Raw genomic sequence first — 57,671 nt, forward strand, 5'->3', positions numbered from 1 at the left:
AGATCGCAGCCTGCGGCAGCTCCTACAGGGGATCGCATGCACCATAAAAACAATAAAAATGCTGATTCAGAGGCTGACTGTCATGGCCGTACCTGCCACCGCGCTATCCCACGACGCCATCATCCAGGACTCCTGGTCCCGTTGCCGTGCGTTCGGCCTCAGTCACCAGAGCACGCCGGCATTCGACCAATTGCCGGCCCAGGGCATCGCGCAACTGCTGGAGAGCCAGCACTCACTGGTGCAAACCACCCATCAGGAAGTGCTGCCCTACTACGAGAACATCCTGAGCAATTCCAATTGCCTGATCATGCTCGCCGACCATCAGGGCCAGGTGCTGACGTCCTGGGGCACCCAGCGCTTTATCGAACCGAAACTGGCCCGGGGCTTCAGCGCCGGCGCCAGCTGGATGGAGCGCTGCACCGGCACCAACGCCATCGGTACCGCCCTGGCCTGCGAACAAGCGGTGCACATCGAACATGACGAACATTTCCTCAAGGCCAACCGCTTCATGACCGGTTCCGCCGCGCCGATTTTCGATGCCGAGCGCAAGGTGATCGCGGTGCTGGACGTTTCCAGCGACAGCTACCTGCCGCCCTCCCACACCCTGGGCATGGTCAAGATGATGAGCCAGACCGTGGAAAACCGGCTGATCCTCAACCTGTTCCATGGCCAGCATTTCCAGCTGACGTTCAACACCGGGCTGAACAACCTCGACAGCCAATGGGCGGGCTTGCTGATATTCGATGAGACCGGACAGGTGCTGTCGGCCAACCGCCGGGCCGACAATCTGCTGGGCATCAGCCTGTCGCGGGTCAGTGTCGAAAGCCTGTTCAAGGTCTCGCTGCTGGAATTGCTGAACCAGCCCGACGGCCTGCCCTTCGCCCTGCAAACCTCGGGGCGCAACCGCTTCCAGTGCCTGTTGAAGCGGCCGAAACAGGCATCGATTCAACCCCGAGTATTCGCGGAGCCGGTTGTAGCCGCACCCGCTTCCATCAGCCTCAACACCCTGCATTTCGGCGACAGTCGCGTGGAAAAAGCCGTGCGTCAGGCCGAGCGCTTGCTGGAAAAAGACATTCCCTTGCTGATCCACGGTGAAACCGGGGTCGGCAAGGAAGTGTTCGTCAAAGCCCTGCATCAGGCCAGCTCGCGCAGCAAACAAGCGTTCATTGCCGTCAACTGTGCAGCGATTCCCGCCGAACTGGTGGAGTCCGAGTTGTTCGGTTATGAGAAAGGCGCATTCACCGGCGCCAACCAGAAAGGCAGCATCGGGCTGATTCGAAAGGCTGACAAAGGCACGCTGTTCCTTGATGAAATCGGTGACATGCCACTGCCAACGCAAGCGCGCCTGTTGCGGGTGTTGCAGGAGCGTTGCGTGCAGCCGGTGGGCAGCAGCGAGTTGTTCCCTGTGGACTTGCGCATCATTTCCGCGACCAATCGCTCGTTGCGCGAACAGGTACAACTGGGGCGGTTTCGTGAAGACCTGTATTACCGCATCGGTGGCCTGACCCTGGAACTGCCACCATTAAGAGAACGCAGCGACAAAGAAGCGCTTTTTAAACGCCTGTGGGAACAGCATCGCGAACCCAGCCAATGGGCTGGACTGAGCCGCGAGGTATTGGAGTTGTTCGACCGCCACCCGTGGCCGGGGAACTTGCGCCAGGTCAGCAGCGTGATGCAGGTGGCGCTGGCGATGGCCGAGGAACAGCCGATAAGGCCGGAGCATTTGCCGGATGATTTTTTTGTCGATCTGGAGATGGAGCCGGTCGATACGCCGGAACCGTTGGCCGTGGATCTGAATGATGCCGAGGATTTGAATCGGCAGTTGCAGGCGGCGGGGGGGAATATTTCGTATCTGGCTCGACGGTTGGGGGTTAGTCGCAATACCCTTTACAAGCGGTTGCGCCAGTTGGAAGGTTGAAAGCGAAGATCAAAAGATCGCAGCTTTCGGCAGCTCCTACATTGGTACGATGCACTCCCTGTAGGAGCTGCCGAAGGCTGCGATCTCTTGACTTTAAAAAAACAAAAACCCGCACAAGACGGGTTTTGTTTTACAGCGGATCAAGCAATCAGTCAGCCAGACGCCAGGTCGTGCCGCCCTTGCCGTCTTCCAGCACCACGCCCATGGCGGTGAGCTGGTCGCGGATGCGGTCGGATTCGGCCCAGTCTTTACCGGCACGTGCCGCCAGGCGCGCAGCAATCAGCGCCTCGACTTCGGCTGCATCCACGCGCCCTTCGGCACCGGCCTGCAGGAAGTCATCGGCTTCCAGCTGCAACACACCCAGCACACTGGCCAGTTCTTTCAAACGGGCTGCCAGACCGGCCGCTGCGTTGAGATCGCTCTCACGCAGGCGGTTGATCTCGCGGACCATCTCGAACAGCACCGCACAGGCTTCCGGCGTGCCGAAGTCGTCGTTCATCACCTGGGTGAAGCGCTCGACGAACGCTTCGCCGCCAGCCGGTGCCACGCTCGGCAGGCCCTTCAACGCATGGTAGAAACGCTCCAGGGCGCCCTTGGCGTCCTTGAGGTTGTCTTCCGAATAGTTGATCGCGCTGCGGTAGTGGCTCGACACCAGCAGGTAACGCACGACTTCCGGGTGGTACTTGTCGAGCACGTCGCGAATGGTGAAGAAGTTGTTCAAGGACTTGGACATCTTCTCGCCATTGATGCGAATCATGCCGCAATGCATCCACGCGTTGGCGTAGGTCTTGCCGGTGGCCGCTTCGCTCTGGGCGATTTCGTTTTCGTGGTGCGGGAACTCAAGGTCGCTGCCGCCGCCATGAATGTCGAAAGTCTCGCCCAGGCAGCAGGTGGACATCACCGAGCACTCGATGTGCCAGCCCGGACGACCGGCGCCCCATGGCGATTCCCAGCTCGGCTCGCCCGGCTTGGTGGCTTTCCACAGCACGAAGTCCAGCGGGTCCTGCTTGGACTCGTCGACTTCGATCCGTGCGCCAATGCGCAAGTCTTCGATCTTCTTGCGCGACAGCTTGCCGTAACCCATGAACTTGGCGACGCGGTAGTACACGTCGCCATTGCCCGGGGCGTAGGCATAACCCTTGTCGATCAGGGTCTGGATCATGCTCAGCATGCCCGGAATGTGATCCGTGGCACGTGGTTCCATGTCCGGCTTGAGGATGTTGAGGCGCGCCTCGTCCTCATGCATCGCGGTGATCATGCGTTCGGTCAGCGCGTCGAACGGCTCGCCGTTCTCCTTCGCACGATTGATGATCTTGTCTTCAATGTCGGTGATGTTGCGCACATAAGTCAGGTTGTAACCGCTGAACCGCAACCAGCGGGTCACCAGGTCGAACGCGACCATGCTGCGGCCATGACCAATGTGGCAGTAGTCGTACACGGTCATGCCGCACACGTACATGCGCACATTGTTGCCATCGAGCGGCTTGAAGACTTCTTTGCTCTTGGTGAGCGTGTTGTAGATCGTTAGCACGTTAGTTCCTTGACGCTAAATCACTGGCCCCACGAATCACGCAGGGTCACGGTACGGTTGAATACCGGCTGACCTGGTTTCGAGTCCTTCAAATCAGCAACGAAGTAACCTTCGCGCTCGAACTGGAAACGGTCTTCCGGCTGTGCATTGCCCAACGAGGGTTCAGCACGACAACCGGTGAGTACCTGCAGCGAATCAGGGTTGATGTTGTCCAGGAAACTGGCGCTGTCTTCGGCCTTCTCTGGGTTGGCCGAACGGAACAGACGATCGTACAGACGCACTTCGCACTCGACGCTGGCCGCGGCCGGTACCCAGTGAACCACGCCTTTGACCTTGCGACCTTCCGGGTTCTTGCCCAGGGTGTCCGGATCGTACGAGCAGCGTAGTTCGACGATGTTGCCATCGGCGCCCTTGATCGCTTCGTCGGCACGGATCACGTAGCTGCCGCGCAGGCGCACTTCACCGGCCGGTTCCAGGCGCTTGTAGCCCTTCGGCGGCTCTTCCATGAAGTCTTCACGGTCGATGTAGATTTCGCGAGCGAACGGCAGGACGCGCACGCCCATGTCTTCTTTCGGGTGGCACGGCAGTTCGAGGTTCTCGACCTGGCCTTCCGGGTAGTTGGTGATCACGACTTTCAACGGTCGCAGCACGCACATGGCGCGCGGGGCGCTGTGGTCGAGGTCGTCACGGATGCTGAATTCGAGCATGCCGAAGTCCACCACGCCGTCGGAACGGTTGGTGCCGATCATTTCGCAGAAGTTGCGGATCGATTTCGGCGTGTAGCCACGGCGGCGGAAACCCGACAGCGTGGACATGCGCGGGTCGTCCCAACCGTTGACGTGCTTTTCATCGACCAACTGCTTGAGCTTGCGCTTGCTGGTGATGGTGTAGTTCAGGTTCAGGCGGCTGAACTCGTACTGGCGCGGGTTGGCCGGCACCGGCAGATGCTCGAGGAACCACTCGTACAGCGGACGGTGGCTTTCGAACTCCAGGGTGCAGATCGAGTGAGTGATGCCTTCGATGGCGTCCGACTGACCGTGGGTGAAGTCGTAGTTCGGGTAGATGCACCACTTGTCACCGGTCTGGTGGTGGTGCGCGTGACGGATGCGATACATGATCGGGTCACGCAGGTTCATGTTCGGCGAGGCCATGTCGATCTTGGCCCGCAGCACCCGCGCACCGTCCTTGAACTCGCCGGCTTTCATGCGGGCGAACAGGTCCAGGTTCTCTTCGACGCTGCGCTCGCGGAACGGGCTGTTCTTGCCCGGCTCGGTCAGGCTGCCACGGTATTCCTTGGCTTGTTCCGGGGTCAGGTCGTCGACGTAGGCATTGCCGGATTTGATCAGCTCCACCGCCCAGTCATGCAACTGGTCGAAATACTGCGAGGCGTAGCGCACTTCGCCGGACCATTCGAAGCCCAGCCATTTGACGTCGCTTTCGATCGCGTCGATGTATTCCTGGTCTTCCTTGGCCGGGTTGGTGTCGTCGAAACGCAGGTGCGTGACGCCGCCGAACTCCTGGGCCAGGCCGAAGTTCACGCAGATCGACTTGGCGTGGCCGATGTGCAGGTAGCCGTTGGGTTCAGGCGGGAAACGGGTGACGATCTGCGTGTGCTTGCCCGAGTCCAGGTCTGCCTGGATGATCGGCCGCAGGAAGTTGACCGGCACGGCAGGGCCGGTCTTGGCATTCGAGGTAGGGTCGACAGTGGGCTTGCTCATAGGATCCTTGAACGTACAAGTGCGTGGCCGTAATGAAGGCCGGACAAAACAAAGCCGCTATCATAGCCGATGCCGTCAAGTACCTGACAGAGCGCACTCTGTAAACCGTCGCATTTAATAGGCCGTAAATGAAAAAACAGCCTCGAAATTCGCGCCTGTCACGCTAAACTGCGCACCTTGGCCGAGACAGGCTGAACCGGTTGCGGGATGGACCTCCCAAAACCACGAATTCATAAAGTATGCTTCTCCTTAAAAGAGTGCTGATCATGACCCAAGTCAAACTGACTACCAACCACGGCGACATCGTCCTCGAACTGAACGCCGAGAAGGCCCCGATCACCGTGGCCAACTTCGTCGAGTACGTTAAAGCCGGTCACTACGAAAACACCGTTTTCCACCGAGTCATCGGTAACTTCATGATCCAGGGCGGCGGTTTCGAGCCAGGCATGAAAGAAAAGAAAGACAAGCGCCCAAGCATCCAGAACGAAGCTGACAACGGTCTTTCCAACGACAAGTACACCGTCGCCATGGCCCGCACCATGGAGCCGCATTCGGCTTCCGCACAGTTCTTCATCAACGTGGCCGACAACAGCTTCCTGAACCACAGCGGCAAGAACGTTCAGGGCTGGGGCTACGCGGTATTCGGTAAAGTGACCGCAGGCACCGACGTTGTCGACAAGATCAAAGGCGTGGCCACCACTTCCAAGTCCGGCCACCAGGACGTACCAGCAGACGACGTGATCATCGAGAAAGCCGAGATCATTGAGTGATATTGCTGATTTCAGATTTACATCTGGAAGAGGAGCGCCCGGACATTACCCGGGCGTTTCTGGATTTGCTCGCCGGACGCGCCCGCTCGGCGAGTGCGTTGTACATTCTGGGCGACTTCTTCGAGGTGTGGATTGGCGACGACGCCATGACACCCTTCCAGCGCTCCATCTGCCAGGCCCTGCGCGAGTTAAGCGACAGCGGCACGGCCATTTTCCTGATGCACGGCAATCGCGACTTCATGCTCGGCAAGGCCTTCTGCAAAGCAGCCGGCTGCACCTTGCTGAAAGATCCGAGTGTCGTGCAGTTCAACGGCGAGCCGGTGCTGCTGATGCACGGCGACAGCCTCTGCACCCGCGACGAAGCCTATATGAAGCTGCGTCGCTACCTGCGCAACCCGATTACCCTGTTCATCCTGCGGCATCTGCCGCTGCGCACCCGGCACAAGCTGGCGCGCAAGCTGCGCAGTGAAAGCCGCGCGCAAACGCGGATGAAGGCCAACGACATTGTCGATGTCACGCCCGAAGAGATTCCGCGGATCATGCAGGAATACGGCGTGAAGACCTTGATCCACGGGCACACCCACCGTCCCGCGATTCACAAGTTGCAGCTTGGCGAGCAAGCGGCCAGGCGCATTGTGCTGGGGGATTGGGATCGTCAAGGGTGGGCGTTGCAGGTGGATGAGCAAGGGTTTGCGCTGGCGCCCTTTGATTTCGCAGCGCCTTAAAGATCAAAAGATCGCAGCCTTCGGCAGCTCCTACAGAGTGTACACATGCCTCTGTAGGAGCTGCCGAAGGCTGCGATCTTGGCTAGTCAGTGCCCTGCCGAAGCAGGCCCCGCCTTGGCAGTAAACGGCGGCTTGGCTAGCCACACAATCAGTATCAAACCCATGAACATCCAGCCCAACAGGGTGAAGTAGTCCACCGTGGACATGATGTACGCCTGACTGATCACAGTCTGCTCCAGCTGCGTGTAGGCCTTGGCCCCTGCCCCGCCCAGGTTGGTCAATGCTTCGCGAGTCGCCGGATCGAACGGGGTGATGCTTTCGGTCAGGTAGGCGTGATGCTGGTCAGCCCGTCGAATCCAGATCCAGGTCGTCAGCGACGCCGCAAAACTGCCGCCCAAGGTGCGCAAAAACGTCGCCAGGCCGGAGCCGTCGGCAATCTGGCTCGGCGGCAGGTCCGACAGCAGGATGGTCAGCGTCGGCATGAAGAACAGCGCCACGCCGATCCCCATGAACAGCTGCACCATGGCGATGTGCTGGAAGTCCACCTCATTGGTGAAGCCTGCTCGCATGAAACAGCTCAGGCCGATGGCCAGGAACGCCCCGCCCGCCAGCAGGCGCATGTCGAATTTCGGTGCGTATTTGCCGACAAACGGCGCCAGCAGCACCGGCAGGATCCCCAGCGGCGCCACCGCAAAACCGGCCCAGGTTGCGGTGTAGCCCAGCCGCGTTTGCAGCCACTGCGGCAGAATCAGGTTGATCCCGAAAAACCCGGCATAGCCCAGGATCAGTACGATGGTGCCGTAGCGGAAATTGCGATGGGCGAACAGGCGCAGGTTGACCACCGGATGTTCGTCGGTCATTTCCCAGATCACGAAAAACGCCAGGGCCACCACCGAAATCACCGAGCCGATCACGATGAAGCTGGATTCGAACCAATCGGCATCGTTGCCCTTGTCGAGCACGATCTGCAGCGCCCCGACGCCAATGATCAGTGCGATCAGACCGACGTAATCCATCGGCTGGCGGCTGGTGACCACCGGGCGCTTTTTCATCTGCTGGGTCACTACCCATGCCGCGAACAGGCCGATCGGCACGTTGATGAAGAAAATCCATGGCCAGCTGTAGCTGTCGGTGATCCAGCCGCCGAGGATCGGCCCGGCAATCGGCGCGACCACCGTGACCATCGCCAGCAGCGCCAGCGCCAGCCCCCGTTTCGCCGGGGGGTAAACCGCAATCAGCAGGGTCTGGGTCATCGGGTACAGCGGCCCGGCCACTACCCCTTGCAGTACCCGGAAGCCCACCAGTTCCGGCATCGAGGTGGAAATCCCGCACAGGAACGAAGCCAGCACGAACAGCAGTGTCGCCCAGACAAACAGCTTCACCTCGCCGAAACGCCGACTGAGCCAACCGGTCAGCGGCAAGGCGATGGCGTTGCTCACGGCGAACGAGGTGATGACCCAGGTGCCCTGCTCCGAGCTCACGCCCAGGTTGCCGGAAATCGTCGGTAGCGCCACGTTGGCAATGGTGGTGTCGAGCACTTGCATGAAGGTCGCCAGCGACAGGCCGATGGTGCTGAGCAACAGGCTGGGCGGTGTGAAAGACGCGTTATTGCTCATCGCGAATCCTTTGGAGCTGATCTGGCGCTGCGCCTGTTACAGACGCAGCTAACCCTATGGGAGCGGGCTTGCCCGCGAAGAGGTCGGCACACTCGACATGGATGTCGCCTGACGCTCCGCCTTCGCGAGCAAGCCCGCTCCCACAGGGTCGATGTAATGGCATATCAGCGTTGCGCGGTCTTGCTGACCGCTGCGCTGTTGTCGTGGATCAGCTGGGTGATCATCGCATCGGCCTCGGCCAACTGACGGTCGTAGACATTGGTGCTGAACGAAGCCTTTTGCGGCGGCTGTTGCGCCAGCACTGGCCCGCTCTGGTCGTGCAGGTCCACATCGACCATGGTCGACAGACCGACCCGCAACGGGTGTTTGGCCAGCTCCTCAGCGTTGACGTGGACCCGCACCGGCACGCGCTGCACGATCTTGATCCAGTTGCCGGTGGCGTTCTGCGCCGGCAGCAGGGCAAAGGCGCTGCCGGTCCCGGCGCCGAGGCTGTCGATGGTGCCGCTGTATTTCACGCTGCTGCCGTACAGGTCAGTCTCGATCTCCACTGGCTGGCCGATGCGCATGTCGCGCAGCTGGGTTTCCTTGAAGTTGGCGTCGATCCACAGCTGGTCCAGCGGAATCACCGCCATCAGCGCGGTACCCGGTTGTACACGCTGACCAAGCTGTACAGAACGCTTGGCCACGTAACCGGTGACCGGCGCAATCAGGACGCTGCGCGAGTTGTTCAGATAGGCCTGACGCAGTTGCGCGGCGGCGGCCATCACGTCCGGGTGCGATGAAACCACGGTGTCATCGACCAGCGCACTGGTGGTCTTGAGCTTCTGTTCGGCATTGGCCAGGGCGTTTTTCGCCGAGGTCAGGTCATCGCGGGCGTGGGACAGCTCTTCCTGGGAAATTGCCCCGCCGGCGGCGAGATTCTTGCGCCGGCTGAAGTTGTCCTGGGCCTTTTGCACTTCGGCTTTCTGGGCGTTGACCTGGGCTTTCATGCCATCCACATCACTGTACAAGCCACGCACCTGGCGCACGGTACGCGCCAGGTTGGCCTGGGCATTTTGCAGACCGATTTCGGCGTCGTTCGGGTCGAAGTTCACCAGCACCTGGCCTTCATGGACCAGATCGCCGTCATCGGCGCCGATGCTGACCACGGTGCCAGTGACCAGCGGGGTGATTTCCACCACGTTGCCGTTCACATAGGCGTCGTCGGTGCTTTCGCTCCAGCGCCCGTAGAACTCGTGGTAGGCCCAGACGCCCGCGCCACCGAGCACGACGGCGGCGGCCAGGACCAGCAGCATGAACTTGCGCTTTCCCGAATTGGGGTTGCCCTGGGTGTTTTCAGGAGGTTGGGTCGTATCGGCAGTGGCCATGACAAGTACCTTGAATTAGTGGGTCAACGTGGCTGGCGTGGCGCTGGCCGAGGCGATGGCCTCAGGCTGGAAACCGCCACCCAGCGCCTGCATCAGTTGGATCGACAGGTCAATCTGCTCGGCATTCAGGTTGGCCAGCTGGCGCTGGGCCTGGAGCAATTGCTGCTCGATGCTGAGCACGTCCAGGTAGTTGCCGATGCCGGAACCGTAACGCAGGACCACGGTGTTGTAGGAATCCTGGGCGATGTCGGTGGCGTGCCGCTGGGCAGCGATCTGCCGGCCGATATCACGCAACTGGTTGATGCTGTCACTGACATCCCCCAGCGCCTTGACCAGGCTTTTGTTGTACTGCGCCACGGCGAGGTCGTAATCGGCGTCGCGCGAATCGAGGTCGGCACGCAGACGGCCACCGTCGAAGATCGGCACCGAGATCGTCGGTGCAATGTTGAAGAAACGACTGGCCGAACCAAACATCGCATCGCCCAGCAAGGATTCGGCACCGGCAGCGGCGCTGAGGTTCAGGTTGGGATAGAACCGGGTCTTGCCGGCGTCGATGCTTTTGCTCGCCGCTTCGACGCGCCAGCGCGCGGCCACCAGGTCCGGGCGGCGCCCGAGCAACTCGGCCGGCAGCACCGAAGGTAGCGCTACCGCACCCGGCTGAAGAATGTTCGGGCGGGCAATTTCATTGCCGCGGTCCGGGCCTTTGCCGAGCAGAACGGCCAGGGCGATTTTCGCGCTGTTCAAGCGTTTTTCGGCGTCGATCAGGTTGGCCTGGGAAGTGGCTTCCAGGCTTTCGGTCTGCTGGAACTGGTACTGGCTGTCGATCCCGGCAGTCAGGCGTCGCTGGCTCAGGTCGAGCATTTGCCGGGTGCGCTTGAGGTCTTCGCTGGACAGGTCATAGACGATGTGTGCCTGGCCAAGATCGCTATAGGCCCGGGCGACATCGGCGGCCAGGGTCAGTTGCGCAGCCTGCTGGTCGACTTCGGCGGCGCGGGCCTGGCCGAGGGCCGCTTCCCAGGCATCGCGCTGACCGCCCCACAGGTCGAAGTTGTAGTTGAAGCTGGTGCTGATGTTGCGCACGGTGGCGTACGCGTCACCCTGCCCGAGCGGATCCTGGTCCCGGGCCAGGCGTGAGCGACTGACACCGGCGCTGGCATCCAGGGTCGGCATCCGCTCGGCGTCGGCGGCGGAAGCGGCAGCGCTGGCCTGATGGGCACGGGCGTCGGCGATCTGCATGTCCGGGCTGTCGCGCAAGGCCTCGCGGATCAGGCCGTCGAGTTGCGGGTCGCCGAGGCTTTTCCACCAGTCGCTTTTCGGCCAGGCCGCGGGTGACAACGTCACACTGCTGAGGGATTGCCCGGCCTTGAGGGTCTTCGCGTCAAGGCTGACACCTTCGGTTTTCAGGCCGCTGTAACTGGCGCAACCGGCGACGCTCATGGCCAACAGCACCAGGCTCAGGCCGGTACGCAAGGGGTTACTGCTCATTTGTCACCTACCCGCAGCAGGGTGATCGCGTCACCGGCTGCCACCAGAATTTTCTTCAGGATCAGCTCCAGGGTTTTCAGTTCGTCCGGAGTGATGGCGCCGGCCAGTTCATTCATGGCTTCGGCGCCGATGTTCGGCAGGCGGTCGGCCAGCTTCTGCCCTTCTTCGGTCAGTACCAACTGCACTTGACGGCGATCCGCCTCGGAGCGTTGCCGGGCAAGGAAACCTTTCTGTTCCAGACGATCGAGCATGCGCGTCATCGAGCCGCTGTCCAGGGACAGGTGACGGCACAACTCGCCCGGCGAATCGACGCCGAACTGGGCGATGATGATCAACACTTTGAACTGCGCGGCGGTGATGCCGTGGGGTTCCATGTGGGTGTCGATGATCCGGTCCTTGAGCAGCGCGGCGCGTCCGAGCAACAAACCGAGATGGCAATTCTGGAAATCGTCTGGAGAGAAATGTTTCATCTGACCACCAATTAGCTGCCTAGGCAGTGAATGTATGTCGAGATATTACTGCCTAAGCAGCGAATGTCAACGCAATAGTTAGGAAGCTTTGTATTTAGTTGACTAAAGGCATCGGATATAAGCAAAAAGATCGCAGCCTTCGGCAGCTCCTACAGGTGTACACAAAACCCTGTAGGAGCTGCCGAAGGCTGCGATCTTTTGATTTTGAAGGGACTAGAAATCCCGCTTGTAGAAGATATCCAGCGAACTGGCCACGCCACCCGCGGCTTCGAGGTAGACCTTCTTGCTCAGCTTGTAGCGCAGGGCAATGGTGTTGGCCGGTTCAAACACGCCGACGCCATAGCGCAGACTGAGCTTTTCGGAAATATTGCCACTGGCCACCACGCTGGTGGCGTCGCCACTGCCCTGGGTGTCGAGCTGGAAGTCCTGGATGCCCAGGTTCTTGGCGATGCCGCTGGTCACCCCGGAGCTGCCCATCAAGCCCAACCCGAGTGCCGCCTGGGCGAGCATGTTGTTGTCTTCGCCATTGCTGCTCAGCGGACGCCCGAGCACCAGATAGGACAGGGCCTGCTCCTGACTCATGGCCGGCTCGGAGAAGATCTGCGTGGTCGGCTGTTCGGCGCTGCCACTCAAACGAATGCCGGCGATGATGTCGTCGGTCTTGCGAATGGCCTCGATGTCCAGGTACGGCTGATCGATGGGCCCGGCAAACAGCAAGCGCGCCCGGCGCACCGAAAGCCGCTGGCCGTAGGCGCGGTATCGGCCGTCGTTAAGCCACAGTTCGCCGCGGGTGTCCATGTTGTCGCCGATGTGCACATGCCCCTGGACATTTGCGGTCAGGCCAAATCCTGCAAAGCTCAACTTGTCCTCGCCGACCAGCACTTCGATGTCCATCTTCATTGCCAGCGGTGCTTTGCCCTCCTCGGTCTGCTGACCGATGATCACCGTGTCATCGGAAACCTTGACCGTCGACGGCGGCAACTCGCGAATGGTGATGTCGCCCCTGGGCACCAGCACTTTGCCGGCGATGGCCAGTTCGTCACCCTTCATCGAGATCTTCAGGTCCGGTGCCACTTCCAGCTTGGCGTAAGGCTCGACGGTGACCGGCAGTTGCGACCCCTTGAGCGCCAGGTCCACCACCAGCGCCTGGCCCCAGGCGATGTTGCCATTCAGGCTGCCCTGCCCGGCCTTGCCGCTGTTCCAGCCACCGTTCAATTGCACGCTTTCACCGGCGATGAGCGCTTGAACGTGCAGGTTTTTCAGCTCCATCGGCAATTCAGGCCCGGAGATCTGACCGTCGCTGAGTTGCAGACTGCCATTGACCTGCGGCGCCAGCAGCCCACCGGAAATCGTGCCGCTGCCATTCAAGCGCCCGGTCAGTTTCTCGACCATCGGCACGAACGGTCGCGCCACCGACAGGTCCAGCCCGCTCAAACGGAACGAGCCGCTCAACGGCTTGTTCTTTGGCAGCGGATTGAGCTGCGCTTGCACCATCAGTTCGCCGAGTTTGCCGCCGACGAAGTTGAGCTCGGTGTCGATGCGCTTGGGCGTGAGTTTGCTGGTGAGTTTCAGGGTCTGGTACGGGAAGTCCAGCCACTGGTCCTTATCCTTGATGCGCAACGTACCGCCGCCGGCATCGACGCTGACCTGGCCGTTCGGGCCACTGGCCGGCAGGTCCAGTTGCAGGTCGGCGTTGAGCCGGCCCTGCCAGGCGAAATCCTTCGGCAACCACTGCGCGAGACTGTCGATCGGGAATTGCTTGAGGTGATAACGCAGCTTTGGCTCGGGCATCAGGCGCGAGTCTTCACCGCACAGGCTGGCCTGGCCGGATGCCCAGCAATGGGCTCCAAAGCTGATCTTGCCGTCCGCCAGGCGTTCGAGTTTCGCCGGCCCTTGCAGCTTCCAGTCCTGGCCACCGGCCTGGATATCACCACTGGCCAGGCGCCCGCGCCAGTTGCCTTTGTCCAGCGCACCGTCCAGCCCCAGCGCCAGTTTCAGCTTCGGCCCTTGCAGGTCGAGGCTCAGCTTCTGGTTCTTGATGTCGCCCTGGCCGCTGGCGGTCAGGGTTCCCAGTGCAGTGTCGCCGGCCTGGATGCCGCTGCCCTTGAGGCCGATTTTCGCCCGTTGCGCACTGTCCAGCGTGGCGTCCAGGTTAAGGCTTTGCAGGCGATTGTCCTGGAAAACCAGTTGCGAGCCTTGCAGGTCAAGCTTGCCTTGGGGCGCCTTGAGCGTGCCGGCGACATCCACGCGGCCATTGAGCTGGCCGCGCAGTTGCGGCCAGAGCTGGGCCAGGCGCGGTAGCTTGAGATCGATCTGGCCGGCGAGTTTCTGTTGCAGGCTGCCTTTGCCGCTGATGCTGTTGTCGCCGAGGCGAACTTGCAGGGTATTGAGGTTCCATTGCTCGCCACGGCCGTCGGCCTTGGCCTGGATCACCGCTGGCTGACCGCGCAGCTTGCCCTTGAGATCCAGGTCGGCATTGAGGCTGAGCGTTTCGTTTTTCAGCTCGCCCGTGCTGCGCAACGGCCCGGCCAGTGTGCCTGGCAGCTCCGCAACCCAGTACGCAGGGTTGATCGCCGACAGGTCCAGCGCGGTGTCCCAGGCAATGCCATCGGCGAATTGCAGGTTCAGGTGCCCCTCAGCCTTGCCCTGCCCGGCCTGGAGTTGAATCTGTTGCAGGTAGATTTTCGTCAGGTCGCCCGCGAACGGGCTGGCCAGGGTGAAGGCGCCGGCCGGACCGTCCGCCGCCGCGACGAAATGCCCGAGGTACTTGCCGTCGGTGTAAGAGACTTCGCCGGTGAACGTGCGAAGCGCAACTTGCGGTTCGTCGATAAGCGGATAGAGCCTGTGCCACGGGAAATCCAGCCAGTCGATCTTCGCCTCGGCGCTCAGGCCCTTGCTCCAATCCACAAGCCCTGTGAGCTTGAGGCTTTGCTTGTCGTTGGCGGTCAGGTCCAGCGCGGCAATCTGCGCGCCCTTGGCGTCAACCTTGCCTTGCAGCGCCAGGGCGACTGGACCTTGCTCGGCGGGCAGCGTGGCTTTGCCGAGCAGCGCGTAGCCGTTCTTCAGGTCACCAGCGCCGGTGAGTTCCAGCTGATTGAGTTGCAGGGTATCCGGCAGATCGGCACTGGGCTTGAAGCCATCGGCGGTGATCCGTACCTTGGCCGGCAGGTTTTCCACCAGTGGTTGCAGTTCGCCGGTCAGTTGCCCGTTGAGGTAACCGCTGCTGTCGGCTTTCAGGTTCAGGGTCTTGAGCAGGTCGCCATCGACTTTCAGCGCCAGCGCCAGGGGTTCTGGCGTCGACAACAGCGTCAGCTTGCCGGAGGCGCTGAGGGGCCAGTTGCCGGAGGGTTGCAGCAGTCCGGACAGGTTCAGGCTCAGGTCATCGCGCTGTATCGACACCGCGTCGATCTTCAAGCCGGCCGTCGTCCAGTGCGCCGCCAGTTGCAAACCCTTGAGTTCTTCGCTGCCGTTGAACAACAGGCTGCCGACCTTGATTTCCCCCAGTTCGAGGGCCAACGGTAATTTGAGTTCCGGGAGCGTTATCGGGCCGCTGTCTGGCTCTTCGGCACCCGGCGGGAACGTCAGGCTGACCTGATCGGCCTGCAACTGCTCGATGCACAGGGTCATTCGCGTCAGGCACAACGGCGACCAGGCGAAAATCACTTTGCTCAGCTCAACCTGGTTGCTGTCCTGCTGCCACAGCACCCGATCGGCACTCCACTGCCCGCCCAACCGGCCCTGGAAGTTGTCCAGGGTCAAGCCCGGCACGAAGCCCAACGCCCAGCGGCTGCCCGTCGCCGTGCCCAGCACCGTGGCCAGCGTCAGGACAACCACTGCCACCAGCGCAGCCATTGTCAGCAGTGTTGCTTTCAAACCACGCTTCACAGCTCAGGCCCCATGGAAAAGTGCAGTCGAATGCCGCCATCGTCGTCCAGCGCGTGGGCCAGGTCGAGGCGGATCGGCCCCACCGGCGATACCCAGCGCACGCCGATACCGACCCCGGTCTTGAGGTTCGGCAGTTCGAGTGTGTTGAAGGCATTGCCCTGATCGACAAAGGTCGCGACCCGCCATTTTTCGGCGACGGAATACTGATATTCGGCACTGGCGGCGACCATGTAGCGACCACCAATGCGGTCGCCGTCGGAGTTTTCCGGGGACAGGCTCTGATAATCGTAGCCACGCACGCTCTGGTCACCACCGGCGAAGAAGCGCAACGATGGCGGTACCGATTTGAAGCCGTTGGTGGCACTGCCGCCGACCTGCACCCGCCCGAGGAAGCGGTGTTTATCGAACACCGTGGTCAAGCCTTTGACCAATGCCGTGCCGTAGAGCAGGTTGCTGTCGGAACCCAAACCTTCCTTGGCCACTTTGGATTCGAATTGCAGGCGATAGCCGTTGTGCGGGTCGATGCGGTTGTCGCTTTTGAGGTACGAATAGCTCACACCGGGCATCAGCAAGGTACTGAGTCCCGAGTCGTCGCCCAGTTGGTAATCCTCGCGCTGCCACTTCAGCGATACCACCCGTTGCCAGCCGCTGGGCAACTTGCTGTGCCACTCGGGACCGAGGGTCAGCAGCTTGCTGTGGCTTTCCTTATCGGCGATGTCTTCATTCTGGTAGCCACCGGCAAAACGCAGTTTGTCGGTCAGGGGCGGGTCCAGCGGAATGTCGTAGAACAGCCCGACGTTTTGCCGAGGTGCCGAGACTTCGGTTTCCCAGCCATAACTGTGCCCTTGCGCGTTGACCCAATGCCGGGTCCAGTTGGCCTTGGCCCGTGGACCGACGTCGGTGGAAAAGCCAAGGCCCAGGCCCATGGTCCGCGGTTTGCGGGTTTCGAGCTTGACGTCCACCGGGATTGCTTCGTCCCTGGACGCCGTGGGTGCCGCGTCCACGCGAACGCCTTCGAAGTAGCCGCTCGATTGCAGGTTCTGATTGAGTTCGGCGATCAGTTCCGAGTCATACGGCGTGCCGGTCTTGAACGGCACCATGCGTTGCAGCAGGTCGTCATCGAACGGTGTATCGCCCTCGAAACTGACCTTGCCCAGGGTATAGCGCGGACCGCTTTCATAGATCAGTTCGATATCGGCGACGCCGGCACGGGGGTCGACCGACAGTTTTGAACGGGTGAACCGGCCGCTGAAAAAACCATAGCGCGAAGCCTGATTCTGGATCAGGCGCTTGGCGTCCTCGTAATGCCCATGGTTGAGCACGGCACCGGGCTTGAGCGTGTCGCCCTTGGGGATTCGAAAGGCCTTGAGGGAAGCTGCCGGACCGTCGACACGCACCGTGACGTTGCGCAAGTGCACCGGCTCGCCGGGGTCGACCGTAAGCACCAGGCGCGGCTTTTCGCCGCCCTTCACTTCGCTGTCGATGTGCGGCTGGTAATAACCCAAGGCCTGGGCGGCCTTACGCGCCTGCTCTTCGGCGCCACGGCTGAAGCGCAGCAACGCTTCTTCATCGCGATCGCCGAGGTTGCCGATATAGCCTTCGATATTGGCCTTCAGCTCATCATTGGACGGTTTGATCCGCACATCCAATTCACTTTGTGCCAGCGCTGCGCAGCTGGTCATCAGCATCAGCACACCACTGGTAATTCTTCCTGGAAACTTCATAGGCGCGGATGCTATCACGAGCTTGAGAGCGTGATAGAGCCTGACTTACCCGGAAAGTTCGCCGATCAAGCGGTTGCAGTATGTAACACCTGGGGATTGGGGTGAAAAAACACGTGCTCGCGAATCGGTCCTACGGCAACTTCACCGATTTCCTGATAGCCCTGGCGCTTATAGAACTCCAGGTAGCGAGGGTTCCCGGTATCGAGGATCACGCCCTGTGAGTTTTCATCCACGGCGCACCAGTTGTGCACGGCTTGCAACAGTTGTTCGCCGAAGTGTTTGCCCTGGAACTGTGGATGAACCCCCAGCAACGGCAGGACGTGCACCGATTCGTTCGGCACGCAGGCCTCCACGGCAGCGTGATATTCGAGGTAGCGACGGGTGCAGCGAAATCCCGTGCTGAGCACCATGCGCAGGCGCCAGGCCCAACTTTCGGTGACGCCGAGACGACGTTGCGGCGGTGCGATCAGGGCGATGCCGATCAGGCGGTCGTTGACCAGCAGGCCGATGGCCGGCAGGTCCTGGAGAAAGTGCTGGCTCACCAGTTCGCGCACGGTGGCGCGAACCCGCTGTTCATAGCCGGGGCGCTCGGCTTCGAACAGATAGCCGAAGGTCGGCTCGTGTCGATAAGCCTGGTACAGCAGCGAACGCGCTTCGCGGGCGTAACCGCTGTCGAGCATGTGAATATCGGCGATGGCGGTCGAGGTTTCGGGCATGACGGTTGATCTCCCCGGCACAGCTCGGGTGGCTGTGCTCTTGTTGTTACGAGCCTGTCGGTGCTGACACAGTTCCTTACAGATCCGAAATGAGTGTAGGCAATGTAATCGCCTTCGTCGGAACGCCGCCCGGAGCAAGCCCGCTCCCACAGGTGATGAGCCGGCCTTGCTCTTGTGGGAGCGGGCTTGCTCGCGAAAGGGCCATCACTGCCCATACACAACTGACAGGCACAGCCGAATCCCCTCACCCCACACTGGCCCGATTCCCACATGTCAGCTAGCATCGCCCTTTTGCCAGGACTGCCGACCATGAAGATCGTTTCCTTCAACATCAACGGGCTGCGTGCCCGTCCCCATCAGCTGGCGGCGCTGATCGAAAAGCACCAGCCCGATGTGATCGGCTTGCAGGAAACCAAGGTCCACGACGAACAGTTCCCGCTGGCCGAGGTGCAGGCCCTGGGTTATCACGTGTATTTCCACGGGCAAAAAGGCCATTACGGCGTCGCCCTGCTCTCGCGCCAGGAGCCCCTGGCCCTGCATAAAGGTTTTGCCACCGATGAAGAAGACGCCCAGCGGCGCTTCATCTGGGGCACCTTCGCCGACGCCAACGGTGTGCCGGTGACCATCATGAACGGTTATTTCCCACAGGGCGAAAGCCGCGACCACCCGATCAAGTTCCCGGCCAAGGAGCGCTTCTACGGCGACTTGCAGCAATTGCTGGAAAGCCAGTTCAAGAACGACCAGCCGCTGGTGGTGATGGGCGATGTGAACATTTCCCCGGAAGACTGCGACATCGGCATCGGTCCGGACAATATGAAGCGCTGGCTGAAAACCGGCAAATGCAGCTTCCTGCCGGAAGAGCGCGAGTGGATGGCCCGCCTGAAGAACTGGGGCCTGGTGGACAGTTTCCGTCACCTGAACCCGGACGTGAGCGACACCTTCAGCTGGTTCGACTATCGCAGCCGTGGCTTCGAAGACGAGCCCAAGCGCGGCCTGCGCATCGACCTGATCCTCGCCTCCCACGGCTTGCTGCCACGGGTGAAGGCCGCCGGTGTGGACTACGAACTGCGTGGCATGGAAAAACCTTCGGACCATGCGCCGATCTGGCTTGAATTGAGCTAAAAAACACAAGATCGCAGCCTGCGGCAGCTCCTACATATGCCCGTAGGAGCTGCCGCAGGCTGCGATCTTTTGACTGTCATCTTTCGGAAACCTTACTGACTTAATCTCCCGACACCTCCTTTGGTTATGTAAGGTGCCGGCATGATGCTGCGCGTGTTGTTCTTGATGATGCTGTGCACAGGCTTGTCGCAAGCGGCCTCGGCCGGCGACTTGCCGACACCCGAACACGGCACGGTGCTGCGGATTCAGGGTTCCAACACCATCGGCGCGGCATTGGGACCGGCGCTGGTCGAGGGCCTGCTCAGTGAACTGGGCCTGCGCAAGATCCATCGGGAAACCCCGAACGCCGCCAACGAACTGCGCATCGTTGGCGAAACCGTTCAGGGCCGTCGGATCGTGGTGGAAGTGGCGGCCCACGGTTCAAGTACCGGTTTCACCGCACTAAAAACAGCCAGCGCCGATCTGGCCGCCTCGTCGCGCCCGATCAAGGACAGCGAACTGGCCAGCCTGCAATCCCTCGGCGACCTGAAAAGCCCGAGCGCCGAACAGGTCATCGCCATCGATGGCCTGGCGATCATCCTTCACCCGGACAATCCGCTGAACCAACTCGACACCGTGCAACTGGCGCGCATTTTCAGTGGCGAGGTGAAGTCCTGGGAAGACATCGGCGGTCGCGGCGGGCCGATTCATCTGTACGCGCGGGATGATCAGTCCGGGACCTACGACACCTTCAAGGAACTGGTCCTCAGCGGCCGTGGGAAAACCCTCGGCAGCGCGGCGAAACGCTTCGAGTCCAGCGAGCAACTGTCCGATGCGGTCAGCGCAGACCCGCAAGGCATCGGTTTTATCGGCTTGCCCTACGTGCGCCAGGCCAAGGCCGTGGCCATTATCGACGGTCAATCACAAGCCATGCCGCCGCTCAACAGCCTGATTGCCACCGAAGATTATCCGCTGTCCCGTCGGTTGTTCTTTTACCTGCCACCGACGGAAAAAAATCCCTGGGCCCAAGCGCTGGTGGCCTATGCCCAAAGCAGCAAAGGGCAAGCGATTGTCGCCGCCAACGGGTTTATTGCCCAGACCGTCCAGGCCATGGCCGTTACCCCCAATGCGTTGATGCCCGAGGGATACCAGTCCCTCAGTCGTCATGCCCAACGGTTGTCGGTGAATTTTCGCTTTGAAGAAGGCAGTGCCAGCCTGGACAACAAGGCGCGGCAAGACCTGACGCGAGTGCTCGACTATATAAAGCAGCAAGACAAAATGTCCGGGCAAGTGACACTGGTGGGTTTTGGCGATGCCAAGAGCGACCCGACGCGCGCCGATCTGCTGTCGAAGCTGCGGGCCATGGCGGTACGACGGGAGTTGGTGAAGAGCGGCGTGGTGTTTCGCGAGATACGCGGATTCGGTGCAGAAATGCCGGTGGCGGCCAATAGCGCCGATGAGGGACGGATCAAGAATCGGCGGGTCGAGGTTTGGGTGTATTGAATTGAAATGCGAACAAATGTGGCGAGGGAGCTTGTCGGAACGCCGCACCGTCCCGCTCGGCTGCGCAGCAGTCGCAAACCAGACAACCCGGTGCATCTGATACACCAGGGTTGCCGGATTTGGGGCCGCTCCGCGACCCAGCGGGAGCAAGCTCCCTCGCCACAAGTATTCACTCGACAGAAAAGATGCAGTGCTCTTAGTGCCCGCTACGCATCATCTCTTTCGGCACATACTTGCCGATTTCGAACTTGCCGATCGCCGCACGGTGCACTTCGTCCGGGCCGTCGGCCAGGCGCAGGGTGCGCTGCATCGCGTACATGTAGGCCAGCGGGAAATCGTTGGAAACCCCTGCCCCGCCATGGATCTGGATCGCCCGGTCGATCACCCGCAGCGCCACGTTCGGCGCGACGACCTTGATCTGCGCGATCTCGCTTTTCGCCACTTTGTTGCCGACAGTGTCCATCATGTACGCCGCTTTCAACGTCAGCAGACGTGCCATGTCGATTTCCATCCGCGAGTCGGCGATCTTGTCGATGTTGCCGCCCAAACGTGCCAGAGGCTTGCCGAACGCAGTACGGCTCACCGAGCGCTTGCACATCAGTTCCAGTGCGCGCTCGGCCATGCCGATCGAACGCATGCAGTGGTGAATCCGGCCAGGGCCAAGGCGACCTTGTGCGATTTCGAAGCCGCGTCCTTCGCCCAACAGGACGTTTTCGTACGGCACCCGCACGTTTTCGAAATGCACTTCAGCGTGACCATGAGGTGCATCGTCGTATCCGAACACCGGCAGCGGACGCACGATCTTCACGCCTGGCGCATCCACCGGCACCAGAATCATCGAGTGCTGGGCATGGCGCGGTGCGTCGGGATTACTCAGGCCCATGAAGATCAGGATCTTGCAGCGCGGGTCGCAAGCACCTGACGTCCACCATTTTTTGCCGTTGATCACCCACTCGTCGCCATCACGCACGGCACGGGCGGCCATGTTAGTGGCGTCGGAGGACGCTACGTCCGGTTCGGTCATGGCGAACGCCGAGCGGATCTCGCCGCGCAGCAAGGGTTCGAGCCAGCGCTGTTTCTGCTCTTCGTTGGCGTAACGCACCAGCACTTCCATGTTGCCGGTGTCGGGTGCCGAGCAGTTGAACGGCTCTGGCCCGAGCAGCGAACGGCCCATGATTTCCGCCAATGGCGCGTATTCGAGGTTGGTCAGGCCGGCGCCAAGCTCGGACTCAGGCAGAAACAAATTCCACAGGCCCTCGGCCTTGGCCTTGAGTTTGAGTTCTTCCATGATCGCCGTCGGCTGCCAGCGATCGCCCTCGGCGACCTGACGCTCGAACACGGCTTCGGCGGGATAGACGTAGGTGTCCATGAACGCTGTTACGCGCTCACGCAGTTCCTGAACCTTGGGCGAATAAGCGAAATCCATGAGCGAGATACCTTCTTGGGGGAGGTTGTTTAGGTCATGTATCGATGCTAGAACAGCGTTGATAATTTACCTAGCCTATTCTCGGCGTGTATAAACATTCATCACCGATATATGATCGACTGATCGTCACGGTCAGTCCGCCCACACAATAAGAGAGCCGCGTAATGAATCTGAGCAAGGTCGATCTCAACCTTTTCATCGTCTTCGACGCGATCTACACCGAAGCCAACCTGACCCGTGCCGGGCAGATTGTGGGCATTACCCAGCCAGCGGTGTCGAACGCTCTGGCCCGGTTGCGCGAGACCTTCAACGACCCGTTGTTCGTGCGCACCGCCCAGGGCATGGTGCCCACACCCATGGCGCAGAACATCATCGGCCCGGTGCGCAACGCGCTCTCGCTGCTGCGCGTGTCGGTGCAGGAAAGCCGTATTTTCAACCCGCAGCAAGCGGTCAAGACCTATCGCATCAGCATGACCGACCTCACCGAAGCGGTGATCCTGCCGCCGCTGTTCCAGCGCCTGCGCCGCCTGGCGCCAGCGGTGATCATCGAAAGTTTCCTGTCCAAACGCCGGGAAACCACCAAGGAGCTGGCGGCCGGTCGCCTCGACTTTGCGGTGGATGCGCCGCTCAACACCGACCCGCAGGTGCGTCACGTCAAGTTGATGGAGGACCGCTACGTGTGTGCCATGCGCAAGGGGCATCCGCTGGCGGGCAAGGAGAAACTCACGCTGGATGATTACCTGGGCCTGACCCACATCCATATTTCCAGCCGCCGCAGCGGCCTCGGCTATGTCGACCTGGCGCTGGGCAAGATGGGCATCCAGCGCAAGATCGCCCTGCGCTCCCAGCATTACCTGATGGCATCACAGGTGATGCAGCAGACCGATATGGTCATGACCGTGCCGGAACGCTTTGCCCGCCGTAACGATCTGCACGCCTTTAATCTGCCGGTCAACGACGTGCCGCCGGTGGAAACCCACCTCTACTGGCACGAAAGCACCGACCAGGACCCGGCAAACCGCTGGATGCGCGAGCAGATGATCGAGTTGTGCCAGCAGGTGACGGCGCAGGAGAAAAAGCTCGACACTAAAACGGTGTAAAGCCGTTCAAAAGATCGCAGCCTGCGGCAGCTCCTACATGGATATGCATTTTCCTGTAGGAGCTGCCGCAGGCTGCGATCCTTTTTCGCCCCTTGACGTAAACGTCAACCTGACATTAGCTTAGCGCCATGACCTTTTGCGAGCGCGCCCATGAGCAGCCAGACCTACAGCATTTCCGACCTCGCCCGCGAGCTCGACATCACCACCCGCGCCATTCGCTTTTATGAAGAGCAAGGCCTGCTCAGCCCCGAGCGCCGTGGCCAGGAACGCATTTACTCGCCCCGCGACAAGGTCAGCCTGAAGCTGATCCTGCGGGGCAAGCGCATCGGTTTCTCGCTGGCGGAATGCCGCGAACTGATCGAACTCTACGACCCGTCCAGCGGTAACACCAAGCAACTGCACAGCATGCTGGCGAAAATCAGCGAGCGCAGGGAGCAGCTTGAACAGCAAATGCTCGACATCGAACAGATGAAACTCGAGCTTGATACCGCTGAAGAACGCTGCGTGCAGGCGCTGGAGCAGACGCTCAAAAGCCAGGAATCGGTTCAGTAACCCGACACAATTCCCTGTGGGAGCGGGCTTGCTCGCGAAAACGGTTTGTCATTCAACACTGATGTCGACTGACCCGGCGCCTTCGCGAGCAAGCCCGCTCCCACATTAGATTCCCACTCACCATGACTACAGGTGAATCTCTTATGTCCCTCCCCACCCACGTACGCATTGTCGAAGTCGGCCCGCGCGACGGCCTGCAAAATGAAGCCCAACCCATCAGTGTTACCGACAAGGTGCAACTGGTCGATGCGCTGACCGCAGCCGGGCTCGGCTATATAGAAGTCGGCAGTTTCGTTTCGCCCAAGTGGGTGCCGCAGATGGCCGGCTCCGCCGAGGTCTTCGCGCAGATCCAGCGCAAACCGGGCGTGGTCTACGGTGCGCTCGCCCCCAACCTGCGCGGCTTCGAAGATGCCCTCGCCGCCGGGGTCAAGGAAGTCGCAGTGTTCGCGGCGGCGTCCGAGGCGTTTTCCCGGCGCAACATCAATTGCTCGATCAGCGAAAGCCTGGAGCGTTTCGGGCCGATCATGGACGCCGCCAGACAACATGGCGTAACCGTGCGCGGGTATGTGTCCTGTGTGCTGGGCTGCCCCTATGAAGGTAGCGTCGCCCCGGAGCAGGTCGCCGTGGTCGCCCGCGAGTTGTATGCCATGGGCTGCCATGAGGTCTCGCTGGGGGACACCATCGGCACCGGCACCGCTGGCGCAACCCGCAGGATGTTTGAAGTGGTATCGAAAGATGTGCCCCGGGAGAAACTCGCAGGGCACTTCCACGACACCTACGGCCAGGCTGTGGCCAACATCTATGCCAGCCTGCTGGAAGGCATCTCGGTGTTCGACAGTTCCATCGCCGGTCTCGGCGGTTGCCCCTACGCCAGGGGCGCGAGCGGTAACGTCGCCACCGAAGACGTGGTTTACCTGCTCAACGGCCTGGGCATCGACAGCGGAATCGACCTCGACGCCTTGATGCTCGCCGGTCAGCAGATTTGCACGGTCCTGGGTCGCCCTACCGGTTCCCGCGTGGCCAAGGCTCGCAGCGCACAGTGAGTACGCTGTGTGTGTCCGGGTGTTACCGCTGTGTCCGAAACGTGGGCGCAAGCGAGTAACACGGAAACAAATTGTAGGGTTTTGCCTGAGGCGAAAAACCCTACAATTTTCCAAGCCATTGATTTTAAAGGCTTTTAAAAAGTTGGCATGCCTCCTGCTATATCTATCGCATAACAAGAATAAAAAAATTGCGGCAAACCTAATAAAAACAAGACGTAACGACTCTGACATAACAAAAACAACACGGCAGAGACGCAGCTAACAGATTTTTTTGGAGAAGATGTGCTTTTCAGGGTGCTTTTCGGAGTTACCCGCAACCGGACAGAGAATAATAAAACTACCTTCAGGTAGCTCCCGTACTGGTTGGATCGCTCAGCGAGAAAGTAGATCAGCGCTCAAAAAAATACGTTTGCTCTTGATCCCGAATGGGGATCGCCAAAAACAGCGGTAAAGGGCAACGGTTGCCAAAAACAAAAACAGACCGACCCTCAATAATAAAAAAAGAGCACGCGCAACGAAAATTAAAGGGGAGCTTCGGCTCCCCTTTGTGCTGTCTGGCGTTTGAGATTGCCAAGATAATCACAACCTTGTAGGAGCTGGCGCAGCCTGCGATCTTTTGATCTTGACCTTCGCCAACCCTAAAAGATCGCAGCCTTCGGCAGCTCCTACCGTATCGCTTTGAGCTCCTCGATACTGATCTCGCGCATCCTGAATTTCTGGATCTTGCCGGTCACCGTCATCGGAAATTCCTCGACGAACTTGAAGTAGCGCGGCGTCTTGAAGTGCGCAATGCGCTCCTTGCACCAGGCTTGCAGCTCTTGCTCGGTGGCGCTGTGGCCGGGGTGGAACTTGATCCAGGCGACGATCTCTTCGCCGTAGCGCGAGCAAGGAATGCCAATCACCTGCACGTCGGCAACGGCCGGGTGAGTGAAGAAAAACTCTTCCAGCTCCCGTGGGTAGATGTTCTCACCGCCACGGATGATCATGTCTTTGTTGCGCCCGGCAATGCACACGTAACCCTCGTCGTTCATGCTTGCCAGGTCACCGGTGTGCATCCACCCTGCCTGATCGATGGCGTCTGCCGTGCCTTCGGGGTTGTTCCAGTAACCGAGCATCACGCTGTAACCGCGGGTGCACAGCTCGCCGATGGTGCCACGTGGCACCAGGTTGCCCGCTTCGTCGATGATCTTGCTTTCCAGTTGCGGCTGGGTGCGGCCGACGGTGGTCACGCGCAGTTCCAGATCGTCTGAAGGACCGGTCTGCAGCGACACCGGACTGGTTTCCGTCATGCCGTAGGCAATCTGCACTTCGCTCATGTGCATTTCGCTGATGACCCGGCGCATCACCTCGATAGGACAGGTCGCACCCGCCATGATCCCGGTGCGCAGGCTCGACAGGTCGAACTGGGCACGTTGCGGTTGGTCAAGCATGGCGATGAACATGGTCGGTACGCCGTACAGCGCGGTGGCTTTTTCTTCGGCCACGGCGCCGAGGGTCAGCAACGGATCGAACGCGTCGTTCGGGTAAATCATCGTACTGCCATGGGTGATGCAGCCGAGGTTACCCATGACCATGCCGAAGCAGTGATACAGCGGCACCGGGATCACCAGGCGATCCGCGGCGGTCAGGCCCAGGCTTTCGCCGACCATGTAACCGTTGTTGAGAATGTTGTAGTGACTGAGGGTCGCGCCCTTGGGAAAACCGGTGGTGCCGGAGGTGTACTGGATATTGACCGGCTGATCGAAATGCAGGCTGTCCTGGCGTTCATGCAGTTGCTCGACCGTCACGCTGCCCGCCAGATCGGCCAGTTGCGACCATGGCAGGAACCCCGACGGCGGCTGTGCATCCAGGCTGATGACGCCACGCAACTCCGGCAACCGCCCGCTCTGTAACTTGCCGATGGATTGCTCCGCCAACTCCGGCACCAGGCCTTGCAGCATCGAGTGATAGTCCGAGGACTTGAAGGCCCCGGCACATACCAGCCATTGGCAGCCGGACTGCTTCAACACGTATTCGAGTTCGGAACTGCGATACGCCGGGTTGATGTTGACCAGGATCACGCCGATTTTCGCAGTGGCAACCTGGCTGATGCACCACTGTGCACAGTTCGGCGCCCAGATGCCGAGGCGGTCCCCGGCTTGCAGCCCCAGCGCCAGCAATGCTCTGGCGTGCAGGTCCGCGGCCTCGGCCAATTGCCGCCAGGTGTAACGCAGCTGCTGATGGCGCACCACCAGCGCCTCCCCGTCCGGGTACTGCGCAACCGTGTTGTCGAATGCCTGGCCGATGGTCATCGCCAGCAAGGCTTTGTCCTGGGAACCACGGGTGTAACTGCGTTGCGGGCTTGCACTGGGTTGATCCATGACGACCCCTATTGTCTTTATTTATGGGCTACCGGCGGTCCCACAGGGTAGGTCCGCGTTCTATCTTGAACTGGCTCTACTCTCGCTCAAGTTGACGTTAACGTAAAGGGTGATTGACAGCCATTCGTCACAGGCTTACGTTAACGTAAAGGTGAGAACCCAATCACGGCCCTCCCCACCCTACAAAAAAGCCAAAAGGTGACCCATGAGCTATCCATCCCTGAACTTTGCCCTCGGTGAAACCATCGACATGCTGCGCGATCAGGTCCAGTCCTTCGTCGCCAAAGAGATCGCCCCGCGCGCCGCTCAGATCGACATCGACAACCTGTTCCCCGCCGACCTGTGGCGCAAATTCGGCGACATGGGCCTGTTGGGCATTACCGTGCCGGAAGAGTACGGCGGTGCCGGCCTGGGTTACCTGGCCCACGTGGTGGCCATGGAAGAAATCAGCCGTGGCTCGGCCTCGGTGGCGTTGTCCTACGGTGCTCACTCCAACCTGTGCGTCAACCAGATCAACCGCAACGGCAACCACGAACAGAAATCCAAGTACCTGCCCAAGCTGATCAGCGGCGAGCACATCGGCGCCCTGGCCATGAGCGAGCCCAATGCCGGTTCCGACGTGGTGTCGATGAAACTGCGCGCCGACAAACGCGGCGACAAGTACGTGCTCAACGGCAGCAAGACCTGGATCACCAACGGTCCGGACGCCAACACCTACGTGATCTACGCCAAGACCGACCTGGAAAAGGGCCCCCACGGCATCACCGCCTTCATCGTCGAACGCGACTGGAAAGGCTTCAGCCGCAGCAACAAGTTCGACAAGCTCGGCATGCGCGGTTCGAACACCTGCGAGCTGTTCTTCGATGACGTCGAAGTGCCGGAAGAAAACATCCTCGGCGTGCTCAACGGCGGCGTGAAGGTGCTGATGAGCGGCCTCGATTACGAGCGTGTTGTACTGTCCGGCGGCCCGACCGGGATCATGCAGGCCTGTATGGACCTGATCGTGCCGTACATCCACGACCGCAAGCAGTTCGGCCAAAGCATCGGCGAATTCCAGCTGATCCAGGGCAAGGTCGCCGACATGTACACCCAGCTCAACGCCAGCCGCGCCTACCTGTACGCCGTGGCCCAGGCCTGCGAGCGCGGCGAAACCACCCGCAAGGACGCCGCCGGCGTGATCCTCTACAGCGCCGAACGCGCCACGCAAATGGCCCTCGACGCGATCCAGATTCTCGGTGGCAACGGCTACATCAATGAATTCCCGGCCGGTCGCCTGTTGCGTGACGCCAAGCTGTACGAAATCGGCGCCGGCACCAGTGAGATCCGTCGCATGCTGATCGGTCGCGAACTGTTCAACGAAACCCGCTAAACGGAGCTGTCCATGGCTACCCTGCATACCCAGCTCAACCCTCGTTCAGCGGAGTTCGCCACCAACAGCGCGGCGATGCTCAAGCAGGTCGACGCGTTGCACACCCTGCTCGCCCAAGTGGCGCAAGGTGGCGGCCCGAAGGCTCAGGAACGCCACACCTCGCGGGGCAAACTGCTGCCCCGCGAGCGCATCAACCGCCTGCTCGATCCGGGTTCGCCGTTTCTGGAGATCAGCCAACTGGCGGCGTACGAGGTGTATGGCGAAGACGTCCCCGCCGCTGGCGTGATTGCCGGGATCGGCCGTGTGGAAGGCGTCGAATGCATGATCGTCGCCAACGACGCCACGGTCAAAGGTGGCTCGTATTACCCGCTGACGGTGAAAAAACACCTGCGCGCCCAGACCATCGCCCAACAGAACCGCCTGCCGTGCATCTACCTGGTGGACTCTGGCGGCGCCAACCTGCCGCGCCAGGATGAAGTGTTCCCGGACCGCGAGCACTTCGGGCGGATCTTCTTCAACCAGGCCAACATGAGCGCCATGGGCATTCCGCAGATTGCCGTGGTCATGGGCTCCTGCACTGCTGGCGGCGCCTATGTCCCGGCGATGGCCGACGAAGCGATCATGGTCCGCGAGCAAGCGACGATCTTCCTCGCCGGTCCGCCGCTGGTGAAAGCCGCGACCGGTGAAGTGGTCAGTGCCGAAGACCTCGGCGGGGCCGATGTGCACTGCAAGATTTCCGGGGTGGCCGACCATTATGCCGAGAGCGATGAACACGCCCTGGCCCTGGCCCGCCGCAGCGTCGCCAACCTCAACTGGCGCAAGCAAGGTGAGGTTCAGCAACGCACACCCATCGCCCCGCTCTACAGCAGCGACGAGTTGTACGGCGTGGTCCCGGCCGATGCCAAGCAACCGTTCGACGTGCGCGAAGTGATTGCGCGGCTGGTGGATGGTTCGGTGTTCGACGAATTCAAGGCGCTGTTCGGGACAACCCTGGTCTGCGGTTTTGCCTACCTGCACGGTTACCCGATCGCGATCCTCGCCAACAACGGCATCCTGTTCGCTGAAGCGGCGCAGAAAGGCGCGCACTTCATCGAACTGGCGTGCCAGCGCGGCATCCCGCTGCTGTTCCTGCAGAACATCACTGGCTTCATGGTCGGCCAGAAGTACGAGGCCGGCGGCATCGCCAAGCACGGCGCGAAACTGGTGACCGCTGTGGCCTGCGCCAAGGTGCCGAAGTTCACCGTGATCATCGGCGGCAGTTTCGGCGCCGGTAACTACGGCATGTGCGGCCGCGCCTACGATCCGCGCTTCTTATGGATGTGGCCGAATGCGCGCATCGGCGTGATGGGTGCCGAACAGGCGGCCGGCGTGCTGGTGCAGGTCAAACGCGAGCAGGCCGAACGCAGCGGCCAGGGTTTCAGCGCCGAGCAGGAAGCCGAGATCAAGCAACCGATCCTCGACCAGTACGAAGAACAGGGTCACCCCTACTATTCCAGCGCACGCCTGTGGGACGACGGTGTCATCGACCCGGCCCAGACCCGCGACGTACTGGCCCTGGCCCTGTCCGCGTCGTTGAACGCGCCAATCGAACCGAGCCGCTTCGGCGTGTTCCGGATGTGATTTTCTGTGGGACCGTGGAGACGGACGAATATGAGCGACTTCAACACCCTCGAACTGCTGACCGACCCCCGTGGTTTTGCCACGCTGTGGCTCAGCCGCGAAGAAAAGAACAACGCCTTCAACGCCGAAATGATCCGCGAACTGATCCTCGCCCTCGACAAAGTCGCGAGCGATGCCAGCCTGCGGTTCCTGATCGTGCGCGGTCGCGGCAAGCATTTCAGCGCCGGCGCTGACCTGGCCTGGATGCAGCAATCGGCCGAGCTCGATTACGCCACCAACCTCGATGACGCCCGGGAACTGGCGGAGTTGATGTACAACCTGGCCAAACTGAAAATTCCGACCCTGGCGGTGGTACAAGGCGCAGCCTTTGGTGGCGCGCTGGGCCTGATCAGTTGCTGCGACATGGCCATCGGTGCCGATGACGCGCAGTTCTGCCTGTCGGAAGTGCGCATCGGCCTGGCGCCGGCGGTGATCAGCCCGTTCGTGGTGCAAGCCATTGGCGAGCGCGCGACCCGTCGCTATGCCTTGACCGCCGAGCGCTTCGGCGGGCAACGGGCCCGGGAAATCGGCTTGTTGTCAGAGAGCTATGCAAGTGCCGAGCTGGAACAGAAAGTCGAGCAGTGGATCGACAACCTGCTGCTCAACAGTCCGGCCGCAATGCGCGCCAGCAAGGACCTGTTGCGTGAAGTCGGCGACGGCTCACTGACCCCGGCGTTGCGCCGCTACACCGAAAACGCCATCGCCCGCATCCGCGTCAGCCCCGAAGGCCAGGAAGGCCTGCGCGCCTTCCTGCAAAAACGTCCGCCGAGCTGGCAAGCCGAAACCACCAAGGAGCCCCGTTGATGAGCGCACCTGTCCTCACCACCCTGCTGGTGGCCAACCGTGGCGAAATCGCTTGCCGGGTAATGCGTACCGCCAAGGCCCTGGGCCTGACTACCGTGGCCGTGCACAGCGCCACCGACCGTGACGCCCGGCACAGCCGCGAAGCCGACATTCGGGTCGACCTGGGTGGCAGCAAAGCCGCCGACAGTTATCTGCAGATCGACAAAATGATCGCCGCCGCCAAGGCCAGCGGTGCCCAGGCGATTCACCCCGGCTACGGCTTTTTGTCGGAGAACGCCGGGTTCGCCCGCGCCATCGAAAACGCCGGCCTGATATTCCTCGGCCCGCCCGCCTCGGCCATCGACGCCATGGGCAGCAAGTCTGCCGCCAAAGCCTTGATGGAAACCGCTGGCGTGCCACTGGTGCCCGGTTATCACGGTGAAGCCCAGGACCTGGAAACCTTCCGCGCCGCCTGCGAGCGCATCGGCTACCCGGTGCTGCTCAAGGCCACCGCGGGTGGCGGTGGCAAAGGCATGAAAGTGGTCGAGGACGTCAGCCAACTGGCCGAAGCCCTGGCCTCGGCCCAGCGTGAGGCGCAATCGTCGTTCGGCGATTCGCGGATGCTGGTGGAGAAATACCTGCTCAAGCCGCGTCACGTGGAAATACAGGTGTTCGCCGACCAGCACGGCCACTGCCTGTACCTAAACGAGCGCGACTGCTCGATTCAGCGCCGCCACCAGAAAGTCGTCGAAGAAGCCCCGGCGCCAGGCCTGAGCCCGAAGTTGCGCCGGGCCATGGGTGAAGCCGCCGTGCGTTCGGCGCAAGCCATCGGTTATGTCGGTGCCGGCACCGTGGAGTTTTTGCTGGATGCGCGCGGCGAGTTCTTCTTCATGGAGATGAACACCCGCCTGCAAGTCGAACACCCGGTCACCGAAGCCATCACCGGCCTCGATCTGGTGGCCTGGCAGATTCGCGTGGCACGGGGCGAAGCCTTGCCGATGACTCAGGATCAGGTGCCGCTGGTGGGCCACGCGATCGAAGTGCGGCTGTATGCCGAAGACCCCGGCAATGATTTCCTGCCGGCGACCGGTCGCCTGGAACTGTATCGCGAATCAGCCCAGGGGCCGGGGCGCCGAGTGGACAGCGGTGTTGAAGAAGGCGACGAGATCTCGCCGTTCTACGACCCGATGCTCGGCAAGTTGATTGCCTGGGGCGAAGACCGTGAACAGGCACGTTTGCGCCTGCTTGGCATGCTCGATGAATTCGCCATCGGCGGGCTGAAGACCAACATCAATTTCCTGCGGCGCATCATCGGTCACCCGGCATTTGCTGCTGCCGAACTGGATACCGGCTTCATTCCGCGCTATCAGGAGCAGTTGCTGCCGACCCCTGCGGAACTCAGCGACGATTTCTGGCAGGCCGCCGCCCAGGCGTTTGCCCAGAGCCAGCCGCCTGCCACCCGCGCCGACGACCCGAGTTCGCCATGGGCGGCGGGTAACGGCCTGCGGGCTGGTTTGCCGCGAGAAATCACCCTTCACCTGAGCTGTGAAGGCCAGGACCGGGCCCTGACGCTGGGCGACATCAATGCCCACAACGCTCTGCTCAAGGGCGAGCATCTGCTGACCGAGCAGGCGGGTGTGCGACGTCAACACCGCGCAATACGCCGTGGCGAACAGGTGTATTTGCAGTGGGATGGCGAATTGCGTCGCATCGAGGCTTACGACCCGATCAGCGCCGTCGAGGCCAGCCACAGCCATCAGGGCGGGCTGACCGCCCCCATGAACGGCAGCATCGTCCGTGTCTTGGTGGAGGCCGGGCAATCGGTCGAGGCCGGGGCGCAACTGGTGGTACTGGAAGCGATGAAGATGGAGCACAGCATCCGCGCGCCCCACGCCGGGGTGATCAAGGCGCTGTATTGCCAGGAAGGCGAAATGGTCAGCGAAGGCAGTGCACTGGTCGAACTGGAAGAAGCATGAAATGAAGATCGGTCCTACGCACCGCGAGGACCGATCTGATCAGAACCTGGCTGTTGCCTGAACCACTACGCCGATGATTCGACATTCTTCGGTGTACAAGGCTTTCGGATACGTCGGATTGAGCGGGACCAGATAACGCTGCCCGCCCTCTTCGATGAGCTTGCGGAACGTGGCTTCGGTGCTGTCCGGCCACTGGGCAATGACCAGTTTGCCAGGCTCGGCTTCCACGGCCGGGTCCACCAGGATCAGCATGCCTTCCGGGATGCTCATGCCATTGGGCGCGGTCATCGCATCGCCTGCCACTCTCAACCAGAATGCCGGCCCCCGGGCGTGGTAATCGGACAGTTCAAAGTGTCCTTTTCCGTACGCCGGGACCTCGCCGTCGCGCACTACGGCAGGTTCTCGCCAGTCACTGACCGGGTAGCGAAAGTACGGATTGTACTTCTGTGTCAGGGGAATTTCGTCGTCCGTTGACGCCTGCGGCTCCCGGATCACCAGCGCCACCTCGAGAAACTCAAGGCCCAGCGCCCGCAGCACACGGTTCATGTCGTCGATGCCGGGTTCACGACGTTTATTGAGCCAGTGGCCGATACCGCCCTGGGACATCCCGAGGCGCTCGGCGAGTATCTCTTGAGTGATTTTGAGTTCACTCATCTTGGCCTTGACCAATTCAATCCATTTATCCATGTGCGGCACGATACGTGGGCGACTCCAGCCATCAAAACACAAAATGTAGTATTTAAATTGTCGTCACAAATACAGTTCGTATTAGGATCGATCCACGGATCTGAATCTAACACGGAGCTTGCCATCGCCATGAACCAACCCACCAATGACCGCCCGGACATGCAAATCGACAATACTTTCACCTCGCCCCTGGACTCTGCGGCGGCACAACGCGCGCTGGACTATTACTTGAAACCAGCTATTTCGGAGGAAGTGACCGAGCCGCGCTTTTTTGATGTGAATCGCAATATCAGCGGCGAAGAGGCGCTGGTCCATGCCCTGGACCTGTTGCGCTGTGCTGCCGCCACCGCGTACGAGTCCGCCAGTCACCTGCAAGGCGCAAGCCGCGACCTGGCGTTTTCGACGGTGCACATGATCGACATGGCCAAGGCGATGGTCGATCGATCGCTGGAGAAGTATGAAAACGGTTGAGGCGAGAAGGCGAATCGAGAGGACAGGAAAGAATTTTCCTGTCGCGCAGGTGAAAACGCTTGACCTGTAAACGAGAATGATTATTATTGCATCAACTGATCGCGAGATCAGTCGATGGACCAGGTGACCTTAGGTCGGTCTCCTGGACTATCTCCTCATCAGGCTAATCACGGTTTTTGACCCGGCTTTTTGCCGGGTCTTTTTTTTGCCAGTTTTTCCTGGCTTTGGCTTCAGGCTAATGAAGTCTTTGGGTACCGCAAATTCGATGGCGCGGATGATATCAAAAGAATTCCAGTTGGCAAGAGAAGCCCGGCATCATTGGTTCAAACCAGCGACAGATAGCACTTGAGAATCAGTCGCACAGTCTCTAAGCTGCGGCGGCGTCAAGGAGGACGCCCCCACCCTCACACCCCGCAATTCCCCTCGGTTTCACCCCACTCTTGCGTGTAAAGTAGCCACCATAAAAATCATATTCAGGACCCGATTATGGCCGTGGCTAAATCCTCTTTCGACATCAGTGCCAACTTCGACAGCGGCAACATCCAGGTGATCGACGTCAGCGATCCACTCAGGCCCCTGCTGGCGATCCGCCCCGATACCAAAAGCAACCATTTCCAATGGTTCCACTTCAAGGCCAGCGGCCTGCATGTCGGCCAGGAGCACTGGTTTCGCCTGAACAATGCCAGCCAATCCTCCTACAACAAGGCCTGGACCGGCTATCAGGCGGTGGCGTCCTACGATCACGTCAACTGGTTCCGCATACCCACCATCTTCGAAGGCGACTGCCTGCGCTTCAGCCTCGAAGCCGAGCAGACCCATGCCTGGTTCGCCTACTTCGAACCCTACAGCCGTGGTCGCCACGACTGGCTGATCGAGCAGGCGCTGACCAAGGCCGGTACCGAACTGCTGGCCACCGGCAAGAGTGTCGAAGGTCGCGACATCCAGTTACTGCGCAAAGGCACCGGCGCCGAAGGCCAGCGCAAAGTGTGGATCATCGCCCAGCAACATCCGGGCGAACACATGGCCGAGTGGTTCATGGAAGGCGTGATTGAACGCCTGGAAAAGCACGACGACCCGGTGCTGAACAAGCTGCTGGCCAGCGCCGACCTGTACCTGGTGCCAAACATGAACCCGGATGGTGCTTTCCACGGTCACCTGCGCACCAACGCCATGGGCCAGGACCTGAACCGCGCCTGGCAGAACGCCAGCCAGGAAATCAGCCCGGAAGTCTTTTTCGTACAGCAGCAGATGGAAAAGTATGGCGTCGATATGTTCCTCGACGTGCACGGTGACGAGGAAATCCCTCACGTGTTCACCGCCGCTTGCGAAGGCAATCCGGGTTACACACCCCGGATCGAAAAACTCGAAGAACACTTCCGCAACCATTTGAAGCACACCACCAAGGACTTCCAGACCAGGCACGGCTACATCCGCGACGAACCGGGCCAGGCCAACATGACACTGGCCTGCAACAGTGTGGGGCAGAAGTACGACTGCCTGTCATTGACCCTGGAAATGCCGTTCAAGGACCACGACGATCATCCGAATCCGTTGACGGGCTGGTCGGGCAAGCGCTCGAAGCAGCTGGGCAAGGATGTACTCACCACCATTGCGGATATGGTCGACACCTTGCGTTGATTGCCCTTTAAGATGAAAAGATCGCAGCCTGCGGCAGCTCCTACATTGGAATGCGTTTCCCTGTAGGAGCTGCCGCAAGCTGCGATCTTTTTTTCCCGGCTATTATCCGCGATCCTTGCCCCGCAACATGCTGTCCAGCACATCATCGCGGCGCACCCAGCCATGAAACAGCGCGGCCGCCAGATGCAGCAACACCGTCAGAAACAACAGATACGCCAGATACCCATGGGCCTTGCGCAAGAACGCAAACACCTGTGCATTGGCCGGCACAATCGATGGCAGCTGCAACGAGCTGCTGAGCATCACCGGCTCGCCCGATGCCGAAATCATCGCCCAGCCCAGCAGCGGCAAGATCAGCATCAACGCATACAACAAGACATGCGAAGCCTTGGCCGCGAGTACTTGCACACCCGGCAGATCCGCCGGCAATGGTGGTTGCGTGGTGGAGAAGCGCACCACCAGCCGCACGATCACCAGCAGCAAGATCGCGACGCCCAGGGGTTTGTGCAGATGAATCAGCCATTCATGCCGCTCGGAGACCGAGGCAACCATGCCCGCGCCGATAAACAGCATGGCGATAATCATCAGCGCCATCAGCCAGTGCAGCAGACGTGCCAATGGAGCGAAGTGGTTGGGTTGAGTGCTCATTGCTGGGCCTCCTGTTTGGCGGCGGGCAGCTGGCTGACTTCGCTGGTGCGACGCAGGTAGGAATTGGCGTAACCGGCTGAGCGAGCGGCGAGCAATGGGTCGTCGGACCCTTCGATGCCAGCGGGCAATACCAATGGGTCGTAGTTAATGTCTCGGCATTCGCCATTGAGTTGCGGCTGGGTTTTTTCCAGCACCAGGGTGCCCGCGTTCAGCACCTTGCGCCCTTCGGGCCAGGCTTTGCTCGCATCGTTCACTGGATCGCCGGGATTGGCCAGGATGATGTTCAACTGCCAACGCAACGGTCCTGCGGCTATACGCTGAACCAGGTCTTTCTCCAGGAAGTCACTCCCCTGCGGCGCCGTAGCCCCCGGCGCATCTTGAGCCACCGGCACCATGCTCCAGCGCACGGCCTGGCGTTGCCCGGTGGCGCTCACCAGATAAAACGCGTTGACGCTGTTATAGGTCTCCGTGACGTAACTGGCTGACGGCTTGGCGGTCTTGATCCAGGCCAGGAACGGTGCGGCTTCCGGATGCGCACCGAAAAACGCGGGAACCGCGGTCGGGTTCGGCTTGCCGGTAGCCGGGTCCGGCGACTGCGCCTGCTGCAATTGATAGAACGCCTCGGGCGTGCCCACCGGGAACACCGGCATGCTGTTCATCCCGGTGCGCCACTGCTGGCCGTTGGCCTGGGTGAAGCGCAAGGCCATGCTGCGGATCGGCACGGCACTGTCCGGCGCGTAAGGGTTGCCGGCAGGCAAAGCGAAACGCCCGACCACCGGCGTCCGCGCTTCGTTGAACACCTGGGCAGTGGAAAAGCTGCGGGCCTCGCCGCTACTCTCGAAATACCCGATCACGCACACGCCCTTGGAATGGTTGCGACGGAAACCCGGATGCACGCCATTGTTGGTTTCCAGCACGTTGATCAGTTTCTTCGGGGTCAGGCGCTGTGGGTCAAAGGTGCCGTTGACGTAGGCGAAAGCCCCAGCCACGGCGGCAACGACCACGGCAATGCCAGCCAGACGCATCGTCAGGCTCGCCGCACTCAAGGGTGGCCGGATTGGCGGTGATGATCGATCTACCATGAAAGACTCCAGGGCCATCGGCCACAAGTAAGAAGAATCAAGCAGACGAACCCCGCGCAGGTTTATTCCCACGCGCGGTTTTTATTTTTTCTGACGTGGAATAACCTCGAATGCCGGGCGTCTTCCTGGTCCACAGTCCAGCGTAGTGACTAGCCAGAACTTCATGAACGATATCGACGAACAACTCAGAGAAATCATTCCCGGAATGCGGCGGTTTGCCGTGTCGTTGACACGCAACACCAGCAGCGCTGACGACCTGGTGCAGGCGAGCCTGGAGCGGGCGCTGTCGAGTTGGGCTGGCAAACGCGCCGAGGGCGACTTGCGCGCCTGGCTGTTCTCGATTCTCTATCGACAGTTTCTCGATGCGCACCGCCGCTCCCGGCGCTATGCGCGCATGCTCGATTTCTTCACCGGGCGTGACGATGCCCAGCCCTCGGTGGAGCGCACCGTGATTGCCCAATCGACCCTCAACGCCTTCGACCGACTGCCCACCGAGCAACGCGCGCTGCTGCTCTGGGTATCGGTGGAAGGCTTGAGTTACAAAGAGGTCGCCGAGATTCTCGACGTCCCCACCGGCACCGTGATGTCCCGCCTGTCTCGGGCTCGCCAGGCCCTGCGCCAACTCAGCGATGGCGAAATCAACCGCCCTTCCCTGCGGAGACTCAAATGATCAGCTTGCCCCCCAGCGAACGAGACCTGCACGCCTACGTCGACCACCAACTGAGCGACGCCGACCGACGCCTGGTGGAGACTTTTCTGGCCGGTAACCCGGAGATGGCCGCGCAAGTGCGCGCCTGGCAGCAGGATGCCCAGACACTGCGCGCAGCCCTGAGTGGTGCCTTGCAACAACCCTCGAACCCGGACCTTGATCCGGCGGTGATTCGCCAGCGCCTCAAACGCCAATCCCGTCGGAACCTGGCCAGTGCCGCGCTGTTGCTCATCGCTGTCAGCATCGGCGGTTTCAGCGGTTGGCAAGCGCGGGAGATGACGCTCGCGAATCCCCAGCTGCCAATGACCGATGCCCTGCAGGCGTATCGCCTGATTGCCCAGCAAGGCCTCCTGCCGGCGGATTACAAAGTCGGCGACGACGGCGACATGCAGGGGTGGCTCGACCGCTACTTCACCCAGGCCAATCGCCTGCCCGACCTCTCTGGTGCCGGGTTCAAGCCGGCCAGCGGACGCTTGCTGAGTACCGAGCAAGGCCCTGCGGCGATGGTGGTCTACGAGAACCAGGACGGGCAGAAAATCAGTTTCTATGTGCGCCCGCCAGGGCCGAAAAACTTCCTGCTGCCCAGGGGCAGTCGCAGTGATGGCGAATTGCAGGCCGAGTACTGGTCGGGAAGTGGCTACAACTATGCGATGGTCAGCCCGGCGGATACGGCGGCGGCGCGGATGCTTAACCAGACCGCTCAATTCTGATCACACCACCGCTCCCACAGGGTTTGCGGCGTTCCTTTGGAACCCCGTGACGGTGGCCCACCAATGCCGACACCGCTGGAAGCAGATTCCCTGCTCTGGTTACACTATGGCGCCGCAACACAAAGAGCCTGCCCGCACACCAGAGGTGATATCCCAGTGGCCGTTCGCCCGCCCAACCGTTCGCCAATCAAATCGCGCTGGCAAACGTTGCGTCGCCTTCTCGGCAAGGTACCGGCTGCCGGCAGCGGCGCGGCAGGCCAAGTCATCCACGACTACTTTCGCCATCAGGCCCATGCCCAGGGCTACACCCTCAGTCACAGCCAACAGCGGGTGATCGACTGCATGGCCCGGCATGCCTGCCTGCTGATGGGCACTGCGGCCAAACCCCTTCCGGGCCTTTACCTGCATGGTGCCGTGGGGCGCGGCAAAAGCTGGTTGCTCGACGGGTTTTTCCGGGCAATTCCCCTTGCGCGGAAACAACGCCTGCACTTCCATCAGTTTTTCGCTCAACTGCACCAGGGCATGTTCAAGCACCGCGAACAGGCCGACGCCCTGGCGATCACCCTCGATGAACTGCTCAGCAATTGCCAGGTGCTGTGTTTCGACGAGTTCCATGTGCATGACATCGGCGATGCGATGCTCATCACCCGGTTGTTCAAGGCACTGTTCCAGCGCGGCATCCTGTTGCTGGTCACCTCCAATTACCCACCCGAAGGCCTGCTGCCCAATCCGCTGTACCACGCACGCTTCAAACCGGTGATCGACCTGATCAATGCGCGCATGCAGGTGATGGAAGTCGGCGGGCCCCACGACTATCGCAGCCAGGCCCGACACCATGCGCATCAATTGTTCACTCAAGGTCACTACGTCTGGCCGGCGAGCGTGGCGCAACGACAATCGCTGAACCTGCCCATGCGCAATGCCCCGCCTGTTTCGTTGCCGGTGGGTACCCGGCATTTGCGAGCGCATTTGTGCGAAGGGCGCGGCATCGGTTTTACCTTCACCGAGTTGTGCGATCAGCCCACGGCGGTGATGGATTATCTGGAACTGTGCCGCCAGTTCGACCGCTGGATCATCGATGAACTGCCACTGCTGGGCGATTGCACGATTGCCGCCCAGCAGCGGTTTATCAATCTCATCGACGTGCTGTACGACCAGGACAAGCACCTGACGTTGCTCGGGCAGCACTCATTGCGCGAAAGCCTGGGTGGCGATGCCATTGATCTGGCACGCACCCGCAGCCGATTGGGGCAACTGGTCGAAGTCAGCGAACCGGTCTGATCGATGTTTTTTTGTTGCATTGACTGCCCCTTTCGCGAGCGGGCTCGCTCCCACATCTTTCCCGGTATCATGTTGCCCATTTCCAGGGCGCCGCGCCCTCCCTTTGGTTAATGGCGAATCTGTTCATGCACACTCTTGCTCAATTGCGCGCCGGCGAGTTGTCGGGCATCACGCGGCTGGATCTGGCCGAAGGCCTGACCGAGTTTCCCCGGGAGATCTTCGATCTGGCGGATTCGCTGGAAGTGCTCAACCTCAGCGGCAATGCCCTGAGCGCGCTGCCAGAGGATTTGCATCGCCTGACCCGTTTGCGCGTGCTGTTCTGCTCCGATAACCGTTTCACCGGGTTGCCGGCCTGTATTGGCCAATGCGCCGCACTGACGATGATCGGCTTCAAGGCCAACCGCATCGCCCACGTGCCCGCAGCGGCACTGCCACCGCTGCTGCGCTGGCTGATCCTGACCGACAACTGCATCGAGACGCTGCCGAGCGAGTTGGGAGAGCGGCCATACCTGCAAAAACTCATGCTTGCCGGTAACCGCCTGCGGGGGTTGCCGGAGTCGATGCACAATTGTCATCGGCTGGAGCTGATCCGCATAGCCGCCAACCAGTTCACCGACTTGCCACAATGGCTACTGACGCTGCCGAGCCTGACCTGGCTGGCCTATGCCGGTAACCCGCTGGAAACCGAAGCCGATGCCGCCGCCCTCGACGCCACACCGCGCATTGACTGGTCGGCATTGCACCTGGAAAAAAAGCTCGGCGAAGGGGCGTCCGGGGTGATCCATCAGGCCGTCTGGCAACCGGCCGACCAACCGCCCACGCCAGTTGCGGTGAAGCTCTACAAGGGCGAAATGACCAGCGATGGCTCGCCCCTGCACGAAATGAACGCTTGCATCACCGCCGGGTTGCATTCGAACCTGATTCGCGTCGAAGGGCGGATTGTCGATCACCCGCAACAAACCGCCGGGTTGGTCATGCAGTTGATCCCGCCGAGTTTTCGCAACCTCGCCAGCCTGCCGAGCCTGGCGTCGTGCAGCCGCGACATCTACCCCGACGACCTGCGCTTCAGTGCCGCGGTGGCGTTGCGCATTGCCTCGGGCATTGCCTCGGTGGCCGAACACCTGCACGGCCATGGCATCACCCACGGCGATCTCTACGGGCACAATATCCTGTGGAATGAGCAGGGTGACTGCTTGCTGGGGGACTTTGGCGCGGCGTCGTTCCACGAAATTTCCGACAGTCTGGAAAGCCGTGCCTTGCAGCGGATCGAGGTGCGGGCGTTCGGGGTGTTGCTGGGGGAGTTGCTGGCGCGAATCGACTCGGGGTTGAGCGATGAACTGCGTGGGGTGCTGGAAGATCTGGAGCGGCGTTGCTGTCAGCCGCAGGTGCTGGAGCGGCCGGGGTTTGAGGCGATTGTTCAGGAATTAGCTGAGTTCAAATTGTAAATACAACACAATGTGGCGAGGGAGCTTGCTCCCGCTGGACGGCGCAGCCGTCCCCAAAAGCGACGGCTGCTGCGCAACCGAACGGGAGCAAGCTCCCTCGCCACAAGTCAGATTCAGGCCAGTTCGGTCAACCCGCCAAGCCGACAAACATATCCTGCACGTCGTCATGGTTATCGAGGCCTTCGAGGAACGCTTCGACTTCCGCCATCTGCTCATCGCTCAGGCCGGTGACCGGGTTTTTCGACTGGTAGCCCAGTTTGGCCGACAGCACGGTAAAGCCTTGTTCCGGCAGGGCTTTCTGTACCGCGTCGAGGTCGGTCGGCTCGGTCAGGAACAGGGTTGCACCCTCTTCACCCGGCTCGAAATCCTGTGCACCGGCTTCGATGGCGGCCATTTCCGGATCGGCGTCCGGGGTGTCCGGCGACGCTTCGATCATGCCGACATGGTTGAAGTCCCAGGCCACCGAACCGGAAGCCCCCAGTTGGCCCTTGCGGAACGCCACGCGGATCTCGGCGACGGTGCGGTTGATGTTGTCGGTCACGCACTCAACGATCAACGGTACCTGATGCGGGGCGAACCCTTCATAGGTCACGCGATGGTACTGCACGGTTTCGCCCAGCAGGCCCGCGCCTTTCTTGATGGCGCGATCCAGTGTTTCCTTGGGCATCGAAGCTTTCTTGGCCTGTTCAACCACCAGGCGCAAGTGCGCGTTGGTAGCAATATCAGCGCCGTTACGCGCAGCAATGGTGATTTCCTTTACCAGTTTGCCGAAAATCTTGCCCTTGGCATTAGCTGCCGCTTCTTTGTGTTTAACCTTCCACTGTGCGCCCATTTCTCACTCTCTTATCTGTGGCATCTGTGGCGCCGAGACATCTAATGGCCGACGCTTTGCGCAAGTTTATACGGCCTAAAGTTGGCAATCGACCAAAAAATCCCGACTTGCATCGACATCTTCACCAGCGGTTGTAGGGCGATTCGGAAATGTCGCTTTATCGTGCCCGCAATGCGCCGGGGTTTCGTACGCTTTGCACCCTACTCCACGGCGGTAGCGCGTTCGATGCACAACGACAAGGAAAGTCCCACTACCCTCACGCTTCTCGACGACGACCTGAGCTTCCAGGTGGTCCGGTTCAGTGGTCATGAAGCACTCAACCAACCCTATCGATTCGACATCGAGGTGATCGGGCTGGCACCGGCCCTGAACCTTGAACGATTACTGCACCAACCGGCGTTCCTCGAGTTCGGCCACGATCAAGGCATTCATGGTCTGCTGTACAGCGTCAGTTGTGAATATCGAAGCGGGCACCGGGTCGCTTACAAACTGGTGCTGGTGCCAAGTGTCCAGGCGCTGGATCAGCAACGGCGCCGACGTATTTTCCAACGCGCCAGCGTACCCATGATCCTGCGCCAGTTGCTCGATGAACATGGGCTGCCTGCCGGCAGCTATCACTTTGAACTGGCAACCGGACACTATCCCCTGCGACCTTTTTGCATTCAGTACGAAGAAACCGACCTGGCGTTTCTGCAACGGCTGTGCGAGGAAGAAGGCATCCACTATCACTTCGAGCATCAACGCGACGGCCACGTGCTGGTTCTGGCCGATGACAGCCTGAGTTTCCCCCAGGCCCCCCTGCTCATGTCGATGAGCCGCGACGCCCTCGACGAACACCAGGAACCCGTGATCAGCGAACTGTTCCAACGCCATGACGCCCCGCTCTCCCCTGTGCGTCCAGGCGCCAGGAATCCGGGTGCAGCGGACATCAGCGAAGGCGCAGCCAATCACTCGTTCGTCACGGCACGGCATTGTCCCGCTGGCGAACAACAACATCGCGACCAGCTCAGCCGTCGACAACTGGAACGCCTGCGCTGCCGACACCTGCAGGTCCACGGTCAAAGTAACCTGGGGGCATTACGCAGTGGCCGGATCCTGCAGGTGGCCGAGCATCCGCTGGCGAATTTCAATGATCAATGGCTGGTTACCGAAATCCGCCATCAGGGTCGTCATTCATCCATTCTGCTCGATGACACACCCGACATGACCCCGGGTTACCGCAATCAATTCAGCGCCATCCCCTGGTCGACGGTGTTCAGGCCCGCGCTCAAACAACCCAGGCCGAATATCCCCGGGTATCAGCCTGGCCAGGTGTGCGGCCCGATCGGGCGACCGGCGACAGTGGACGAGGATGGCAGGGTTCAGGTGAACCTCTGGCCCGCCACACCATCAGCCGCAGAGGGGTCCGACGGCCTGTGGCTACCACTGGCGCTGACCACCGCCGAGGAATGGATCGATCCGGCCCGTTTGCCCGTGGCTGGCAGCGAAGTACTGGTGGTTTTTCTCGACAGTGACCCGGATCGCCCAGTGCTTTGTACGGCCATGGGCCCTCGGCCACAACCTCACCGCCCTCGCCCGCGCGAGCCTCGTGGCGATACCCGCCTGCTGTTCGACTGGCTGCTCTCCCGCTCGGATCTTGCGCCCTGATGCTCAGCCCTTGTCAGCCTTGCCGGCGGCGGCGGCGAACTTCGCCAGGCGCACGTCCAGATGCCGCGGCCGACGCCCGTGATCCTCCGCACGCTCCTTGCGGCGGATGGCGTTGCGCACCATCAGTGAGCCGATGTAGCGAATCGGCTCCGGCGGGAAAAAACCCAGCGGTCCATTAACCAGCGGCGAGCGGGTCCAGGGGTTGTCCAGGCCCTGGGCCATCGACGCCAGAATCTGCCCGCCCATATGGCAGGGCCCGACACCGCTGCCGGAGTAGCCGAAACCGTAGAACACATTGCCACTGGCGCTCATCTGCCCGAAGAACGGCAGCCCGGTCACCGAACGGTCCGACGGACCATTCCAGGTCGCCTCGACCTTGACGTCGGCAAACGCCGGGAAGAAATCCGCCAGGCTGCTCTGCAACAAACCGGCATAAGGCGAAGGCTGATCGAACACCGGCAGCATGCGCCCGCCATAAGCGAAGGTATTGCCGCCCTTGCCCAGCATGATCCGGCCGTCCGGGGTGTTGTGGTAGTAGTGCACGAAGATCCGCGAATCGAGCACCGTGACGCCGCTGGTCAAGCCGATTTCGTCGAGCAAATCCGGCCGTGGTTCGGTGATCAGCATGTCGCTGGAAACGATCGCCACGCTGCGTTCGAACTGCGGGAACGCCCGGGCCATCCAGGCGTTCATCGCCAGCACCACGCGGTCGGCGCGAACAGTGCCACCAGGGGTTTGAATGCCCGCCGGCCTACCTTCCTCCAGCCCGGTCATCGCGGTGTTTTCATGAATCTTCACCCCGAGTTGCAGGGCTACCCGGCGCAAGCCACGCACCAGTTTGCCCGGCTGCACACTGGCCGCTGCCGGAGAAAACCAGCCTTCCAGGTGTTTGATGGAGCCCGCCATGCGCTGCACATCGGCCACCGGCCGCTGGCTGAATGAGTTGATGCCGTTGCGCTCCAGCGCCGCGATCACAGCGTCAGTCGAGCCAATTTGAGCGCGGTTGGTCGCGGTGTAGAGCGTACCGTCGAGACGGTAATCGGCGTCCACCCGATACTGTTCGCAGAAGGCGCCAATGGCATGGATGCTGCGCTCGGACTCCTTGACCAGACGTACGGCTTCTTCAACGCCAAACAAACGCTCAAGGGTGAAATACTTGGCCGACCACGACAACGCACAACCGCCATTGCGTCCACTGGCCCCGGCACCGCAGATGTCCGCTTCGATCAGCAACACGTCCAGCTCGGGGTTCTGCTCCTTGAGCATGATCGCGGTCCACAACCCGGTGTAACCACCGCCGACGATACAGACATCGGCGCGGGTGTCGCCTTCCAGTGGCGGACAGGTTTCGGATGCATCAGCCTTCAAGGCCTGGTCCAGCCAAAAGGGTCTCATGGGGTCAATCTCCGGTCAGTGGCCCACACGCCGGCCTGCCGCAGGTGCAGCAGGCGACGAGGGACAGGATTCAGGTACGCAGGGGTTTGATGGTGATCGCCTGGTTGGGCACGTAGGCGAAATGAGTGCCCAGGCCACCGGGGCGGCTGTTCCAGTGCGGGATCAACACCAGCGCCGAGAACATGGCGCAGCCGGCGAAGACGATGAACACGGTAACGGTGTCGAAGTAGCCCGGCAGCAGCCCGCCGAGAATCGCCCCGACCGAGCCGCAGCCGTTGACGAATCCGGCTGCCGTGGCGCCGGCCTTGGCGGTGCCGAAGTCGATGGCGGCCGCGCCGCTGATCATCGAGTCCGGCCCGTAGAGGGTCAGGCCCATGACGAACAGCAGTGCCACCACCAGCAGCACGCTGCCGGTATGCAGGGCGCCCATGAAAAACGCCAGGGACACCGTCAGCGCCAACAGGCTGATCACGCAGGCCGGCATGCGCCGGGCGCCGAACAGTTTGTCCGAGGCCAGGCCAATCAGGATCGGCCCGAGCAACCCGGCCAGTTCAAACGCGGTCGGTATGATCGCCGCGCCGACCTTGCCCACTGAAGGCATCTGTTCGAAGACGATCACCGGCCCCCACAGCAGAATCGCGTAGCGCGCCGGCTTGAGCATGAAGTACGCCAACCCCAACACCAGCACTGTGCGGTTGCGCAGGATTTCCTTCAAAGGCTCCCACATGCTGATTTTACTTTGCGCGTCAGCCTCTTCGGCGGTCAGCTCGGGTTCCGGCTCCACCGCCGGCAAGCCGACGTCTTCCGGTTTGTTGCGTTGGAAAATAAAAAACAGCACGGCGACCAGCCCAACCACCGCCGCACTGGAAATGAACGCCGCATGCCAGCTGCCGATGAGCGTGTACGCCCACCAACCGGCAAACGGCGAGGCTACCAGACCACCAAAGGCGTAGCAGGAACTCCATAGGCCCAATACCCGTCCGCGTTGCTCGGAGGGAAAGAAGCTGCCGAGGTTCTTGCACAGCCCCGACCAACCGGTGGACTGCGCCAGGCCTTGTATCAGCATGCAGGTAGCGAAAATCGGTAGCGTTGCAAAGTTGCCCATCACCAGCGCCGCAGCGGCGGAAATCACCAACCCGCCGAGCACCACCACCCGCGGCCCGAAGCGGTCGGCCAGGATGCCCCAGGTGAATTGGCCGAAGGCGTAGGCCGTCAGGTAGATGGCGTCGAGGTTGGCCATGGCCATTTTGTCGAGCATGAAGGTCGGGTCTTCGCCAATACCGAGCTTGGCGACCGAGAAGGCTTTGCGGGTGAAGTAGAAGGCGGCGTAGGCGAGCCAGGTGATCGCGAAGATCTGCACGCGCCAACGCTTGATGGTGCCGATGTGCTTGTTCATTGTGGTTCTGACCTCAGGGTGTGAGTGTGCCGGCAGAATTGGAAGAAAACGCCTGTGTTTTTATTGTTGAGCACTGCGATATCGCCCTGTCCCTACGGCGGATACCGGTCAGATGAGTCCTGTAGTTGCACGCACAGGCTCATGGCTCCCGCTGCTGTTCGACTGACCAGTCACCGGGGCTGAGGTGGATAAAAACAATTACTGATTAATAAGTGAAATCGATTTATCGTATTTCAAATATAAGGTCAGCTTGTTACTGGAGATTCCCATGTCGGTGTCCCACGCCCAGCTCAAAGCTTTCCACGCCGTGGCGGTGCATGGAAGCTTCACCAAGGCCGCCGAGCGCTTGTTTCTGACGCAACCGGCGATTTCCGACCAGGTGCGCAAACTCGAAGAGCGCTACGGGGTTTTGCTGTTTCACCGCAACAAGCGCTCGGTGCGCCTGACCGATCTGGGCGAGCGGCTGCTGAGCGTTACCCAGCGGCTTTTCGTGATTGAGGCGGAAGCCCAGGAACTGCTCCAGGACTCCCAGGCCTTGCAGACCGGCAGCCTGATTCTGGCGGTGGATGCACCGGTCCACGTGCTGCCGCAGATCGCCCGATTCTGCGAACGCTACCCCGGGATCAGCGTGAAGATCGAAACCGGCAACACCGATGAGTCGCTGTTCCGACTGTTCAACTATCAGGCCGACCTGGCGTTGCTGGGCCGTGACGTCAGCGATGAACGCCTGATCTCCCTGCCCCTGCGTAACGACCCGATGGTGGCGTTCGTGTCGCGCAATCATCCGTGGGCCGAGCGCGAATCCATCACCCTCGCCGACCTCGACGACACACCACTGGTGTTGCGGGAAATCGGTTCCGTGACCCGGCAGACGCTGGAGGAGGAAATGGCCGGTGCCGGGTTCCGCATCCGCCCGGCAATTCAGGTTGAAGGTCGCGAGGCAGCGCGGGAGGCGGTGGTTGTGGGGATTGGGGTGGGTGTGGTGTCGGCTGCCGAGTTTGGCGCGGATTCGCGGGTGTGTGCGTTGCCGATTATCGATTGCAAACGACGGTTGACTGAAACCCTGGTGTGTTTGCGCGAACAGAGTTCGCGGCGGGTGGTGGCGACGTTTCTTGAGATGGTGCGTGAGAGCCTTAACTGACCGCATCCCCCCGTAGGAGCTGCCGAAGGCTGCGATCTTTTGATCTTGTTTTTAAAAGCGAAGATCAAAAGATCGCAGCCTTCGGCAGCTCCTACACCGGTGCCAACCCGAAAAACGCCTGTATCAGTCGCAAATCCCGCCGCCGCTCCATACACCCCATCATGTGCCGATTCACCAGCCCCTCGCCAATGATCGGTACCGCCGCCACCCGTGGATCGTGACTGACCTCCACTGACGACACCACCCCCACCCCCAGTTCGGCGGCCACCGCCTCGGTCACCGCTTCGCGGCTGTCCAGTTCCAGCAGCACCCGTGGATTGACCTTGGCCTGGGCGCATGCCTCATCGAAGGTGCGCCGGGTAATCGAACTCGGTTCGCGCAGCACCATGATCACCTGATCCAGTTCCTTGAGCTGCACGCCTTTGGTCTTCTGCGCCCAAGGATGCCCATCGGGCACCAGCGCGCAAATCCGTGATTCATTCAGCGCCTGCAGATGCAGGCCCTTGCGCGGCTCGACCTCGGTCAGCACCGCCACGTCGGCATGTTCGGACAGCAGCGCCGCCAGGGTTTCCTGGGCGTTGCCCAGGCGCAGGTTCACCGAGATCCCCGGATAGCGTGCACGCAGGCTGGCGAGCATCGGCATGACCATGTGCGGGCCGTCCGCCGCCACTTCCAGGCGCCCGGTCAGCAATTGCCGGTTGGCTTCGAGCATTACCTGCGCCTCTTCGGCCAAGCTGAACATCGCCCGGGTGATTGCCGCCAGTTTGGTGCCCTCCTCCGTCAGTTCCACGCGGCGGGCGGTGCGGCGCAGCAGGGTGATCTGGTAGTGCTCCTCCAGGGCCTTGATGTGCCCGGTGACGGCCGGCTGGCTGATGAACAGCCGCGCCGCCGCCCGGGTAAAGCTGCCTTCCCTGGCCACGGCATCGAAGGCGCGGAGCTGGAACAGGTTCATGAATAACCCTCACTGATGGTTGGCATAACAACAAACAATTTGATTGATAACACGGCAAATTGCAATTTAGGCACCAACGCTTCATCCCATCGATTGCGAGGACACGAGAATGAGTACTGCCGAACCCATCCTGCTCACCCCCGGCCCGTTGACCACGTCGGCCCGCACCCGTCAGGCAATGATGGTTGACTGGGGATCATGGGATGACCGCTTCAATCAACTGACCGCCAGCCTCTGCGAGCAACTGCTGGCCATCATCAACGGCGCCGCCACCCACCACTGCGTGCCCCTGCAAGGCAGCGGCACCTTCGCGGTCGAGGCGGCGATCGGCACGCTGGTGCCTCGGGACGGCAAGATTCTGGTATTGATCAACGGCGCCTACGGCAAGCGCCTGGCGAAAATCTGCGAAGTGCTGGGGCGCTCGTTCAGCACTTTCGAAACCGCCGAGGACGAACCGACCACCGCCACCGACGTCGACCGCCTGCTTCGTGCCGATCAAGACATTACCCATGTCGCCCTGATTCACTGCGAAACCAGCACCGGCATCCTCAATCCGCTGCCAGAGATCGCCCAGGTCATTGCGCAACACGGTAAGCGCCTGATCATCGACGCCATGAGCTCCTTCGGCGCCCTGCCAGTGGATGCGCAACAAGTGCCGTTCGACGCACTGATCGCCGCCTCGGGCAAATGCCTGGAAGGCGTGCCGGGCATGGGTTTTGTCTTCGCTCGCAAAGAGTCCCTGGCCAACGCCGTCGGTAACTCGCATTCGCTGGCGATGGACCTGCAGGACCAGCACGCCTACATGGCCAAGACCGGCCAGTGGCGCTTTACCCCGCCGACCCATGTGGTCGCGGCGCTGCACGAAGCCCTTCTGCAATACAACGAAGAAGGCGGCTTGCCGGCGCGGCACGAACGCTACGCCGCCAACTGCCAGGCATTGATGGAAGAGATGGGCAGACTGGGGCTGCGCAGCTTCCTGCCGGCGGCTATCCAGGCGCCGATCATCGCCACCTTCCACGCCCCGAAAGATCCACGCTACGCATTCAAGGAGTTCTACGAGCGGGTCAAGGCCAAGGGTTACATCCTCTACCCCGGCAAACTGACCCAGGTCGAAACCTTCCGCGTCGGCTGCATCGGCCATGTCCAGCCAGCCGAAATGCGCGAAGCCGTGGCGGCGATTGCTGAAGTGTTGCGCGAGATGGAAGTGTTAGAGATCTAACCCACACCACATTCCCCTGTGGGAGCGAGCTTGCTCGCTCCCACAGTAAAAGCGGCTCTCCAATCGTCAGTTTTCTACAGGAAATTAATTGCCATGAACTACTCCAACCCAAGCAAACTGCAAGCCGCCATCCTCGACTGGGCCGGCACCGTGGTCGACTTCGGCTCGTTCGCCCCGACGCAGATTTTCGTCGAAGCCTTCGCCGAATTCGACGTCCAGGTGTCCATCGAAGAGGCCCGTGGCCCGATGGGCATGGGCAAGTGGGACCACATCCGCACCCTGTGCGATCTGCCGGAGGTTGCCGAGCGCTATCGCAAAGTGTTCGGCCGCACGCCGACCGACGATGACGTGACCGCCATCTACCAACGCTTCATGCCGCTGCAGATCGAAAAAATCGCCGAACACTCGGCGCTGATTCCCGGAGCGCTGGAGACCATCGCCAACCTGCGCCAGCAAGGGATCAAGATCGGCTCCTGCTCCGGCTACCCGAAACAGGTCATGGACAAAGTGGTTGAACTGGCTGCCACCAACGGCTACGTGGCCGATCACGTGGTTGCCACCGATGAAGTCCCGAATGGTCGTCCATGGCCCGCCCAGGCGCTGGCCAACGTCATTGCCCTGGGCATCGACGATGTCGCCGCGTGCGTGAAGATCGATGACACGGTGCCGGGCATTCTCGAGGGGCGCCGCGCCGGCATGTGGACCGTGGCGCTGATCTGCTCGGGCAACGCCCTGGGCCTGGACTACGAAGGTTATCGCGCCTTGGGCTGCGACCAACTGGACGGCGAGCGCAAGCGCATCCACGCAATGTTCGAAGGCTCGCGTCCGCACTACATGATCGATACCATCACCGATCTGCCGCAAGTGATCGCCGACATCAACAAGCGCCTGGCCAACGGCGAAATGCCTCAGTCGAGCTGATAAGTCCCCGCATTGCCCCTGTGGGAGCGAGCCTGCTCCCACAGGTTTCTTCTGTGCATTACCCAAACCAGGGCATCCAGCGACCAATCGCCTCAGGCAAACCCGGTGAAACAGGATTACAGTTAGAGCACACCGTCGGATAAGAGCGGTGGCTTTAAACCGGACCTCTGAGGAACACCGTATGCCGTGGAAAAACTCCGAATCGCGCTACAGCACCGTATCGATCGCGCTGCATTGGTTGATGCTGGTCCTGCTGGTGCTGGTTTACGCCTGTATCGAGTTTCGCGGGCTCTTTCCCAAGGGCAGTGGCGGGCGCACGCTGATCGTCGAAACACACTTCATGCTCGGCCTGACCGTATTCGTTCTAGTCTGGGTGCGATTGTTCGCACGCAGCCTCGGCCCGGCGCCGCAGATCTTCCCGGCCTCGGCGCACTGGCAAACGACGCTGGCCAGGCTGATGCACTGGGCGCTGTACATTTTCATGATCGTCACGCCGATTCTCGGCTGGCTGGTCACCAGCGCCAAAGGCAATCAGGTGATGTTCTACGGTGTCGACCTGCCGATGCTGGTAGCGGAAAACAAGGACCTGGCCAAAGAACTCCAGGGCTGGCACGAGCTCGGCGGCACTATCGGCTACTGGTTGATCGGCCTGCATGCCGTGGCCGGGCTGTATCACCATTATGTGGTGGGCGATAACACCTTGCTGCGGATGATGCCCAAGCGCGTGAACCGCGACTCCTGAGACCAATGAATTGCAGTGTGGGAGCGAGCCTGCTCGCGATGAGGGTGTTGCATTCGGCGCATTTGTCGACTGACCCACCGCCATCGTCGGAACGCCGCCCGGAGCAAGCTCGCTCCCACATTGGTTTGCGGTGCGTTTCAGGCTTGTGAGTCAAATCCCCGCCGCCCCTGCAAGCCCCCCGTGTGGACAAAGATCAGTCGTGTGCCCCGGGCGAACTTGCCCGCCTCGACTTGTTGCTTGAGGGCCATGAGTGCCTTGCCGGTGTACAGCGGCTCCAATGGAATACTCCCGGCCTGCTCTGTCTTTTCGATAAAGTCGAGCAGCAGCGGATCCACCTTGGCGAAGCCGCCGCGACTTGCGTCGATCAGTTCATACCTCGCATTGACTACACCGGCTTCCTGCACGATCCGCTCGACCATCTGCGCCACCCCATGATCGTCAGGCACCGCCAGGGCACCGTACACCGAATGATCCCCCGCTTCGGCCAGTACCAGGCCGGCCAGGGTCGTGCCGGTGCCGCAGGCCAGCCACCAGCCGTCATGGTCGCTCCAGCCCAAGCCCGGCAATTGCGCGCAAACAGTGGCCCGCAACTGCATGCAACCCAAGGCACCAGGCAAACCGCCTCCCCCTTCAGGCACCGGATGCAACCTCGGGTAGCGGGTTTGCCAGGGTTGCCAGAAACCCGCTTCATGCCTTGCCCGATAGCCTGCATACCCCAGCCAGTGCAACTGCATGCCGAACGCCTGCAAGTCCTTGACCGTCGGGGTTTGCTGAGGATGCCCGCGCAACAGGCCGACGGTGGCAAAGCCGAAACGCTTGCCCGCCGCCGCCAACGCGTGGAGGTGATTGGAGTGCGCGCCACCGAGACTGATGATGCCTTCGGCCCCCAGGCGGTCAGCAGTTTTCAGGTGTTCGATGAGCTTGAACCATTTGTTGCCGCTGATCAGCGGGTCGATCTGGTCCAGCCGCAGGACCGCCACTTCGATGCCGGCTCGAGTGAGCCAGTCGAGGTGAAAGGGGTCGAGGGGGGCTTGAAGAAGCCAATTGTCTGGAGGAGAAAGCATGATGCCGGATCTATGGAAAGATCCGGCATCTTAACAGCCGACTTGTGCTGTGAACCCGAACGATGTGAGTTACAACTGCGCCGCCAAACGCGAACCCTGATTGATCGCCCGCTTGGCATCCAGTTCTGCCGCGACATCCGCGCCGCCGATCAGGTGCACGCTCTGCCCCGCCGACACCAGGCCGTCATGCAACTCGCGCAGCGGGTCCTGCCCGGCGCAAATCACGATGTTGTCCACTTGCAACAGCTGCGGCTCGCCGGTTTCGCCGATGCGGATGTGCAGGCCTTCGTCGTCGATCTTCAGGTATTCGACGCTGTTGAGCATCTGCACCTGCTTGTTCTTCAGACCGGTGCGATGAATCCAGCCGGTGGTCTTGCCCAGGCCGTCGCCGACCTTGGATTTCTTGCGTTGCAGCAGGTATACCTCGCGGGCCGGCGCATGGGGCGCGGCCTTGATACCGGCGACACCGCCGCGCGCTTCAAGGTGTGTATCGATACCCCATTCTTTCCAGAACGCGGCACGATCCTGACTGGTCGCTACGCCTTCATGGACGAGGAATTCCGAGACGTCAAAACCGATACCACCGGCGCCAATCACCGCGACGCGCTTGCCGACCGGTTTGCGCGCCAGGATCACGTCCAGGTAGCTCAGCACCTTGGCGTTTTCCACCCCCGGAATGGCCGGCAGGCGCGGCGCAATGCCGGTGGCCAGAATGATCTCGTCGTAGCCGCCCTCGACCAGCCCGGCCACATCGACGCGGGTGTTCAGGCACACCTCGACGTTGGTGGTCTGCAACTTGCGGTTGAAGTAGCGAATGGTCTCAAAGAACTCTTCCTTGCCCGGAACACGCTTGGCGATGTTGAACTGACCACCGATTTCGCTGGCCGAATCGAACAGCGTCACTTGATGGCCACGCTCGGCGGCCACGGTCGCGGCGGACAAACCGGCCGGGCCGGCACCGACCACGGCGATTTTCTTCAGTTGCTGCACCGGCAGGTAGTTGAGCTCGGTTTCATGGCAGGCACGCGGGTTGACCAGGCAACTGGTCAGCTTGCCGCCGAAGGTGTGGTCGAGGCAGGCCTGGTTGCAACCGATGCAGGTGTTGATTTCATCGGCGCGACCTTCAGCGGCCTTGTTGACGAAATCCGGGTCGGCGAGAAACGGCCGCGCCATGGACACCATGTCGGCATCGCCCTCGGCGAGGATCTGCTCGGCTACTTCAGGGGTGTTGATACGGTTGGTGGTGATCAGCGGAATATTGACCGAACCACGCAGCTTGGCCGTGACCTTGCTGAAGGCCGCGCGCGGCACTTTGGTGGCGATGGTCGGAATCCGCGCTTCGTGCCAGCCGATACCGGTGTTGATGATGGTCGCGCCGGCCTGTTCGATGGCCTTGGCCAACTGGACGATCTCTTCCCAGGTGCTGCCGCCTTCGACCAGGTCGAGCATCGACAGTCGGAAAATGATGATGAAGTTCGGGCCTACTGCTTCACGAACGCGACGAACGATCTCCACCGGCAGACGCATGCGGTTTTCATAGCTGCCACCCCAGCGGTCGGTACGGTGGTTGGTGTGCGCGGCGAGGAACTGGTTAATGAAATAACCTTCGGAACCCATGATTTCCACGCCGTCGTACTCGGCGGTTTGCGCCAGTACCGAGCAGGTGACGAAATCGCTGATCTGCTTCTCGATGCCTTCCTCGTCCAGCTCCTTGGGCTTGAACGGGTTGATCGGCGCCTGGATCGCGCTAGGGGCAACCTGTTTCGGGCTATAGGCATAACGACCGGCATGGAGGATCTGCATGCAGATCTTGCCTCCCGCGTCATGTACGGCACGGGTGACGATACGGTGCTTGAGCGCCTCTTCCTCTGTCGTCAGCCTGGCCGCGCCGGAATACACGCCACCCTCTTCGTTCGGGCCGATACCGCCGGTGACCATCAGGCCGACACCGCCACGGGCACGCTCGGCAAAGTAAGCCGCCATGCGCTCGAAGCCACCCGGTTTCTCTTCCAGGCCCGTGTGCATCGACCCCATCAGGGTGCGATTGCGCAGCGTGGTGAAACCCAGGTCCAGCGGAGCCAGCAGGTGCGGGTATTGAGCGGCGGTCATCGGTAACTCCACATCGAGCGATCACGGAAAGTGCAGGAGCTCTACGGCCCCCGTCAGTCATGTTCGACAGACTAAGAGTCACGCCACCATCCCTCAATGACCGTAACTGACAAATTATTGATCGAAATGAGCAGAAGCTTTGGGCGGCCGGGAATGATTCAAAACAAAAACGACCTTGCGGTGCAGGTCCGGATTGAAACCTGCACCCTGAAGGCCGCCTTTCGGGCTCTGGACAAGTCCGCAAGATTTACGCGAAGAACCGGCTTAGCATGCGCTTGCTACTGCCCGCGCCGGCGCAACGCAGACGTCCTGTTGTTTCGTTCGCTGGGTCAACACCAGCATCGTCAGGAACCCGAGCGCAATCAGTACCGGATAGGTCATCAACAGTTCGGAAAGGGAATACTTCCAGGCCAAGGGACGACCGACACCCAGCATGGCGGCATACATCCAGGACACCGCCGACAACGAACCGCAGGCCAACGCCAGCATTCGTGCACTGAATCGGAGATTGAGCAAGGAGCCTGCCTTTTGCAGGGCCGGCAGTACCAGGCGATGCAACAAGATGCCGTTGTAAGTCAACAACGCCACAATAATGACTTTGGCTTGAAGTTTTGGATTCATGAAGTACTCGACACCTTTTTCCAGGTAATCGATACCGACGACAGCGATGCCCGTTACCCACAGCGCTATTAGTGAAACGATGACAGATCTTTGAAGACTTTCCATGTGAGCATTATCATGCTCAGTTAATACTTTCCGTTTTAAAAGATCCCTGACCATCGCGACATCACTGGTCAACACCAGCCCGATGGCCACACAACACGCCACCAAATGAACATAAATAACCCCCAGACGCAAAAATTCCAGGAATTCCTTATTTTCCAGCAGACTCATAATGGTATTTATCGCCACGGTATTTTCTCCACCTTATTCGAGAGTACGGATCGACTACTTGACAGAATCTTTAATTATTAAAAATTCTGTACGACCTTACTTCTAAAAGATAAGCCAAATCATGGACTCGGCACTCTCAACCTCATTGATTCACCTGGCGAATCAATGACCGGTTGATTTATCGCCTCCCTGAGTTTCAGATAAAAACCCCCAGTGGCATTCACTGCACTTGAGATTCTATTTCCACTTCTTTTTTTTCAATCGCGGGGGCAGGTCATGGCTGACGTGCTCAAGGATCAGAGGCCACAGACGCTACAATGTTCATTTTCCGCACAAGCCACCGACAAACGGTGCGTAGCGCAAGTTCGCCTGAAGCGACAGCAATGAGTCAACTTCCCCGCTATTGCCCACAGCAACTGGCCTGCTTGCCTGGATGCACTTCGAGCATTGCATATTGGATCCGCTAGTTGTTATACATCCCATAAGTCTCGCAACAGCGAGTGACTCTCATCCAAGGCAAACTCCAACGACGGACTTCACGGTGATCCAGCCACCCTTTCAGGCAGACAGCAATACAGGATCAACTGAAAGGAGCAGGATATTAAAAGCAAATTAGTCGTCAGCGAATGAAACTGCACGCAGTCAAACCCTGTCGGATGGCAAGTACTTTGAAACGGCATACCCGCTAATTGTGGTCTCGCTCAAAACCCGAAGTAGATAAATGCCGTAGCGGCCACGACACCCCATGCGACCAACGCCATTACCGTTGAATTTTGCGTTGACCGGGATTTGTCCAGGCGCCGCAAGCCGAACTTCGAAAAGCCGACCTGTTCATAACAGCAATACATGATCGCCCGGTAGGTATATCGCAGGCCGACCAACAGAAACAGGGTAATCAGGCCAAGGACAAGTCCATGCCTGATAGCCGGTTCAACCAATTCCACAAGGTGATCCTGTTCGCAAGCAACGCTATCGACTTCCACAAGGGTTATTTGCCGGTAGTCCGCCGAAGACCGCTTTTGGCCAATCTGGATCACCGCCTGTTGCTCCAGATCCAGCGCCTGATACTTCCAGAGCGTTGATGACCCTTCTCGACAGAACGTAAAAGCAGCAGGACTTGAGATGGCGACAATACAAGCGTCGTTGATATCCAGTTTTTTCAGCGTTTCCGTGGCTGACCTGGTGAAATCCAGGTCGAACACCGGATTAACACCGGTAGCAAAAGCCGCGACCGAAACCAATAGACTGCTCAAGAGGCAGATGGCTGAAATGTTCAAGGCCGGGTTTCCCTTTTTCAATTGATTCTTTGATTTCGCAGTTCGGTTCCAACCTGCCGCCTTGATGAGTTCCAGTACGCTGCTGGTACCCCGATAGCTAATGGGCAATTGAGTGGATGGAGAAAGGGAGGGCATCCAATGCCCTCCCCTGCGCTTTCCACGCTCCCTGCGACAGTGCTGACCAGGACCTCAAGTGGCCAGAATGAAGTCCGTCTGATCAACGGCCGCGCTGGCGACACCCACAAGACGAATGGAGTCCGCCCCGATCCCCACCATCGTGTCCGTCCCGTCAGCAGTTATGCTCACGTTGGCCGCGAACGTCGCACTGGTGATTCCCAGCCCCGTGACATTGAGCAAGTCCTGCCCGGCGACCGGATTGGCTCCGAATCCAAAGATCGCATCGGTGCCGAAACCCGCGGCAGCAAACACGAAGGTATCGTTGCCGGCGATACCGGTACTCAACAGGTCGTTACCACCACCACCGGTGAGCACGTCGTTACCCGCACCACCCACGATAATGTTGTTCAGTGCGTTGCCGGTGCCCGTAAAGTTGCCGCTAGCGCCATAATACAGATTCTCGACGTTGGCACTCAGGGTGTAGCTTGCCTGGTCGG

Annotated in this window: 46 protein-coding genes (1 of these 46 running past the window's edge); 23 read left to right on the top strand and 23 right to left on the bottom strand. The window is 60.7% G+C overall.

Annotation, left to right across the window (positions count from 1 at the left end):
- The first annotated feature begins 82 nt into the window (after positions 1–82).
- The gene (locus tag ACM6IT_RS28035; protein ID WP_414919118.1) at positions 83–1,918 is read left to right on the top strand and encodes a sigma-54-dependent Fis family transcriptional regulator; all 1,836 of its coding nucleotides are present in this window, start codon (positions 83–85) and stop codon (positions 1,916–1,918) included.
- 148 nt (positions 1,919–2,066) lie between these two features.
- On the opposite strand, the gene cysS is transcribed toward ACM6IT_RS28035, so the two are convergent.
- Both cysS and ACM6IT_RS28045 read right to left on the bottom strand, forming a co-directional pair.
- Positions 2,067–3,449, bottom strand: coding sequence for a cysteine--tRNA ligase (cysS, locus tag ACM6IT_RS28040; protein ID WP_223542119.1), 1,383 nt, complete (start codon positions 3,447–3,449; stop codon positions 2,067–2,069).
- 20 nt (positions 3,450–3,469) lie between these two features.
- Positions 3,470–5,167, bottom strand: coding sequence for a glutamine--tRNA ligase/YqeY domain fusion protein (locus ACM6IT_RS28045; RefSeq protein ID WP_414919119.1), 1,698 nt, complete (start codon positions 5,165–5,167; stop codon positions 3,470–3,472).
- A gap of 266 nt (positions 5,168–5,433) precedes the next feature.
- Here ACM6IT_RS28045 and ACM6IT_RS28050 point away from each other — a divergent pair, with 266 nt between their 5' ends.
- Entirely contained in the window at positions 5,434–5,937 is a 504-nt protein-coding gene (locus tag ACM6IT_RS28050; protein WP_034146890.1) for a peptidylprolyl isomerase, read from the top strand.
- A complete protein-coding gene (gene lpxH / locus ACM6IT_RS28055; protein ID WP_056724094.1) occupies positions 5,934–6,662 on the top strand; it encodes a UDP-2,3-diacylglucosamine diphosphatase in 729 nt (242 codons plus the stop codon). Before ACM6IT_RS28050 ends, lpxH begins: the two co-directional genes overlap by 4 nt.
- 86 nt (positions 6,663–6,748) lie before the next feature.
- Here the strand turns inward: lpxH and ACM6IT_RS28060 are convergent, their stop codons facing one another.
- The 7 genes from ACM6IT_RS28060 to ACM6IT_RS28090 form a co-directional block, all read right to left on the bottom strand.
- Positions 6,749–8,278, bottom strand: a complete 1,530-nt coding sequence (locus ACM6IT_RS28060; protein WP_414919120.1) for a DHA2 family efflux MFS transporter permease subunit — start codon at positions 8,276–8,278, stop codon at positions 6,749–6,751.
- Between the two features lie 164 nt (positions 8,279–8,442).
- Positions 8,443–9,645, bottom strand: a complete 1,203-nt coding sequence (locus tag ACM6IT_RS28065; protein ID WP_223542117.1) for an efflux RND transporter periplasmic adaptor subunit — start codon at positions 9,643–9,645, stop codon at positions 8,443–8,445.
- 15 nt (positions 9,646–9,660) lie between these two features.
- Entirely contained in the window at positions 9,661–11,130 is a 1,470-nt protein-coding gene (locus ACM6IT_RS28070; protein WP_414919121.1) for an efflux transporter outer membrane subunit, read from the bottom strand.
- Positions 11,127–11,600, bottom strand: coding sequence for a MarR family winged helix-turn-helix transcriptional regulator (locus ACM6IT_RS28075; protein WP_223542115.1), 474 nt, complete (start codon positions 11,598–11,600; stop codon positions 11,127–11,129). Before ACM6IT_RS28075 ends, ACM6IT_RS28070 begins: the two co-directional genes overlap by 4 nt.
- A gap of 213 nt (positions 11,601–11,813) precedes the next feature.
- Positions 11,814–15,485: a translocation/assembly module TamB domain-containing protein gene (locus ACM6IT_RS28080; RefSeq protein ID WP_414919122.1), complete on the bottom strand. Its 3,672-nt coding sequence runs from the start codon at positions 15,483–15,485 to the stop codon at positions 11,814–11,816.
- Complete coding sequence (locus ACM6IT_RS28085) at positions 15,482–17,209, bottom strand: autotransporter assembly complex protein TamA (protein WP_223542113.1); 1,728 nt, start codon at positions 17,207–17,209, stop codon at positions 15,482–15,484. Before ACM6IT_RS28085 ends, ACM6IT_RS28080 begins: the two co-directional genes overlap by 4 nt.
- A gap of 65 nt (positions 17,210–17,274) precedes the next feature.
- Positions 17,275–17,925, bottom strand: coding sequence for a GNAT family N-acetyltransferase (locus tag ACM6IT_RS28090; protein WP_056724079.1), 651 nt, complete (start codon positions 17,923–17,925; stop codon positions 17,275–17,277).
- Positions 17,926–18,234: 309 nt separating this feature from the next.
- Between ACM6IT_RS28090 and xthA the strand changes: the two genes are divergently transcribed.
- Positions 18,235–19,047, top strand: a complete 813-nt coding sequence (xthA, locus tag ACM6IT_RS28095) for an exodeoxyribonuclease III (protein ID WP_414919123.1) — start codon at positions 18,235–18,237, stop codon at positions 19,045–19,047.
- A gap of 141 nt (positions 19,048–19,188) precedes the next feature.
- The gene (locus ACM6IT_RS28100; RefSeq protein WP_414919124.1) at positions 19,189–20,529 is read left to right on the top strand and encodes a substrate-binding domain-containing protein; all 1,341 of its coding nucleotides are present in this window, start codon (positions 19,189–19,191) and stop codon (positions 20,527–20,529) included.
- A gap of 196 nt (positions 20,530–20,725) precedes the next feature.
- On the opposite strand, the gene ACM6IT_RS28105 is transcribed toward ACM6IT_RS28100, so the two are convergent.
- Complete coding sequence (locus tag ACM6IT_RS28105; RefSeq protein WP_008053616.1) at positions 20,726–21,955, bottom strand: acyl-CoA dehydrogenase; 1,230 nt, start codon at positions 21,953–21,955, stop codon at positions 20,726–20,728.
- Between the two features lie 164 nt (positions 21,956–22,119).
- On the opposite strand from ACM6IT_RS28105, the gene ACM6IT_RS28110 reads away from it, so the two are divergent.
- The 3 genes from ACM6IT_RS28110 (at position 22,120) to ACM6IT_RS28120 (ending at position 24,650) form a co-directional block, all read left to right on the top strand.
- Positions 22,120–23,055, top strand: a complete 936-nt coding sequence (locus ACM6IT_RS28110) for a LysR family transcriptional regulator (protein WP_223542110.1) — start codon at positions 22,120–22,122, stop codon at positions 23,053–23,055.
- Positions 23,056–23,205: 150 nt separating this feature from the next.
- Entirely contained in the window at positions 23,206–23,607 is a 402-nt protein-coding gene (locus tag ACM6IT_RS28115; protein WP_046037804.1) for a MerR family transcriptional regulator, read from the top strand.
- Positions 23,608–23,750: 143 nt separating this feature from the next.
- Positions 23,751–24,650, top strand: a complete 900-nt coding sequence (locus tag ACM6IT_RS28120; RefSeq protein WP_414919125.1) for a hydroxymethylglutaryl-CoA lyase — start codon at positions 23,751–23,753, stop codon at positions 24,648–24,650.
- 665 nt (positions 24,651–25,315) lie between these two features.
- On the opposite strand, the gene ACM6IT_RS28125 is transcribed toward ACM6IT_RS28120, so the two are convergent.
- On the bottom strand, positions 25,316–27,010 hold the full coding sequence (locus tag ACM6IT_RS28125) for an AMP-binding protein (protein WP_223542108.1): 1,695 nt from the start codon (positions 27,008–27,010) through the stop codon (positions 25,316–25,318).
- 205 nt (positions 27,011–27,215) lie between these two features.
- Between ACM6IT_RS28125 and ACM6IT_RS28130 the strand changes: the two genes are divergently transcribed.
- From ACM6IT_RS28130 to ACM6IT_RS28145, 4 genes are read left to right on the top strand one after another with little or no spacing between them, the layout of a single operon-like run.
- The gene (locus tag ACM6IT_RS28130; RefSeq protein ID WP_007946948.1) at positions 27,216–28,379 is read left to right on the top strand and encodes an isovaleryl-CoA dehydrogenase; all 1,164 of its coding nucleotides are present in this window, start codon (positions 27,216–27,218) and stop codon (positions 28,377–28,379) included.
- A 12-nt stretch (positions 28,380–28,391) separates the two neighbouring features.
- Positions 28,392–29,999, top strand: a complete 1,608-nt coding sequence (locus ACM6IT_RS28135; protein WP_056724065.1) for a carboxyl transferase domain-containing protein — start codon at positions 28,392–28,394, stop codon at positions 29,997–29,999.
- 30 nt (positions 30,000–30,029) lie between these two features.
- Complete coding sequence (locus tag ACM6IT_RS28140) at positions 30,030–30,842, top strand: gamma-carboxygeranoyl-CoA hydratase (protein WP_056724063.1); 813 nt, start codon at positions 30,030–30,032, stop codon at positions 30,840–30,842.
- Positions 30,842–32,797: an acetyl/propionyl/methylcrotonyl-CoA carboxylase subunit alpha gene (locus ACM6IT_RS28145; RefSeq protein WP_414919126.1), complete on the top strand. Its 1,956-nt coding sequence runs from the start codon at positions 30,842–30,844 to the stop codon at positions 32,795–32,797. The genes ACM6IT_RS28140 and ACM6IT_RS28145 overlap by 1 nt, the downstream gene beginning before the upstream one ends.
- 39 nt (positions 32,798–32,836) lie before the next feature.
- Here ACM6IT_RS28145 and ACM6IT_RS28150 read toward each other — a convergent pair whose 3' ends face one another.
- A complete protein-coding gene (locus ACM6IT_RS28150; protein WP_056724059.1) occupies positions 32,837–33,484 on the bottom strand; it encodes a LexA family protein in 648 nt (215 codons plus the stop codon).
- Positions 33,485–33,613: 129 nt separating this feature from the next.
- On the opposite strand from ACM6IT_RS28150, the gene ACM6IT_RS28155 reads away from it, so the two are divergent.
- The gene (locus tag ACM6IT_RS28155; RefSeq protein ID WP_056724057.1) at positions 33,614–33,955 is read left to right on the top strand and encodes a DUF6124 family protein; all 342 of its coding nucleotides are present in this window, start codon (positions 33,614–33,616) and stop codon (positions 33,953–33,955) included.
- 486 nt (positions 33,956–34,441) lie between these two features.
- Positions 34,442–35,593, top strand: a complete 1,152-nt coding sequence (locus tag ACM6IT_RS28160; protein WP_056724055.1) for a M14-type cytosolic carboxypeptidase — start codon at positions 34,442–34,444, stop codon at positions 35,591–35,593.
- 102 nt (positions 35,594–35,695) lie between these two features.
- Here ACM6IT_RS28160 and ACM6IT_RS28165 read toward each other — a convergent pair whose 3' ends face one another.
- Together ACM6IT_RS28165 and ACM6IT_RS28170 are read right to left on the bottom strand one after the other, a co-directional pair.
- Complete coding sequence (locus tag ACM6IT_RS28165) at positions 35,696–36,241, bottom strand: cytochrome b (protein WP_414919127.1); 546 nt, start codon at positions 36,239–36,241, stop codon at positions 35,696–35,698.
- Complete coding sequence (locus ACM6IT_RS28170; protein WP_409078854.1) at positions 36,238–37,323, bottom strand: catalase family peroxidase; 1,086 nt, start codon at positions 37,321–37,323, stop codon at positions 36,238–36,240. The genes ACM6IT_RS28165 and ACM6IT_RS28170 overlap by 4 nt, the downstream gene beginning before the upstream one ends.
- A 163-nt stretch (positions 37,324–37,486) precedes the next feature.
- Here ACM6IT_RS28170 and ACM6IT_RS28175 point away from each other — a divergent pair, with 163 nt between their 5' ends.
- The 4 genes from ACM6IT_RS28175 (at position 37,487) to ACM6IT_RS28190 (ending at position 41,468) form a co-directional block, all read left to right on the top strand.
- Positions 37,487–37,993 carry a sigma-70 family RNA polymerase sigma factor gene (locus ACM6IT_RS28175; RefSeq protein ID WP_056724050.1) on the top strand — a complete coding sequence of 169 codons (507 nt, stop codon included), beginning with the start codon at positions 37,487–37,489 and terminating at the stop codon, positions 37,991–37,993.
- Positions 37,990–38,742, top strand: a complete 753-nt coding sequence (locus tag ACM6IT_RS28180; protein ID WP_414919128.1) for an anti-sigma factor family protein — start codon at positions 37,990–37,992, stop codon at positions 38,740–38,742. Before ACM6IT_RS28175 ends, ACM6IT_RS28180 begins: the two co-directional genes overlap by 4 nt.
- Before the next feature lie 156 nt (positions 38,743–38,898).
- Positions 38,899–40,023, top strand: a complete 1,125-nt coding sequence (gene zapE / locus ACM6IT_RS28185) for a cell division protein ZapE (RefSeq protein ID WP_056724046.1) — start codon at positions 38,899–38,901, stop codon at positions 40,021–40,023.
- 125 nt (positions 40,024–40,148) lie between these two features.
- Positions 40,149–41,468, top strand: a complete 1,320-nt coding sequence (locus ACM6IT_RS28190) for a leucine-rich repeat-containing protein kinase family protein (RefSeq protein WP_414912955.1) — start codon at positions 40,149–40,151, stop codon at positions 41,466–41,468.
- A gap of 127 nt (positions 41,469–41,595) precedes the next feature.
- Here the strand turns inward: ACM6IT_RS28190 and ACM6IT_RS28195 are convergent, their stop codons facing one another.
- Positions 41,596–42,300, bottom strand: coding sequence for a YebC/PmpR family DNA-binding transcriptional regulator (locus ACM6IT_RS28195; protein WP_414912956.1), 705 nt, complete (start codon positions 42,298–42,300; stop codon positions 41,596–41,598).
- 225 nt (positions 42,301–42,525) lie between these two features.
- Between ACM6IT_RS28195 and ACM6IT_RS28200 the strand changes: the two genes are divergently transcribed.
- Positions 42,526–43,947, top strand: coding sequence for a type VI secretion system Vgr family protein (locus ACM6IT_RS28200; protein WP_414912961.1), 1,422 nt, complete (start codon positions 42,526–42,528; stop codon positions 43,945–43,947).
- Between the two features lie 3 nt (positions 43,948–43,950).
- On the opposite strand, the gene ACM6IT_RS28205 is transcribed toward ACM6IT_RS28200, so the two are convergent.
- Together ACM6IT_RS28205 and ACM6IT_RS28210 are read right to left on the bottom strand one after the other, a co-directional pair.
- Positions 43,951–45,342 carry an FAD-dependent oxidoreductase gene (locus tag ACM6IT_RS28205; RefSeq protein WP_414919129.1) on the bottom strand — a complete coding sequence of 464 codons (1,392 nt, stop codon included), beginning with the start codon at positions 45,340–45,342 and terminating at the stop codon, positions 43,951–43,953.
- A gap of 70 nt (positions 45,343–45,412) precedes the next feature.
- The gene (locus ACM6IT_RS28210) at positions 45,413–46,738 is read right to left on the bottom strand and encodes an MFS transporter (protein WP_056724036.1); all 1,326 of its coding nucleotides are present in this window, start codon (positions 46,736–46,738) and stop codon (positions 45,413–45,415) included.
- A gap of 268 nt (positions 46,739–47,006) precedes the next feature.
- Here ACM6IT_RS28210 and ACM6IT_RS28215 point away from each other — a divergent pair, with 268 nt between their 5' ends.
- On the top strand, positions 47,007–47,879 hold the full coding sequence (locus ACM6IT_RS28215; RefSeq protein ID WP_409078856.1) for a LysR family transcriptional regulator: 873 nt from the start codon (positions 47,007–47,009) through the stop codon (positions 47,877–47,879).
- A gap of 91 nt (positions 47,880–47,970) precedes the next feature.
- Here the strand turns inward: ACM6IT_RS28215 and ACM6IT_RS28220 are convergent, their stop codons facing one another.
- Positions 47,971–48,831: a LysR substrate-binding domain-containing protein gene (locus tag ACM6IT_RS28220; RefSeq protein WP_414919130.1), complete on the bottom strand. Its 861-nt coding sequence runs from the start codon at positions 48,829–48,831 to the stop codon at positions 47,971–47,973.
- A 109-nt stretch (positions 48,832–48,940) separates the two neighbouring features.
- Here ACM6IT_RS28220 and ACM6IT_RS28225 point away from each other — a divergent pair, with 109 nt between their 5' ends.
- The 3 genes from ACM6IT_RS28225 to ACM6IT_RS28235 all read left to right on the top strand — a co-directional run bounded on the left by ACM6IT_RS28225 (position 48,941) and on the right by ACM6IT_RS28235 (position 51,713).
- On the top strand, positions 48,941–50,050 hold the full coding sequence (locus ACM6IT_RS28225) for a 2-aminoethylphosphonate--pyruvate transaminase (RefSeq protein WP_056724030.1): 1,110 nt from the start codon (positions 48,941–48,943) through the stop codon (positions 50,048–50,050).
- Positions 50,051–50,143: 93 nt separating this feature from the next.
- Positions 50,144–50,971, top strand: a complete 828-nt coding sequence (phnX, locus tag ACM6IT_RS28230; protein WP_056724028.1) for a phosphonoacetaldehyde hydrolase — start codon at positions 50,144–50,146, stop codon at positions 50,969–50,971.
- A 181-nt stretch (positions 50,972–51,152) separates the two neighbouring features.
- Entirely contained in the window at positions 51,153–51,713 is a 561-nt protein-coding gene (locus ACM6IT_RS28235; protein ID WP_056724026.1) for a cytochrome b, read from the top strand.
- A 137-nt stretch (positions 51,714–51,850) separates the two neighbouring features.
- Here ACM6IT_RS28235 and ACM6IT_RS28240 read toward each other — a convergent pair whose 3' ends face one another.
- The 5 genes from ACM6IT_RS28240 to ACM6IT_RS28260 all read right to left on the bottom strand — a co-directional run.
- A complete protein-coding gene (locus ACM6IT_RS28240) occupies positions 51,851–52,777 on the bottom strand; it encodes a 1-aminocyclopropane-1-carboxylate deaminase/D-cysteine desulfhydrase (protein WP_414919131.1) in 927 nt (308 codons plus the stop codon).
- A gap of 69 nt (positions 52,778–52,846) precedes the next feature.
- Positions 52,847–54,886 carry an FAD-dependent oxidoreductase gene (locus ACM6IT_RS28245; protein WP_414912958.1) on the bottom strand — a complete coding sequence of 680 codons (2,040 nt, stop codon included), beginning with the start codon at positions 54,884–54,886 and terminating at the stop codon, positions 52,847–52,849.
- Positions 54,887–55,150: 264 nt separating this feature from the next.
- The gene (locus ACM6IT_RS28250) at positions 55,151–55,798 is read right to left on the bottom strand and encodes a hypothetical protein (RefSeq protein ID WP_414919132.1); all 648 of its coding nucleotides are present in this window, start codon (positions 55,796–55,798) and stop codon (positions 55,151–55,153) included.
- A 683-nt stretch (positions 55,799–56,481) separates the two neighbouring features.
- Complete coding sequence (locus tag ACM6IT_RS28255) at positions 56,482–57,192, bottom strand: hypothetical protein (RefSeq protein WP_414919133.1); 711 nt, start codon at positions 57,190–57,192, stop codon at positions 56,482–56,484.
- 54 nt (positions 57,193–57,246) lie between these two features.
- Positions 57,247–57,671, bottom strand: partial view of a peroxidase family protein gene (locus ACM6IT_RS28260; protein ID WP_414919134.1) — the final stretch only. It continues 10,207 nt past the right edge of the window; only the last 425 of its 10,632 coding nucleotides appear in the window; its start codon lies off the right edge, out of view; its stop codon occupies positions 57,247–57,249.

The sequence above is a fragment of the Pseudomonas sp. IT-P4 genome, assembly GCF_949767755.1.
Classification (GTDB): domain Bacteria; phylum Pseudomonadota; class Gammaproteobacteria; order Pseudomonadales; family Pseudomonadaceae; genus Aquipseudomonas; species Aquipseudomonas monachiensis.

Coding starts and splice junctions, on each gene's coding strand:
- ACM6IT_RS28035 (WP_414919118.1), top strand. CDS start 83: ATGGCCGTACCTGCCACCGCGCTATCCCACGACGCCATCATCCAGGAC.
- ACM6IT_RS28045 (WP_414919119.1), bottom strand. CDS start 5,167: ATGAGCAAGCCCACTGTCGACCCTACCTCGAATGCCAAGACCGGCCCT.
- ACM6IT_RS28050 (WP_034146890.1), top strand. CDS start 5,434: ATGACCCAAGTCAAACTGACTACCAACCACGGCGACATCGTCCTCGAA.
- ACM6IT_RS28060 (WP_414919120.1), bottom strand. CDS start 8,278: ATGAGCAATAACGCGTCTTTCACACCGCCCAGCCTGTTGCTCAGCACC.
- ACM6IT_RS28065 (WP_223542117.1), bottom strand. CDS start 9,645: ATGGCCACTGCCGATACGACCCAACCTCCTGAAAACACCCAGGGCAAC.
- ACM6IT_RS28070 (WP_414919121.1), bottom strand. CDS start 11,130: ATGAGCAGTAACCCCTTGCGTACCGGCCTGAGCCTGGTGCTGTTGGCC.
- ACM6IT_RS28075 (WP_223542115.1), bottom strand. CDS start 11,600: ATGAAACATTTCTCTCCAGACGATTTCCAGAATTGCCATCTCGGTTTG.
- ACM6IT_RS28085 (WP_223542113.1), bottom strand. CDS start 17,209: ATGAAGTTTCCAGGAAGAATTACCAGTGGTGTGCTGATGCTGATGACC.
- ACM6IT_RS28090 (WP_056724079.1), bottom strand. CDS start 17,925: ATGCCCGAAACCTCGACCGCCATCGCCGATATTCACATGCTCGACAGC.
- xthA (WP_414919123.1), top strand. CDS start 18,235: ATGAAGATCGTTTCCTTCAACATCAACGGGCTGCGTGCCCGTCCCCAT.
- ACM6IT_RS28100 (WP_414919124.1), top strand. CDS start 19,189: ATGATGCTGCGCGTGTTGTTCTTGATGATGCTGTGCACAGGCTTGTCG.
- ACM6IT_RS28105 (WP_008053616.1), bottom strand. CDS start 21,955: ATGGATTTCGCTTATTCGCCCAAGGTTCAGGAACTGCGTGAGCGCGTA.
- ACM6IT_RS28110 (WP_223542110.1), top strand. CDS start 22,120: ATGAATCTGAGCAAGGTCGATCTCAACCTTTTCATCGTCTTCGACGCG.
- ACM6IT_RS28115 (WP_046037804.1), top strand. CDS start 23,206: ATGAGCAGCCAGACCTACAGCATTTCCGACCTCGCCCGCGAGCTCGAC.
- ACM6IT_RS28120 (WP_414919125.1), top strand. CDS start 23,751: ATGTCCCTCCCCACCCACGTACGCATTGTCGAAGTCGGCCCGCGCGAC.
- ACM6IT_RS28125 (WP_223542108.1), bottom strand. CDS start 27,010: ATGGATCAACCCAGTGCAAGCCCGCAACGCAGTTACACCCGTGGTTCC.
- ACM6IT_RS28130 (WP_007946948.1), top strand. CDS start 27,216: ATGAGCTATCCATCCCTGAACTTTGCCCTCGGTGAAACCATCGACATG.
- ACM6IT_RS28135 (WP_056724065.1), top strand. CDS start 28,392: ATGGCTACCCTGCATACCCAGCTCAACCCTCGTTCAGCGGAGTTCGCC.
- ACM6IT_RS28140 (WP_056724063.1), top strand. CDS start 30,030: ATGAGCGACTTCAACACCCTCGAACTGCTGACCGACCCCCGTGGTTTT.
- ACM6IT_RS28145 (WP_414919126.1), top strand. CDS start 30,842: ATGAGCGCACCTGTCCTCACCACCCTGCTGGTGGCCAACCGTGGCGAA.
- ACM6IT_RS28150 (WP_056724059.1), bottom strand. CDS start 33,484: ATGGATAAATGGATTGAATTGGTCAAGGCCAAGATGAGTGAACTCAAA.
- ACM6IT_RS28155 (WP_056724057.1), top strand. CDS start 33,614: ATGAACCAACCCACCAATGACCGCCCGGACATGCAAATCGACAATACT.
- ACM6IT_RS28160 (WP_056724055.1), top strand. CDS start 34,442: ATGGCCGTGGCTAAATCCTCTTTCGACATCAGTGCCAACTTCGACAGC.
- ACM6IT_RS28165 (WP_414919127.1), bottom strand. CDS start 36,241: ATGAGCACTCAACCCAACCACTTCGCTCCATTGGCACGTCTGCTGCAC.
- ACM6IT_RS28170 (WP_409078854.1), bottom strand. CDS start 37,323: ATGGTAGATCGATCATCACCGCCAATCCGGCCACCCTTGAGTGCGGCG.
- ACM6IT_RS28175 (WP_056724050.1), top strand. CDS start 37,487: ATGAACGATATCGACGAACAACTCAGAGAAATCATTCCCGGAATGCGG.
- ACM6IT_RS28180 (WP_414919128.1), top strand. CDS start 37,990: ATGATCAGCTTGCCCCCCAGCGAACGAGACCTGCACGCCTACGTCGAC.
- ACM6IT_RS28190 (WP_414912955.1), top strand. CDS start 40,149: ATGCACACTCTTGCTCAATTGCGCGCCGGCGAGTTGTCGGGCATCACG.
- ACM6IT_RS28195 (WP_414912956.1), bottom strand. CDS start 42,300: ATGGGCGCACAGTGGAAGGTTAAACACAAAGAAGCGGCAGCTAATGCC.
- ACM6IT_RS28200 (WP_414912961.1), top strand. CDS start 42,526: ATGCACAACGACAAGGAAAGTCCCACTACCCTCACGCTTCTCGACGAC.
- ACM6IT_RS28205 (WP_414919129.1), bottom strand. CDS start 45,342: ATGAGACCCTTTTGGCTGGACCAGGCCTTGAAGGCTGATGCATCCGAA.
- ACM6IT_RS28210 (WP_056724036.1), bottom strand. CDS start 46,738: ATGAACAAGCACATCGGCACCATCAAGCGTTGGCGCGTGCAGATCTTC.
- ACM6IT_RS28215 (WP_409078856.1), top strand. CDS start 47,007: ATGTCGGTGTCCCACGCCCAGCTCAAAGCTTTCCACGCCGTGGCGGTG.
- ACM6IT_RS28220 (WP_414919130.1), bottom strand. CDS start 48,831: ATGAACCTGTTCCAGCTCCGCGCCTTCGATGCCGTGGCCAGGGAAGGC.
- ACM6IT_RS28225 (WP_056724030.1), top strand. CDS start 48,941: ATGAGTACTGCCGAACCCATCCTGCTCACCCCCGGCCCGTTGACCACG.
- phnX (WP_056724028.1), top strand. CDS start 50,144: ATGAACTACTCCAACCCAAGCAAACTGCAAGCCGCCATCCTCGACTGG.
- ACM6IT_RS28235 (WP_056724026.1), top strand. CDS start 51,153: ATGCCGTGGAAAAACTCCGAATCGCGCTACAGCACCGTATCGATCGCG.
- ACM6IT_RS28240 (WP_414919131.1), bottom strand. CDS start 52,777: ATGCTTTCTCCTCCAGACAATTGGCTTCTTCAAGCCCCCCTCGACCCC.
- ACM6IT_RS28245 (WP_414912958.1), bottom strand. CDS start 54,886: ATGACCGCCGCTCAATACCCGCACCTGCTGGCTCCGCTGGACCTGGGT.
- ACM6IT_RS28255 (WP_414919133.1), bottom strand. CDS start 57,192: ATGCCCTCCCTTTCTCCATCCACTCAATTGCCCATTAGCTATCGGGGT.